This window comes from Dactylosporangium sp. NPDC048998, from assembly GCF_043197855.1.
GTDB lineage: Bacteria > Actinomycetota > Actinomycetes > Mycobacteriales > Micromonosporaceae > Dactylosporangium.
Genome location: NZ_JBICTV010000002.1, coordinates 396,322 through 451,963, shown reverse-complemented (window position 1 = coordinate 451,963; position 55,642 = coordinate 396,322). Strand labels below are relative to the sequence as shown.

The 55,642-nt window shown below is 72.1% G+C and carries 54 protein-coding genes and 2 pseudogenes (2 of these 56 running past the window's edge); 35 read left to right on the top strand and 21 right to left on the bottom strand.

What is annotated here, in order from left to right:
* The 3 genes in view from ACGFI8_RS06120 to ACGFI8_RS06110 are tightly spaced (at most 49 nt apart) and all read left to right on the top strand, a layout consistent with a single transcriptional unit that may run on beyond the window.
* A protein-coding gene (locus ACGFI8_RS06120) for a Gfo/Idh/MocA family protein (RefSeq protein ID WP_392800645.1) crosses the window boundary here: on the top strand, nucleotides 1-838 show its 3' portion. The gene continues 140 nt to the left of window position 1, outside the view; the window shows 838 of its 978 coding nt (coding positions 141-978); the start codon falls outside the window, past its left edge; the stop codon is at nucleotides 836-838.
* A 49-nt stretch (nucleotides 839-887) separates the two neighbouring features.
* Nucleotides 888-1,214, top strand: a complete 327-nt coding sequence (locus ACGFI8_RS06115) for a hypothetical protein (RefSeq protein ID WP_392800643.1) — start codon at nucleotides 888-890, stop codon at nucleotides 1,212-1,214.
* Between the two features lie 26 nt (nucleotides 1,215-1,240).
* Complete coding sequence (locus tag ACGFI8_RS06110; protein WP_392800641.1) at nucleotides 1,241-3,133, top strand: M91 family zinc metallopeptidase; 1,893 nt, start codon at nucleotides 1,241-1,243, stop codon at nucleotides 3,131-3,133.
* Nucleotides 3,134-3,137: 4 nt separating this feature from the next.
* On the opposite strand, the gene ACGFI8_RS06105 is transcribed toward ACGFI8_RS06110, so the two are convergent.
* The 4 genes from ACGFI8_RS06105 to ACGFI8_RS06090 all read right to left on the bottom strand — a co-directional run bounded on the left by ACGFI8_RS06105 (nucleotide 3,138) and on the right by ACGFI8_RS06090 (nucleotide 6,118).
* Entirely contained in the window at nucleotides 3,138-4,154 is a 1,017-nt protein-coding gene (locus ACGFI8_RS06105) for an anion permease (RefSeq protein WP_392801220.1), read from the bottom strand.
* Between the two features lie 2 nt (nucleotides 4,155-4,156).
* Nucleotides 4,157-4,783 carry a DUF47 domain-containing protein gene (locus ACGFI8_RS06100; protein ID WP_392800638.1) on the bottom strand — a complete coding sequence of 209 codons (627 nt, stop codon included), beginning with the start codon at nucleotides 4,781-4,783 and terminating at the stop codon, nucleotides 4,157-4,159.
* Nucleotides 4,784-4,889: 106 nt separating this feature from the next.
* A complete protein-coding gene (locus tag ACGFI8_RS06095; RefSeq protein ID WP_392800636.1) occupies nucleotides 4,890-5,552 on the bottom strand; it encodes a hypothetical protein in 663 nt (220 codons plus the stop codon).
* Between the two features lie 65 nt (nucleotides 5,553-5,617).
* Nucleotides 5,618-6,118 (bottom strand): DUF402 domain-containing protein, encoded by a 501-nt coding sequence (locus ACGFI8_RS06090; RefSeq protein ID WP_392800634.1) that lies wholly within the window; start codon nucleotides 6,116-6,118, stop codon nucleotides 5,618-5,620.
* Between the two features lie 177 nt (nucleotides 6,119-6,295).
* Here ACGFI8_RS06090 and ACGFI8_RS06085 point away from each other — a divergent pair, with 177 nt between their 5' ends.
* Nucleotides 6,296-8,263 carry an ATP-dependent DNA helicase gene (locus tag ACGFI8_RS06085; protein ID WP_392801217.1) on the top strand — a complete coding sequence of 656 codons (1,968 nt, stop codon included), beginning with the start codon at nucleotides 6,296-6,298 and terminating at the stop codon, nucleotides 8,261-8,263.
* Here the strand turns inward: ACGFI8_RS06085 and ACGFI8_RS06080 are convergent.
* Nucleotides 8,240-8,590 carry a hypothetical protein gene (locus tag ACGFI8_RS06080; protein WP_392800631.1) on the bottom strand — a complete coding sequence of 117 codons (351 nt, stop codon included), beginning with the start codon at nucleotides 8,588-8,590 and terminating at the stop codon, nucleotides 8,240-8,242. The two genes, ACGFI8_RS06085 and ACGFI8_RS06080, sit on opposite strands and share 24 nt — an antisense overlap.
* 111 nt (nucleotides 8,591-8,701) lie before the next feature.
* Here ACGFI8_RS06080 and ACGFI8_RS06075 point away from each other — a divergent pair, with 111 nt between their 5' ends.
* From ACGFI8_RS06075 to ACGFI8_RS06065, 3 genes are all read left to right on the top strand, one after another.
* Entirely contained in the window at nucleotides 8,702-9,853 is a 1,152-nt protein-coding gene (locus tag ACGFI8_RS06075; RefSeq protein ID WP_392800629.1) for a sensor histidine kinase, read from the top strand.
* A gap of 178 nt (nucleotides 9,854-10,031) precedes the next feature.
* Nucleotides 10,032-10,685 (top strand): response regulator, encoded by a 654-nt coding sequence (locus ACGFI8_RS06070; protein WP_392800626.1) that lies wholly within the window; start codon nucleotides 10,032-10,034, stop codon nucleotides 10,683-10,685.
* 54 nt (nucleotides 10,686-10,739) lie between these two features.
* On the top strand, nucleotides 10,740-11,543 hold the full coding sequence (locus ACGFI8_RS06065) for an EI24 domain-containing protein (protein WP_392800623.1): 804 nt from the start codon (nucleotides 10,740-10,742) through the stop codon (nucleotides 11,541-11,543).
* A 114-nt stretch (nucleotides 11,544-11,657) separates the two neighbouring features.
* On the opposite strand, the gene ACGFI8_RS06060 is transcribed toward ACGFI8_RS06065, so the two are convergent.
* Nucleotides 11,658-12,416: a maleylpyruvate isomerase family mycothiol-dependent enzyme gene (locus ACGFI8_RS06060; RefSeq protein WP_392800620.1), complete on the bottom strand. Its 759-nt coding sequence runs from the start codon at nucleotides 12,414-12,416 to the stop codon at nucleotides 11,658-11,660.
* Nucleotides 12,417-12,452: 36 nt separating this feature from the next.
* On the opposite strand from ACGFI8_RS06060, the gene ACGFI8_RS06055 reads away from it, so the two are divergent.
* On the top strand, nucleotides 12,453-13,487 hold the full coding sequence (locus ACGFI8_RS06055) for a UDP-N-acetylmuramate dehydrogenase (RefSeq protein ID WP_392800617.1): 1,035 nt from the start codon (nucleotides 12,453-12,455) through the stop codon (nucleotides 13,485-13,487).
* 57 nt (nucleotides 13,488-13,544) lie between these two features.
* Here ACGFI8_RS06055 and ACGFI8_RS06050 read toward each other — a convergent pair whose 3' ends face one another.
* Nucleotides 13,545-14,291, bottom strand: coding sequence for a class I SAM-dependent methyltransferase (locus ACGFI8_RS06050; RefSeq protein ID WP_392800614.1), 747 nt, complete (start codon nucleotides 14,289-14,291; stop codon nucleotides 13,545-13,547).
* A 7-nt stretch (nucleotides 14,292-14,298) separates the two neighbouring features.
* Nucleotides 14,299-15,066: an SDR family oxidoreductase gene (locus tag ACGFI8_RS06045; protein ID WP_392800612.1), complete on the bottom strand. Its 768-nt coding sequence runs from the start codon at nucleotides 15,064-15,066 to the stop codon at nucleotides 14,299-14,301.
* Between the two features lie 125 nt (nucleotides 15,067-15,191).
* On the opposite strand from ACGFI8_RS06045, the gene mshA reads away from it, so the two are divergent.
* The 4 genes from mshA (at nucleotide 15,192) to ACGFI8_RS06025 (ending at nucleotide 19,824) form a co-directional block, all read left to right on the top strand.
* Complete coding sequence (gene mshA / locus ACGFI8_RS06040) at nucleotides 15,192-16,493, top strand: D-inositol-3-phosphate glycosyltransferase (RefSeq protein WP_392800609.1); 1,302 nt, start codon at nucleotides 15,192-15,194, stop codon at nucleotides 16,491-16,493.
* The gene (locus ACGFI8_RS06035) at nucleotides 16,490-16,987 is read left to right on the top strand and encodes a YbjN domain-containing protein (RefSeq protein ID WP_392800607.1); all 498 of its coding nucleotides are present in this window, start codon (nucleotides 16,490-16,492) and stop codon (nucleotides 16,985-16,987) included. The genes mshA and ACGFI8_RS06035 overlap by 4 nt, the downstream gene beginning before the upstream one ends.
* A 14-nt stretch (nucleotides 16,988-17,001) precedes the next feature.
* Nucleotides 17,002-18,492 (top strand): ArnT family glycosyltransferase, encoded by a 1,491-nt coding sequence (locus ACGFI8_RS06030; RefSeq protein WP_392800604.1) that lies wholly within the window; start codon nucleotides 17,002-17,004, stop codon nucleotides 18,490-18,492.
* A 330-nt stretch (nucleotides 18,493-18,822) separates the two neighbouring features.
* Nucleotides 18,823-19,824 (top strand): alpha/beta hydrolase family protein, encoded by a 1,002-nt coding sequence (locus tag ACGFI8_RS06025; protein WP_392800602.1) that lies wholly within the window; start codon nucleotides 18,823-18,825, stop codon nucleotides 19,822-19,824.
* 176 nt (nucleotides 19,825-20,000) lie between these two features.
* Here the strand turns inward: ACGFI8_RS06025 and ACGFI8_RS06020 are convergent, their stop codons facing one another.
* From ACGFI8_RS06020 to ACGFI8_RS06010, 3 genes are read right to left on the bottom strand one after another with little or no spacing between them, the layout of a single operon-like run.
* Entirely contained in the window at nucleotides 20,001-20,324 is a 324-nt protein-coding gene (locus ACGFI8_RS06020) for an STAS domain-containing protein (RefSeq protein ID WP_392800599.1), read from the bottom strand.
* A gap of 44 nt (nucleotides 20,325-20,368) precedes the next feature.
* Nucleotides 20,369-21,595: an MDR family MFS transporter gene (locus tag ACGFI8_RS06015; protein WP_392800597.1), complete on the bottom strand. Its 1,227-nt coding sequence runs from the start codon at nucleotides 21,593-21,595 to the stop codon at nucleotides 20,369-20,371.
* A gap of 34 nt (nucleotides 21,596-21,629) precedes the next feature.
* Nucleotides 21,630-22,886 (bottom strand): MDR family MFS transporter, encoded by a 1,257-nt coding sequence (locus tag ACGFI8_RS06010; protein WP_392800595.1) that lies wholly within the window; start codon nucleotides 22,884-22,886, stop codon nucleotides 21,630-21,632.
* Nucleotides 22,887-23,033: 147 nt separating this feature from the next.
* On the opposite strand from ACGFI8_RS06010, the gene ACGFI8_RS06005 reads away from it, so the two are divergent.
* Entirely contained in the window at nucleotides 23,034-23,786 is a 753-nt protein-coding gene (locus tag ACGFI8_RS06005; protein ID WP_392800592.1) for a phosphoglyceromutase, read from the top strand.
* 66 nt (nucleotides 23,787-23,852) lie between these two features.
* On the opposite strand, the gene phoU is transcribed toward ACGFI8_RS06005, so the two are convergent.
* Nucleotides 23,853-24,509, bottom strand: coding sequence for a phosphate signaling complex protein PhoU (gene phoU, locus ACGFI8_RS06000; RefSeq protein ID WP_392800589.1), 657 nt, complete (start codon nucleotides 24,507-24,509; stop codon nucleotides 23,853-23,855).
* Nucleotides 24,510-24,715: 206 nt separating this feature from the next.
* On the opposite strand from phoU, the pseudogene ACGFI8_RS05995 reads away from it, so the two are divergent.
* Both ACGFI8_RS05995 and ACGFI8_RS05990 read left to right on the top strand, forming a co-directional pair.
* A pseudogene (locus ACGFI8_RS05995) lies at nucleotides 24,716-25,762 on the top strand (sensor histidine kinase); the annotation flags it as partial.
* A gap of 77 nt (nucleotides 25,763-25,839) precedes the next feature.
* A complete protein-coding gene (locus ACGFI8_RS05990; RefSeq protein WP_345123903.1) occupies nucleotides 25,840-26,523 on the top strand; it encodes a response regulator transcription factor in 684 nt (227 codons plus the stop codon).
* A gap of 311 nt (nucleotides 26,524-26,834) precedes the next feature.
* Here the strand turns inward: ACGFI8_RS05990 and ACGFI8_RS05985 are convergent, their stop codons facing one another.
* Nucleotides 26,835-27,659, bottom strand: a complete 825-nt coding sequence (locus tag ACGFI8_RS05985; protein ID WP_392800586.1) for a hypothetical protein — start codon at nucleotides 27,657-27,659, stop codon at nucleotides 26,835-26,837.
* A gap of 61 nt (nucleotides 27,660-27,720) precedes the next feature.
* Between ACGFI8_RS05985 and ACGFI8_RS05980 the strand changes: the two genes are divergently transcribed.
* Both ACGFI8_RS05980 and ACGFI8_RS05975 read left to right on the top strand, forming a co-directional pair.
* Nucleotides 27,721-28,650 (top strand): Ppx/GppA phosphatase family protein, encoded by a 930-nt coding sequence (locus ACGFI8_RS05980; RefSeq protein WP_392800583.1) that lies wholly within the window; start codon nucleotides 27,721-27,723, stop codon nucleotides 28,648-28,650.
* Between the two features lie 40 nt (nucleotides 28,651-28,690).
* Nucleotides 28,691-29,494, top strand: coding sequence for a sugar phosphate isomerase/epimerase family protein (locus ACGFI8_RS05975; protein ID WP_392800580.1), 804 nt, complete (start codon nucleotides 28,691-28,693; stop codon nucleotides 29,492-29,494).
* 380 nt (nucleotides 29,495-29,874) lie between these two features.
* Here the strand turns inward: ACGFI8_RS05975 and ACGFI8_RS05970 are convergent, their stop codons facing one another.
* Together ACGFI8_RS05970 and ACGFI8_RS05965 are read right to left on the bottom strand one after the other, a co-directional pair.
* Nucleotides 29,875-30,075 carry a cold-shock protein gene (locus ACGFI8_RS05970; protein ID WP_344618099.1) on the bottom strand — a complete coding sequence of 67 codons (201 nt, stop codon included), beginning with the start codon at nucleotides 30,073-30,075 and terminating at the stop codon, nucleotides 29,875-29,877.
* Nucleotides 30,076-30,264: 189 nt separating this feature from the next.
* A complete protein-coding gene (locus tag ACGFI8_RS05965; RefSeq protein WP_392800577.1) occupies nucleotides 30,265-30,849 on the bottom strand; it encodes a CGNR zinc finger domain-containing protein in 585 nt (194 codons plus the stop codon).
* A gap of 78 nt (nucleotides 30,850-30,927) precedes the next feature.
* Here ACGFI8_RS05965 and ACGFI8_RS05960 point away from each other — a divergent pair, with 78 nt between their 5' ends.
* The 9 genes from ACGFI8_RS05960 (at nucleotide 30,928) to ACGFI8_RS05920 (ending at nucleotide 39,285) form a co-directional block, all read left to right on the top strand.
* Nucleotides 30,928-31,848 carry a proline dehydrogenase family protein gene (locus ACGFI8_RS05960; RefSeq protein ID WP_392800574.1) on the top strand — a complete coding sequence of 307 codons (921 nt, stop codon included), beginning with the start codon at nucleotides 30,928-30,930 and terminating at the stop codon, nucleotides 31,846-31,848.
* Nucleotides 31,849-32,041: 193 nt separating this feature from the next.
* Nucleotides 32,042-33,376 (top strand): basic secretory protein-like protein, encoded by a 1,335-nt coding sequence (locus tag ACGFI8_RS05955; RefSeq protein ID WP_392800572.1) that lies wholly within the window; start codon nucleotides 32,042-32,044, stop codon nucleotides 33,374-33,376.
* Nucleotides 33,377-33,403: 27 nt separating this feature from the next.
* Nucleotides 33,404-34,744: an efflux RND transporter periplasmic adaptor subunit gene (locus tag ACGFI8_RS05950; RefSeq protein WP_392800569.1), complete on the top strand. Its 1,341-nt coding sequence runs from the start codon at nucleotides 33,404-33,406 to the stop codon at nucleotides 34,742-34,744.
* The gene (locus ACGFI8_RS05945) at nucleotides 34,741-35,424 is read left to right on the top strand and encodes an ABC transporter ATP-binding protein (RefSeq protein WP_392800566.1); all 684 of its coding nucleotides are present in this window, start codon (nucleotides 34,741-34,743) and stop codon (nucleotides 35,422-35,424) included. The genes ACGFI8_RS05950 and ACGFI8_RS05945 overlap by 4 nt, the downstream gene beginning before the upstream one ends.
* Complete coding sequence (locus ACGFI8_RS05940) at nucleotides 35,421-36,605, top strand: ABC transporter permease (RefSeq protein WP_392800563.1); 1,185 nt, start codon at nucleotides 35,421-35,423, stop codon at nucleotides 36,603-36,605. The genes ACGFI8_RS05945 and ACGFI8_RS05940 overlap by 4 nt, the downstream gene beginning before the upstream one ends.
* Before the next feature lie 165 nt (nucleotides 36,606-36,770).
* Nucleotides 36,771-36,986: a helix-turn-helix domain-containing protein gene (locus tag ACGFI8_RS05935; RefSeq protein WP_033363444.1), complete on the top strand. Its 216-nt coding sequence runs from the start codon at nucleotides 36,771-36,773 to the stop codon at nucleotides 36,984-36,986.
* Between the two features lie 108 nt (nucleotides 36,987-37,094).
* Nucleotides 37,095-37,196 carry a 30S ribosomal protein bS22 gene (locus ACGFI8_RS05930; RefSeq protein WP_007465623.1) on the top strand — a complete coding sequence of 34 codons (102 nt, stop codon included), beginning with the start codon at nucleotides 37,095-37,097 and terminating at the stop codon, nucleotides 37,194-37,196.
* 162 nt (nucleotides 37,197-37,358) lie between these two features.
* Nucleotides 37,359-38,432 (top strand): NAD-dependent epimerase/dehydratase family protein, encoded by a 1,074-nt coding sequence (locus ACGFI8_RS05925; protein ID WP_392800559.1) that lies wholly within the window; start codon nucleotides 37,359-37,361, stop codon nucleotides 38,430-38,432.
* Nucleotides 38,344-39,285, top strand: a complete 942-nt coding sequence (locus ACGFI8_RS05920) for a lysophospholipid acyltransferase family protein (RefSeq protein WP_392801215.1) — start codon at nucleotides 38,344-38,346, stop codon at nucleotides 39,283-39,285. The genes ACGFI8_RS05925 and ACGFI8_RS05920 overlap by 89 nt, the downstream gene beginning before the upstream one ends.
* Before the next feature lie 34 nt (nucleotides 39,286-39,319).
* Here ACGFI8_RS05920 and ACGFI8_RS05915 read toward each other — a convergent pair whose 3' ends face one another.
* The 3 genes and pseudogenes from ACGFI8_RS05915 to ACGFI8_RS05905 form a co-directional block, all read right to left on the bottom strand.
* Entirely contained in the window at nucleotides 39,320-40,069 is a 750-nt protein-coding gene (locus ACGFI8_RS05915; RefSeq protein ID WP_392801212.1) for an HAD family hydrolase, read from the bottom strand.
* A gap of 537 nt (nucleotides 40,070-40,606) precedes the next feature.
* Nucleotides 40,607-41,482: pseudogene (locus tag ACGFI8_RS05910) on the bottom strand (DUF5667 domain-containing protein); the annotation flags it as partial.
* Between the two features lie 159 nt (nucleotides 41,483-41,641).
* On the bottom strand, nucleotides 41,642-42,559 hold the full coding sequence (locus tag ACGFI8_RS05905; RefSeq protein WP_392800556.1) for a sigma-70 family RNA polymerase sigma factor: 918 nt from the start codon (nucleotides 42,557-42,559) through the stop codon (nucleotides 41,642-41,644).
* A gap of 478 nt (nucleotides 42,560-43,037) precedes the next feature.
* On the opposite strand from ACGFI8_RS05905, the gene ACGFI8_RS05900 reads away from it, so the two are divergent.
* Genes ACGFI8_RS05900 through ACGFI8_RS05890 form a run of 3 tightly spaced genes read left to right on the top strand, consistent with a single transcriptional unit; the run spans nucleotide 43,038 to nucleotide 45,411 of the window.
* Nucleotides 43,038-44,537 carry an AMP-binding protein gene (locus tag ACGFI8_RS05900; RefSeq protein ID WP_392800553.1) on the top strand — a complete coding sequence of 500 codons (1,500 nt, stop codon included), beginning with the start codon at nucleotides 43,038-43,040 and terminating at the stop codon, nucleotides 44,535-44,537.
* The gene (locus ACGFI8_RS05895; protein ID WP_392800550.1) at nucleotides 44,534-44,779 is read left to right on the top strand and encodes a glutaredoxin family protein; all 246 of its coding nucleotides are present in this window, start codon (nucleotides 44,534-44,536) and stop codon (nucleotides 44,777-44,779) included. The genes ACGFI8_RS05900 and ACGFI8_RS05895 overlap by 4 nt, the downstream gene beginning before the upstream one ends.
* Nucleotides 44,776-45,411, top strand: coding sequence for an HAD family hydrolase (locus tag ACGFI8_RS05890; RefSeq protein ID WP_392800547.1), 636 nt, complete (start codon nucleotides 44,776-44,778; stop codon nucleotides 45,409-45,411). The genes ACGFI8_RS05895 and ACGFI8_RS05890 overlap by 4 nt, the downstream gene beginning before the upstream one ends.
* A 41-nt stretch (nucleotides 45,412-45,452) precedes the next feature.
* Here the strand turns inward: ACGFI8_RS05890 and ACGFI8_RS05885 are convergent, their stop codons facing one another.
* Both ACGFI8_RS05885 and ACGFI8_RS05880 read right to left on the bottom strand, forming a co-directional pair.
* Nucleotides 45,453-46,097: a response regulator gene (locus ACGFI8_RS05885; protein ID WP_392800544.1), complete on the bottom strand. Its 645-nt coding sequence runs from the start codon at nucleotides 46,095-46,097 to the stop codon at nucleotides 45,453-45,455.
* A gap of 88 nt (nucleotides 46,098-46,185) precedes the next feature.
* Entirely contained in the window at nucleotides 46,186-47,490 is a 1,305-nt protein-coding gene (locus ACGFI8_RS05880) for a sensor histidine kinase (protein WP_392800542.1), read from the bottom strand.
* Between the two features lie 392 nt (nucleotides 47,491-47,882).
* Here ACGFI8_RS05880 and ACGFI8_RS05875 point away from each other — a divergent pair, with 392 nt between their 5' ends.
* The 5 genes from ACGFI8_RS05875 to hemB are packed head-to-tail and all read left to right on the top strand — an operon-like array spanning nucleotide 47,883 to nucleotide 53,426.
* Complete coding sequence (locus tag ACGFI8_RS05875; RefSeq protein ID WP_392800539.1) at nucleotides 47,883-48,638, top strand: redox-sensing transcriptional repressor Rex; 756 nt, start codon at nucleotides 47,883-47,885, stop codon at nucleotides 48,636-48,638.
* Nucleotides 48,635-49,933, top strand: coding sequence for a glutamyl-tRNA reductase (locus ACGFI8_RS05870; protein WP_392800536.1), 1,299 nt, complete (start codon nucleotides 48,635-48,637; stop codon nucleotides 49,931-49,933). The genes ACGFI8_RS05875 and ACGFI8_RS05870 overlap by 4 nt, the downstream gene beginning before the upstream one ends.
* Complete coding sequence (hemC, locus tag ACGFI8_RS05865; RefSeq protein ID WP_392800533.1) at nucleotides 49,930-50,859, top strand: hydroxymethylbilane synthase; 930 nt, start codon at nucleotides 49,930-49,932, stop codon at nucleotides 50,857-50,859. Before ACGFI8_RS05870 ends, hemC begins: the two co-directional genes overlap by 4 nt.
* Nucleotides 50,843-52,423 (top strand): uroporphyrinogen-III synthase, encoded by a 1,581-nt coding sequence (locus tag ACGFI8_RS05860; RefSeq protein WP_392800530.1) that lies wholly within the window; start codon nucleotides 50,843-50,845, stop codon nucleotides 52,421-52,423. The genes hemC and ACGFI8_RS05860 overlap by 17 nt, the downstream gene beginning before the upstream one ends.
* A 22-nt stretch (nucleotides 52,424-52,445) precedes the next feature.
* A complete protein-coding gene (gene hemB / locus ACGFI8_RS05855; protein ID WP_392800527.1) occupies nucleotides 52,446-53,426 on the top strand; it encodes a porphobilinogen synthase in 981 nt (326 codons plus the stop codon).
* 21 nt (nucleotides 53,427-53,447) lie between these two features.
* Here the strand turns inward: hemB and ACGFI8_RS05850 are convergent, their stop codons facing one another.
* The gene (locus ACGFI8_RS05850) at nucleotides 53,448-54,176 is read right to left on the bottom strand and encodes a TetR/AcrR family transcriptional regulator (protein ID WP_392800524.1); all 729 of its coding nucleotides are present in this window, start codon (nucleotides 54,174-54,176) and stop codon (nucleotides 53,448-53,450) included.
* A 341-nt stretch (nucleotides 54,177-54,517) separates the two neighbouring features.
* Here ACGFI8_RS05850 and ACGFI8_RS05845 point away from each other — a divergent pair, with 341 nt between their 5' ends.
* On the top strand, nucleotides 54,518-55,642 hold the beginning of the coding sequence (locus tag ACGFI8_RS05845; protein ID WP_392800521.1) for a PQQ-dependent sugar dehydrogenase. Its footprint extends 1,743 nt past the window's final position; the window shows 1,125 of its 2,868 coding nt (coding positions 1-1,125); it begins with the start codon at nucleotides 54,518-54,520; its stop codon lies off the right edge, out of view.

Sequence of the window (55,642 nt, the reverse complement as noted above, 5' to 3'; positions counted from 1 at the left end):
GGCCCACGGCGCCGCCCGGGCCCACGGCTCGTGGCGGGCCCTGGTCGAGGACCCGGACGTCGACGCGATCTACATCGCCACCCCGCACAGCGCGCACTACGAGGCCGCCATGCTCGCGCTGCGGGCCGGCAAGGCGACGCTGTGCGAGAAGCCGTTCACGCTCGCCGTGAGCGAGGCCGAGGAGATGGTCGAGACGGCGCGGGCCGGCGGCGTGTTCCTCATGGAGGCCATGTGGATGCGCTGCATCCCGGCGATCCGCCGCATGGTCGAGCTGATCCGCGACGGCGCGATCGGCGATCCGGTGTCGGTGCACGCCGACTTCGGCATGCAGGGCCCGTTCCCGGAGACCTCGCGGCTGCGCGACCGGCGGCTCGGCGGCGGCGCGCTCTACGACGTGGGCATCTACCCGGTCACGTTCGCGCACCTGTTCCTCGGCGCGCCGAGCACGGTCCGGGCGTGGGCCCGGATGAGCGCCGGCGGCGTGGACGAGAACACCGGCATGCTGTTCGGCTACGACGGCGGCGCGGTCGCGGCGCTCACCTGCTCGCTGCTCGGCGACAGCGCCCGGCGCGGCACGATCACCGGCACGCTCGGGCGCATCGAGGTGCGGCGGGACTTCTTCCACCCGCACGGGTTCACGCTCTGGCGGGGCGAGGAGGCCGAGGAGTTCGACCTGGCGTACGAGGGGCGCGGCTACCAGTTCGAGGCCGAAGAGGTGCACCGGTGCCTGCGCGAGGGCCTGCTCGAGAGCCCGCTGGTACCGCTGTCCGAGACGATCGACATTCTGCGCCTTCTTCATGAGATTTCCGGAATTATCGGACTTGACTATTCGAGCTGAGGGCTGAACGGGGCGGACCGAGCGTCCCGGCGTCGTTACTGTGCGCCGTATGGCTCAGGAACTCCGGGTCGACCCCGACGCGCTGATCAGGCTGGCCGACACCTGCCTCACGGCCGCCGACGAGGTCGGTTCGCACTACCGCACCGGCTTCCGCGACCTGTCGCTGCCCGCCGACGCCTTCGGCAACACCCCGGCCTCGGCCGGCGCGGCGCGGGTCGCCGGCAAGCTGGAGACCCAGGCGCAGGACGCCGTGTATGCGCACGTGCAGATCCTGGAGAGCGACGCCGACCGGCTCCTGCAGGCGGCCTTCGCCTACCGCGAGGCCGACCGGCAGGCGAGCCAGCGCATGGGCGGCTCGCGCCGGGCGCCGGTGTGACGGCCGGGCGGGGAGGCGGTCCAGCGGTGGAGACGGTCCCAGCCAGCGTCACGGTCGACGACGTGTGGGACCTGGCCGCGCGGCCCGAGGCGCTGGGCCGGGCGGCGCTGGCATGGCGGGCGGTCGGCGCCGACGCGCGGGCGGCCCGCGAGGCGCTGGACCGGGCGGCGGCGCCGGTCGGCGGCGGCGAGTGGGAGGGCGCGGCCGCCGACGACTACCGGGCGCACTACAGGCGGTTCGCCGACAGCATCGAGCGGCTGGGGAGGGCCGCGGACGACACCGCGGTGGCGCTCGACGGCGCGGCGGCCCTGCTGCGCGGCGGGCAGGACCAGCTCGACCACGCCTGGGAGCGGGTGGCCGGCGCCGTCGCGCACCGGCGCGGCGGCGGCGCGGTGATGTTCCGGCCGGTGGACGCGGCCCAGGCCGGCGCCGTCCGGGCGGCGGTTGCGGAGGCGGCCGCGGTGCGGGGCGACGTCGAGCGGGGCCTCGCCGACCGGGAGGCGGCGCTCGGCCGGGCACGCGCCGACTGGGAGGTGCTGGCCGCCACCTGGATCCCGGTCATGACCGGGCTGCTCGCCGGGTGGGTGCCGCCCGCACCGGCCGGCGGTGTCGACGCGCGGCTCGTCGGCGGGCTGTTCGTGGTCCAGACCGGCGAGGGCGCCGACGACGTGGTGGTGGACGGGGGATACGTGATCGTCGGCGGGGAGCGCCTGGCGATCCCGCCCGGCGCCCGGCTCGTGCTGCGCACCGGCGGCGGCGACGACACCGTGCGGGTCGAAGGGGACGAGGGCGTGACGGTCCTCGCCGGCGCCGGCAACGACGTGCTCATCGGCGGGGCCGGCGACGACGTGCTGATCGCGGGCGCGGGCGCCGACGTGGTCCGCGCGGGGGCCGGCAACGACCGGGTCAGCCTCGGTCCGCTGGCGCTCGCCGGGCAGCGGCTCGACGGCAAGGAGCGGGCCGACCTCGGGGAGGGCGACGACCGGCTCTGGGGGAGCCTTGGCGACGAGGCCGACGAGGGCGGCTCGGGCGACGACCTGATGTTCGGCGGCGACGGCCGCGACTACCTCGACGGCGGGACCGGCGACGACCTGCTCGTCGGCGGCCGCGGCGACGACACGCTCTACGGCCTCGGCGGCGACGACACCCTGTACGGCGGCGAGGGCGCGGACTACCTGGAGGGCGGTGAGGGCGCCGACCGCCTCGACGGCGGCGAGGGCGCCGACGTGCTCTCGGGCGGCCGCGGCGACGACGTCATGACCGGTGGGGCGGGCGACGACGTGCTGTACTCCGGCGAGGGCCGCGACACGATCGACGGCGGCGCCGGCGCGGACACGCTCTACGGCCAGCCGCAGGACGGGGCCGTCGGCGTCGAGCGGATGACCGCGGCGCAGGCCGGCGGCGACCTGACCGGCTTCGTCACGATCGAGGGCGACCCGGCCTTCCAGGAGCGGGTGCGGGCCGATCTTGAGCTGCTGGCCGCCTCGCCGGACGGCCGGGCGATGCTGGCCGACCTGCGCGACACCGGCGTGCCGCTGCGGATCTCCCCGACTGCCGAGGCCAACGGCCACGCGCACTCGGCGGGCGGCGCGGTTCGCATCGAGTACAACCCGTCGTACGACGGCCTGCTCAACGGCACGCCGCCCGTGGTGGTGCTCTACCACGAGATGGCGCACGCGTACGACTTCGACCACGGGACGTTCAACCGCGACCCCTACAACGGGGCGAGCGGGACCGACCGGGTGGCCGGCTCGCCGGTGCCCAACTACGAGCGCCAGGCCGTGGGGCTGCCGATCGACGACGACGGCGACCCGGACACGCTCAACCGCATCGACCCGCTCCACCCGCTGGAGTACACGGAGAACGGGCTGCGGGCGGAGATGGGGCTGGCGCACCGGGACCGGTACGGCGACGGGTAGCGGCTCAGGAGAACAGCGGGCGGGCCGGCAGGTATATCAGCATCGCGATCAGGGCGGCGCCGGGGAAGGTCAGCACCCACGCGACGAGGATGTTGCCGGCCACCTGCCAGCGCACCGCGGAGAGCCGCTTCGTCGCGCCGACGCCCATGATGGCCGAGGTGATGCTGTGCGTGGTCGAGATCGGCAGGCCCAGCTGCGAGGTGGTGAACAGCACGCCCGCGGCGACCGTCTCGGCGGCGAAGCCCTGCGGCGGGTCGAGGTCGATCACCTTGCGGCCCAGGGTGCGGATGATGCGCCAGCCGCCGGAGTACGTGCCCAGGGCCAGCACCGTGGAGCAGGCCAGGAACACCCACTCGGGGATGTCGGTCTTGGTGCTCTGGTAGCCGCCGACGAACAGCGCCAGCACGATGATGCCCATCGTCTTCGCGGCGTCCTGCATGCCGTGGCCGACGGCCATCGCCGCGGCGGAGACGGTCTGCGCCCGGCGGAAGCCGCGGGTGAGCCGCCGCGGGTTGCCGCGCCGGAACGCCCAGGCGATGGCCAGCATGAACAGCCCGCCCAGGACGAAACCGACCAGCGGCGAGGCGACCATCGGTACGATGACCTTGTCCAGGATGCCGGTCCACAGCACCTTGGAGTCCGTGCCGAACCAGGCGGCGCACAGCGAGGCGCCGACGAGGCCGCCGAAGAGCGCGTGCGAGGAAGACGAGGGCAGCCCGAAGTACCACGTGATGAGGTTCCAGGCGATGCCGCCGACGACGCCCGCGAAGACGATGCCGAGCCCGCTCATGCCGGTCGGCGGGTCGATGATCCCGCCGCCGACCGTCTTGGCGACGTGGCCGCCGAGGTGGGCGCCGGCAAAGTTGCCGACCGCGGCCATGATGAGCCCGGCCCGCGGGCTGAGCGCGCGCGTGGAGACCGATGTGGCGATGGCGTTTGCGGCGTCGTGGAAGCCGTTGGTGTAGTCGAAGACCAGCGCTACCAGGATGACGGCGAGGACTGCGACGAACTGTGCGCTGATGGCTACGACTCCTTGACCACGATGGTCTCGATCGTGTTCGCCACGTGTTCGAAGGCGTCGCAGGCCGCCTCGAGCTCGTCGACGACCTCCTTCATCTTCAGGACCGTCAGCGCGTCGTACTCCCCGGAGAACAGCCGCACGAGCGCCATCCGGTAGGCGCTGTCGCCCTCGTTCTCAAGGCGGTTGCACTCCACCCAGTACGGCTCGAGGTCCTTCATCGACCTGAGCCGGGGCATCGCCTCGGCGGTGAGCCGGGACTGCTGGTCGAGCACCTTGACGATCTCGTGGATCTCGCGGGGCAGTGAAGGCAGTTTCGTGAGGCCGTACAGGTAGAGCAGGCTGCCGACCGCCTCCAGGTGGTCCATCACGTCGTCCAGCAGCGAGCCGAGGCGGTAGATGTCCTCGCGGTCGAAGGGCGTGATGAAGCTCGAGTTGATCTTCTTGTAGAGCTCGTGCGTGATCGCGTCGCTGTCGTGCTCGACCTCGACCAGCCGCTCGCTCACCGACTGCACGTCGGCGCCCGGCACGGCCAGCTCCGACAGCAGGTCGGTGCCCTTGACGAGGTTCTGCGCCGCACGGCTGAAGAGCTCGTAGAACGAATCGTCGCTAGGACGCAGCCTGAACCGCACAGTCGACCTCGAAACGTCAAGAAGGAGCGCCGGGAATCTCTAAACCGAGAATGTTAAGACCCTTCACATCGCTTTGCCGCACCGCGGTCCCGCGCCCGCCTGCGGTTCATGGTGTGTTCACCTGCGATTCATGTAATGCCGGAGGCCCGTTCCGGTGCGTACCGGACCGATGTCGCGCGGTGCTTGTAGGTGCGCCGGGCCGGGCGGCGCCCAGCAGATCGGCGCGCGACCAGTGGAGTCCGGTGAGCACAAAGGTGATCGCGCCCGGGACGACTCGCCCGCCGAGGAACGTGGTCAGGATCGCCGCGTGCGGGCGCAGCAGGCGGTCGAGCGTCTCGTACTCCCGGCCGGTCGCGCGTACCACGCCGGTCTCCGGGTCCGGGTCCGGCTCGGCCCGCACCATGAGCAGGAACGGCTCCGCGCGGCGGGCGTGCACGCGGCCCAGCCGGTTGCCGGCGACCCGCGCGGCCAGCGGCGCGAGCACCGCCTGGTCGAATGTCGGGGCCGGCTCGCCGGGCGGCATCGCGCAGGTCAGCCGCAGCGTCGGGGACGTGGTGTCGGCGTCGATCCGCACGCCGACCTCGATCCCCGCGTAGCCGGCGCGGGCCGCGGCGGCGGCCGGGTCCACGGGTCCGTCGAGCGCCACGTACAGGCCGTTGGCGAGGTACGGGCGACCCCGGCGGAGGCGGGCCGCGGCGAGCGCGGCCAGGGCCCCGCTGGTCGCCAGGCCCACGAGTCCGGTGGCGACGGTCACCAGGGCGTTGTCCATGGAAAAAATGGTACTTAACGTGCATTTCGCACGCCGGTGGAATTGGCCGTGTGAGCGACGCGTTTCTACGCGACCTGCCGTAGCCACGGGTGGTACGCCGAGCCGAACGGCTCCCGCCGGTCGCCGACGGCCGACAGCAGCCAGTCGGCGCTGGCCTGCGCCTGCGCGATGACGTCGGCCGGGTAGGCATACCTGACCTGGTGCACCGCGAACTCGTCCTCGTCGAGCAGCTCGACCGCGCCGCCGCGGCGCCGGCGCACGTCGAGGTCCAGGTCGATCGCCGTGACCTCGGTCTCGCTCGGCCAGTGCGGCACCGTCGTGACGTCGCAGTAGATCTCGGTGCGGTGCGGCACGGCGTTGAAGCACGCCGTCCACCACGCCTGCCGCGGGAAGAGCAGCACGTGGGGCGCCTCGACCGGACCCGTCCGGGTGGTTCCGCGATGCACGGGAGTGCCGGTCGGGGCGCCCAGCCAGATCCCGTGCTCGTCCTCGCCGAGCAGGTCGGTCTCGTAGTTCCAGTGCAGGGAGCCGTCGAACTTGCGGTACATCACGCGCACGCGCTTCATGGGCTTCACGGTACCGATCGTGGTGTGGCCGCCGGATTCTGTCGTACGCAGCGGGTAGCGTGCTCGGACGTGACAGCCTCCCCTCAGACCCGTCGCGCCCGACCGGAAGTGACCGACGTTCTCGCCGCCGCCGTCGGCGCGGTGCCGGACGGCGCCGAGCGCCCCGGCCAGCAGACGATGGCGCGGGCGATCTCGGACGCGGTGGAGAAGGAGGAGCACCTGCTGGTCCAGGCGGGCACGGGCACCGGAAAGTCGCTGGCGTATCTCGTGCCCTCGCTGCTCGTCGAGGGGCCGGTGGTGGTCTCCACCGCGACGCTGGCGCTGCAGTCCCAGCTCGTCGAGCACGACCTGCCCCGCCTCGCCGACGCGGTCGAGCCGCTGCTGGGCCGCCGGCCGACGTTCGCGGTGCTCAAGGGGCGCCACCACTACGTCTGCCTGGCCCGGCTGGAGGGCACCTCCGCGGAGGAGCCCGAGGACGGGCTGTTCGACATCGGGGAGGCTTCGTCGACCAGCCGGCCGACCAAGTGGCTCGGTGAGGCGGGCCGGCTCGGCAAGCAGATCGACCGGCTACGCGACTGGGCGATGGAGACCGAGACCGGCGACCGCGACGAGCTCGACCCCGGCGTCGACGACTCGGCCTGGAAGCTGGTCTCGATGCCGGCCCGCGAGTGCGTCGGCGCGCAGCGCTGCCCCTATGGCGCCGAGTGCTTCGCCGAGGCCAGCCGCGCCCGGGCCCGCGAGGCCGACATCGTGGTCACCAACCACAGCCTGCTCGCCGTCGACATGCTCACCGGCCGGCAGATCATCCCGCCGCACGAGCTGCTCGTCGTCGACGAGGCGCACGAGCTCGTCGACCGGGTCAGCTCCGCGTCGCAGGCCGAGCTGACCCCGGAGCAGCTGGAGCGGGCCGCCCGCCGGTGCCGGCCGTATGTCGACGACGAGGTCGCCGACCGGCTCATGGAGGCTGGCGACGTGCTCACTGTCGCGCTCGCCGAGGTGCCCGCCGGCCGCGTCGTGGGCGCCCTGCCCGATGTGCTCGCCGAGGCCCTGACCCTGCTTGACGCGGGCGGCCGCAAGGCCGTCGAGGCGATCGGCGAGGTCCGGGCCGACGACGCCGACCCGGTCCGCAAGCAGCAGGCGCGCACCATGGTCGCCGACCTGACGAAGGTCGCCCAGCGGATGATCGCCAACGCCGAGCACGACGTCGCCTGGATCGAGCGCGACGACCGCGGCCGGCGCGCGGTCGTCATCGCCCCGCTCTCCGTCGCCGGCACGCTGAGCAACCACCTGTTCAGCGAGCGCACGGTCGTGGCCACCTCGGCGACCCTGGCCCTCGGCGGCCAGTTCGACACCGTGGCCCGCTCGCTCGGCCTGCCCGTCGCGGCCGAGCGCCCTTCAAACGCGGCGACGCCCGCCGAGGAGGCGCGCGAGGCGGTCGTGCGGGCCGACGAGGCGCGCGACACGGCCGGCCTCGAATGGAGCTCGCTGGACGTCGGCTCGCCGTTCGACTACGCCAAGCAGGGCATTCTGTACGTCGCGGCGCACCTGCCGAAGCCGCAGACGTCGGGCCTGTCCGAGGCCGCCGCCAACGAGATGGTCGAGCTCGTGCAGGCGCTCGGCGGGCGGGCGCTCGGCCTGTTCTCCTCGCGCAAGGCAGCCGAGCGCGCCGCCGAGGTGTTGCGCGCCCGCACGCCCGGCATCACGATCCTGCTGCAGGGCGAGGAGTCGCTGCCGATCCTGGTCCGCAAGTTCCGCCAGGACCGCAACAGCTGCCTGCTCGGGGTCATGTCGCTGTGGCAGGGCGTCGACGTGCCCGGCGACGCGTGCCAGCTCGTCATCATCGACCGGCTGCCGTTCCCGCGCCCCGACGAGCCGCTGTCCGCGGCCCGCTCCGATGCCGTCCAGGCGGCCGGCGGCTCCGGCTTCGCCGCGGTGAGCGTGCCGATCGCCGCCGTGCGGCTGGCCCAGGGCGTGGGCCGGCTGATCCGGTCCCGCGGGGACAAGGGCGTGGTCGCGGTCCTCGACTCGCGCCTGGAGCACGCCACGAGCTACGGGCCGTTCCTGCGCAAGTCGCTGCCCCCGTTCTGGTACACCACCAAGCCCGAGATCGTCCGCGGCGCGCTACGCCGTCTCGCCGCGTCGTAGCTTTCTGGGCAGGGCGACGACCATGCCGATCAGGAGCAGGCCGCACGCGACCTGTTCGAGCTTGAGCCAGAGCGGGAACGGGCCCGGCAGCGCGACGATGACCGCGATGGCGACCACCATCACGATCGCGACGATCCGCAGCCGCCGCACGTCCCCCCGGGCCGCGAAGACGTTCGTCAGGGCCGCGCTGGCCACGACGATCGAGCCGCGGATCCACACCGCGGCGTTGACCACGGCCGGATGGTGGCGCAGCGCGACGATGACGGCGAGCGTGACGAGGCTGAGGCCGAGATAGCACCCGGCCAGGATTCTCGGGGTTCGCATCATGCGCCCAGCCTGTGGCCCGCGGCCTGCTCCGCGCATCGGCGCGCGGGTAGAGCCGCGGCTCCAACCCCGGTTGGATGTAGACATGCGCCCGGTGCGGGTTGAATGGCCGACGTGACCTCTTCCGCGCTCGCCACGCTGAACGCGGTCCGGGCGCAGCGGGCCGCCGTCGTGCGCTGGCTGCGGCCGCTGGCCCCGCTTGTCATGGCCGTCGTGGTCTGGGCCGCCTGGACCGCCGAGCCCGCACCGGCGCTGGCCGGCGCCGGGCGCCCGGTCTCGCTCGCCCTGGCCGCGTTCGTCCTGGCCGGCGCCGGCGCGCTGGCCACTGCCGGCCGCGCCGGCCCGGCCCACGCCGGGTGCGTGGCAACGCTGCTCGCCGCCTCGGCCGCCCTGGTCTGGCTGCAGCCCGACGGCGCCGGTGTGGCCGGCATTTTCGTTGGTGTGTCGTTCCTGGCGCCGCTGCTGCGCGGCCACATCGGGATTCCGGTGACGGTCGTCACGGCCGTCGCGATCACGACCGCCCGCCACGGCCCGCTCGTCAGCGCCCTCCTGGACGCGGTCATGGTCGGCGCGTTCTACGGCATGCTGGTGTTCGCGATCCGCCTGGGCGAGGCCAACCGGCAGACCGAGCGGCTCGTCGAGGAGCTCGAACGGGGCCGGGCCGCGCAGGCCGAGGCGGCCGGCCTGGCCGAGCGCCAGCGCCTGGCCCGCGAGATGCACGACGTCCTGGCCCACTCGCTGTCCGGCATGATGCTGCAGCTGGAGGGCGCCCGGCTGCTGGCCCGGCGTGCCCCGGCCGACCCGCGCCTGCCGGCCGCGATCGAGCGCGCGCAGCAGCTGGGCCGGGCCGGCCTGGACGACGCCCGCCGCGCGATCGGCCTGCTGCGCGACGACGAGCTGCCGCGGCTGTCCGACCTGACCGCCGCCTTCGCCCGCGACCACGGCGTGCCATGCTCGTACGCCGAGGACGGCCCCGAGCGGCCGCTGGCCTCGCCGGCCCGGCTGGCCGTGTACCGGGTCACGCAGGAGGCCCTCACCAACGCGGCCCGGCACGCCCGCCCGTCCCGGGTAGCGGTCCGGCTCTCCTACCAGCCGGCGGCGGTACGGTTGGTCGTCGAGGACTTCGGCGTCCCCGCCGCAGCACCCGAGCCCGGCGCCGGCTACGGCCTGACCGGCATGCGCGAGCGGGCGGAGCTGCTTGGCGGCACACTGACGGCGGCGCCGACGGAGACCGGCTTCCGCGTGGAACTGGAGGTCCCGGCGTGACACGAGACCGGCGGCCGACCGTGCACCCAGCCCTGCCCCCGACCCCGCATTCGGAGCGGATATGTCCGCCACTCCGTGGCGGACATATCCGACATTTCGGTTATGCGGGGTTCTGTGTGGCGGCATTGTCACGGGACACGGCGGCACGGGGCGTGGTGGCGCGGGCGGGGGGCGTGCGGTGAGCATCAGGGTGCTCGTGGCCGACGACCAGCGGGTCGTACGGGAGGGGCTTGCGCTCGTCCTCGGCCTGCTGCCGGACGTCGAGGTGGTCGGCGCGGTGGCGGACGGGGTCGAGGCCGTGGCGATGGCCGAGCGGCTGCGGCCCGACATCGTGCTCATGGACCTGCGCATGCCGCGCTGCGACGGCGTCGAGGCGACCCGGCTGCTGCGCGAGCGGCGGCCGGAGGTCCGCGTGGTCGTCCTCACCACGTACTCCGACGACCGCTCGGTGCTCGACGCGCTCCGGGCCGGCGCCCGGGGCTACCTCACCAAAGAGGCCGGCGGCGACGAGATCAGCGCGGCGCTGCGGCGCGTCCTCGACGAGGGTGCCGCCATCGACCCGGCCGTGCAGCACCACGTGCTCAACGCGCTCGCCCGGCCCGAGCCGCCGGCGCGGGAGCGGCTGACCCCGCGCGAGGCCGAGGTGCTGGGGCTCGTGGCCGAGGGGTTGTCCAACACGGAGATCGCGCACCGGTTGTACATCAGCGAGGGCACGGTGAAGAGCCACATCAACCACCTGCTCGCCAAGATCGACGCGCGGGACCGGGCGCAGGCGATCGCGTACGCCTACCGCAGCGGCCTGGCCACCCCGTCCGGCGACGACGGTGGATGACGCCGGCACGCGGGGTCGCCGCATCGGCGGGCTTCTCGCGTAGGCTGCCTTGCCGTGGGACAGGTGAAATCGGCGGGGTCCGAGTTCCTGACCGGGCTGCGGCTGCTGGGGCGGGGCTTCGCGCGATACGGGCGCAGTCCGAAGCTGTTGCTGCTCGGCGCGATCCCGGCCGTCATCACGTGCGCGCTGTTCGTCGTCGGGTGGGCGTTCCTGATCATCTACATCGACGAGGTCGCGGCGGCCGCGACGTGGTTCGCCCACGACTGGTCCGACGGGTGGCGCAGGCTTGTCGAGTTCGGCGCCGGGGCCGGCATCCTCGTGGTGGCCGCGCTGATCTCGGTGCTCACGTTCACGGCGATCACGCTGCTCATCGGCGACCCGTTCTACGAGGTCATCTCCGAGAAGATCGAGGACGGGCTGGGCGGGACGCCCGGGGCCGTGAACCTGCCGTGGTACCGCACGCTCTGGCCCAACCTGGTGGACTCCATCCGGCTGATCGCGCTCGGCATCGCGGTGGCGATCCCGATGTTCCTGCTCGGGTTCGTGCCGATCGTCGGGCAGACCGTCGTGCCGGTGCTCAACGCGATCGTCGGCGGCTGGCTCATCGCCGTCGAACTGACCGGCATCCCGTTCAACCGCCGCGGCCTGCGCCTGCGCGACCGGCGCAAGATCCTGCGCGCCCACCGCTCTCTGGCGCTCGGCTTCGGTATCCCGGTCTTCCTCGTGCTGCTGGTGCCCGTGGCGGCGATCATCGTGGTGCCGGCCGCGGTCAGCGGCGCCACGCTGCTGACCCGCCGGGTGCTCGGCCTGAACATCGGGGAGGAGCCGGCGAGCGCGCCTCACGCTGTTGCGCGGTGACATCACCCAGCAGCCCGTCGACGCGATCGTCAACGCCGCGAACTCCACATCCTTGTGCTCTTCGACGAGCAGACGCGCCGCCTTGCCGAGCGGATCCGGCAGGCGCGCGGGTGATCAGGCGAGCAGGCCGCGCAGGAGCGTGGCGTCGCCGCTGACCAGGAGCGTGTCGAACGGGACGCGGCCCCACAACGCGAGGGACAGGTCGCTGGCCGAGCCGCTGGCGGTGGCGCGCTCGCGGTGGTCGTCGGAGTCGAGCAGCGTGTCGGTGTCGAGCAGGGCGATGCCGGCGCCGCGCAGCCGGACGTACCACACCTGATCGACGTCCGTCGCGTGCAGCGCGATCATGCCGGCCCGGTCGACGGGGCCGCCGCGTCGGCCGGAGGGCAGCCAGGTGTCGAGCACCTCGGTGACGTTGTCGCTGGCGAGCCGCGCCTCGATCGGCTCGGCGAGGCCGCCGGCCATCTGGGCGTCCCAGCGGTGGATCGACGTCTCGTGGGCCATCCGGCGGTGCCAGAAGGATGCCTTCTTCGCCTGGGGCGCGAAGTTCCAGGCGGGCAGCTCCGGGTCGACGGCGTCGAGCGTCGCCACGAGCTCGGTGAACGCGTCGGTCCACGCCGCCGCCGCGTCGACCCCCTCCGGCAGCGGGTCGGTGCGCCGGGGCTCGGGCTTGTCGAGCAGCCCGCGGGCGATGTGGCCGGTGACGTACGAGTACACCAGGCTCAAATGCCACGCGAGATCGCCCACGCTCCACCCCGGACAGCTCGGCACCGGCGCGTCGAGCGGCGTGCCGTTGTTGAGGGAGGCGCGAAACGCGTCACCCTCCGCGCGAAGGGCGGCCAGCCAGATGTCCTTGGTGAGCTGAGGCTTGCTCATAGGCAACAAGATTAGGGCACCGCTTAGGCTGGTGCGGTGTCCGAACCCGCCACCCTTGCCGCGTTCACGACCCTGCGCCTCGGCGGCCCAGCGGGTCGCCTGATCGAGACGACCACCGAGGCGGAGACCCTCGCTGCCCTGCGCTCCGGCGGCGACCAGCTGATCCTCGCCGGCGGCAGCAACGTCGTGGTCGCCGACGAGGGCTTCCCCGGCACCGTCGTCCTGCTGCGTCAGCTCGGGACGAGCGTCGAGATTCACGACGGCGTGGTAACCCTGACGGTTGCCGCCGGTCACCCATGGGACGGCGTCGTCGCGACGGCGGTGTCGAACGGGTGGTCCGGCATCGAGTCGCTGTCGGGCATTCCCGGCTCGGCCGGCGCCACCCCGATCCAGAACGTCGGCGCCTACGGCCAGGAGGTCGCCGAGACCATCGCCGAGGTCCGGGCCTACGACCGCGAGCGCGACGAGATCGTCACCATGCCGGCGGCGGCGTGCGCATTCGCCTACCGCACGAGCGTCTTCAAGCACAACGCCCGGTTCGTGGTGCTGGCGGTGACGTTCCGGCTGGCCGTCTCCGGGCAGTCGACGCCGATCGCGTACGCGGAGCTGGCCCGCGCGCTCGGGGTGGAGCAGGGCGCGACGGCGCCGCTGGAGGAGGTACGGGCGGCGGTACTGAAGCTTCGCGCCGGCAAGGGCATGGTCCTCGACCCGGCGGACCCGGACACGTATTCGGTCGGCTCCTTCTTCACCAACCCGGTCATCCCGGCCGCGGACTTCGAGCGGGTGCGCGAGCTGGCGGCCGAGCTCGGCACCCCGCCGTCGTGGCCCGCCGGCGACGCGGTGAAGCTCAGCGCGGCGTGGCTCATCGAGCGGGCCGGCTTCGCCAAGGGCCAGGGCGACCCGGCGCGCGGGGTGGCACTGTCCGGCAAGCACACCCTGGCCCTGACCAACCGCGGCACCGGCACGACGGCGGCCCTGCTGGACCTGGCCCGCGAGATCCGCGCGGGCGTTTCCGCACGCTTCGGCGTCGACCTGCATCCGGAGCCGGTCCTGGTGAACTGCGCGCTGTAGCCCGCCACAACCGATCATGCGCTCGCGTCACGGAGTGGCGGACATGTCCGCGAGCCCTCATGGGGCGACGGCCGCGTAGGGCACCGTGATCTCGCCCAGTCGCCAGCGTGACGGGCGGTCGAGCACCGGCCAGCCCGCCTCCCGGGCCGACTCCACCGCGCGGCGCCAGCGCTGGCGCGGGCCGAAGACGGACAGCGGGGCCGCCGCCCGCCAGCCGGCGTCCAGCGCGGCCAGCAGGGCGTGGATCCGCTCCCCGGGGACGTTGTGGTGGATCAGGCACTTCGGGAGGCGTTCCGCGAGCGTGCCCGGATTGTCCAAGTTGGCGAGGCGGCTCGCCAGGGTCAGGGTGCGCGGGCCGGCGGGGGAGACGAGCACCCACGCGGCCAGCCGGCCCAGTTCGTCGCAGGTGCCCTCGACCAGCAGGGCGCCCGTCGCGGTCATCGCCGCCCAGGCCGCGGGCACGTCGGCCTCGTCGTACTGGCGCAGCACGTTGAACGCGCGCACCAGCGTCGGGCGCAGGCCGGCCAGCTCGAAGCCGCCGAGGCGGAACTGCAGATCCGGGGTCGCGTACGGCTGCGCGGCCGCCACGCGCTCCGGGTCGATCTCCAGGCCGACGACCGGGACGCCGAGGCGCGCCCGCAGCTCGATCGCGGTGATCGGCGAGGCGCCGTAGCCGAGGTCGACCACGAGCGGGTCCGGCGCCCGGCGGAGCACCCCGCCGAGCGTCGCGGCGATCCAGTTGTCGACCCGGCGCAGGCGGTTGGGGTTCGTGGTACCGCGCGTGATCGACCCGACCGGTCTCATGGTGACCTCAGAGGACCCGGTGCACCTTGTGCTGCGCGGCCTGGGCCAGCGGGCGGACCACGAGCCGATCGATGTTGACGTGGTGCGGCCGGGTCGCCGTCCAGGCGATGCAGTCGGCGATGTCCTCGGCGACGAGCGGCTCGGCGACGCCCGCGTATACCGCCGCGGCCTTCTCCGCGTCGCCCTCGAAGCGCTTGAGGGCGAACTCGTCGGTCCTGACCATGCCGGGGTCGATCTCGACGACCCGGATCGGGCGGCCGTTGAGCTCCAGGCGCAGCGTCTCGGCGACCGCGGTCTGGGCGTGCTTGGCCGCCGTGTATCCGCCGCCGCCCTCGTAGACGATCAGGCCCGCGGTCGAGCTCAGCACCACGACCGTGGCCCGGCCGGAGTGCTCCAGCAGCGGCAGGAGGGCCTTGGTGACCCGGACCGTGCCGAGCACGTTGACGTCGAACATCCACTGCCAGTCTGACAGATCGGCGTTCTCCACCGTCTCCGCGCCGATGGCCCCGCCCGCGTTGTTGACCAGCAGTTCGACGATGGCGTTGCGCTCGGCGGCCAGGCGGGCGACGGTGTCGGCGAGGGCGGCGACCGAAGCGTCGGAGGTCACATCGGCGACGACGGCGGTCGCGGAGGCGAGGGTGCCCACCAGGTCCTTGAGCCGGTCCTCGCGGCGGGCGACGGCGACCACGTGGAAGCCCTCGACGTCGAGGCGGCGGGCGGTAGCGGCGCCGATGCCGCTGGAGGCGCCGGTGACGACGGCGATACGAGTAGACATGTGGCCATCCTGCACGAAGTTGCCCGGAACGCAGTGACCAACGCAACGGTGGGTAGACGCCCGCCTACGGGGGAACATGGACGGTTGGGAAGATGTAACCACCCGGCAACAGACAGGAGCACGACGTGGCGCGGGTCGACTCGCTGCACGGCCACACCCCGCAGTCCCGCCGTTCCCTCCCCAGACGCGTCGCCACGCTGTCGGTGCACACCTCGCCGCTGGACCAGCCGGGCACCGGCGACGCCGGCGGGATGAACGTGTACATCGTCGAGGTGGCCGAGCGGCTGGCCCGGGCCGGCGTCGAGGTGGAGATCTTCACCCGGGCCACCACCAGCGAGCTGCCCCCCGTGGTGGAGATGGCACCCGGGGTCCACGTGCGCCACGTTGTCGCCGGGCCGTTCGAGGGGCTGGCGAAGGAGGACCTGCCGGCGCAGCTGTGCGCGTTCACCGGCGGCGTGCTGCGCGCCGAGGCCGCCCGGCCGTCCGGCTGGTACGACCTGGTCCACTCGCACTACTGGCTCTCCGGACAGGTCGGCTGGCTCGCGAAGGACCGCTGGGGCGTGCCGCTGGTGCACACCGCGCACACCCTGGCCAAGGTCAAGAACCAGCTGCTCGCCGACGGGGACAAGCCCGAGCCGATCGCCCGCGTGATCGGCGAGGAGCAGGTGGTGGCGGCCGCCGACGGCCTGGTCGCCAACACGCCGGCCGAGGCCGACGACCTGATCGAGCTGTACTCCGCCGACCCGCGCAAGGTGTCCGTCGTACCGCCGGGCGTGGACCTCGAGCGGTTCGTGCCCCGGCCGCACCGCAAGCTCGCCGCCCGGGAGCGCTTCGGCCTGCCCGCCGACGCGCACATCGTCGCGTTCGCGGGGCGCATCCAGCCGCTCAAGGCGCCCGACGTCCTGCTGCGCGCCGCCGCCGAGCTGCGCGCCCGCGACCCGAAGCTGCTCGTGGTGATCTGCGGCGGGCCCAGCGGCTCGGGGCTGGACCGGCCCACCGCCCTCATGGACCTCGCCCGCGATCTGGGCATCGCCGACATCGTGCGATTCCTGCAGCCCCAGCCGCGCGACGCGCTCGCCGACCTGTTCCGAGCGGTGGACGTCGTCGCGGTGCCGAGCTTCAACGAGTCGTTCGGGCTGGTCGCGATCGAGGCGCAGGCGTGCGGCACGCCGGTCGTCGCGGCGTCCGTCGGCGGGCTGGTGACCGCGGTCCGCGACGGCGTGTCGGGGCTGCTGGTCGGCTCGCACCGGCCGGCGGACTGGGCGGCCGTGCTCGGGCCGCTGCTGGCCGAGCCGGCCCGGCGGGCGGCGCTGTCGCTCGGCGCGGTGCGGCACGCCCGGGAGTTCTCGTGGGCGCACACGGCGAGCGGCCTGCTGGCCGCCTACCGCGACGCGCTGGAGTTCCACCGGGAGGCGGTCGCGGCATGACGGACAGGTCCGAAATCTCCGCGCTCATCGAGCGCGTCGCGGCGGAGCGCGAGATCGCCTGGGACCGCACCGGCGAGCACTCGTACGTCGTGACGCTGCCGGGCACCCACAAGCAGAAGACCAACTGCAACCTCATCGTCGGCGAGCACGCGCTGCGCGTCGAGGCCTTCGTCATGCGCCACCCCGACGAGAACCGCGAGGCCCTCTGGGAGTGGCTGCTGCAGCGCAACGCCCGGATGTACGGCGTCGCCTTCAGCGTCGACGCCAACGGGGACGTCTACCTGGTGGGACGGCTGCCGCTGCACGCCGTGACCGAGGAGGAGCTCGACCGGCTGCTCGGCGCGGTGCTCACGTACGCCGACGAGAGCTTCGACCCGATGCTGGAGATCGGCTTCGGCTCGGCGATCCGCCGCGAGTGGGAGTGGCGCGTCAAGCGCGGCGAGCCGCTGGACAATCTCCGGGCCTTCACGGACTTCGTGAATAGACCCGCTTAGCTACATTGTTGGGAATGATCGAGAGATCTCCCATCGCCAGGCAGCCGCTCGCCTGGAAGCCCGTGGGCGCGGTCGCCGTCGGGGCGGCGCTGATGCTGCTGCTCACCATCAACCGGTATGACTACCATCGCGACGAGTTGTACTTCCGCATGGTCGGCGCGAATCCCAAGTGGGGCTACGTCGACCAGCCTCCGTTCACCCCGCTGATGGTGCGGCTGTGCATCGACATCTTCGGCGACACGGTCTGGGCGATCCGCATCCCGGGCCTGCTGTTCGTCGCGGGCGCCGCGATCCTGCTCGCCCTCGTGGCGCGGGAGGCGGGCGGCGGCGCGCTCGCGCAGACCCTTGCCGCCGCCGGGGTGTGGACCACCTTCCCGCTCGTGGCCGGGCACATCACGCTCACCTCCGCGCCCGACCTGGTGATGTGGCTGCTCGTCATCCTGTGCCTGATGCGCGCCCTGCTGCAGGACCGGCCGCGGTACTTCCTGCTGGCCGGGCTGTTCGCCGGCCTCGCGCTCTACAACAAGCACCTCGTGATCCTGCTGCTGCTGACCTTCGCCGCCGGGCTGCTGATCGCCGGTCCGCGCCGCGTGCTGCTGTCGAAGTGGCTGTGGGCCGGCGCGGCGATCGCGGTCGTGGTCGGGCTGCCCAACCTGCTGTACCAGATCGCCAACGACTTCCCGCAGATCTCCATGGCGAGCGCGCTCGCCGAGAACAAGGGCGACGACGCCCGCATCACGCTGGTGCCGCTGCAGTTGCTGTGGCTCGGCCCGTTCTTCGTACCGGTGTGGGTCGCCGGGATCGTGACCCTGCTGCGCCGGCCCGAACTGCGCCCGGTGCGCGCGCTCGCCGTCGCCTACCCGCTGATGCTCGTGCTGCTGTTCGTGGTCGCCGGCCAGCCGTACTACAGCTTCGGCCTCCTGGCCGCCCTGTTCGCGGTCGGCGCCGTGCCGACCGCGCGCTGGGTCGCCCGCGGCGGCGCACGCCCCTGGCTGCTCGGCGCGGGCGTCGTCGTCAACTGCGGGGTGGCGCTGGTCTCCTCGCTGCCGGTGCTGCCGATCGACGTCGTGGGCCGGACCCCGATCCCGGCGATGAACCAGGGCATCTCGGACGAGATCGGCTGGCCGCGGTACGTGGCCCAGGTCAAGGCGGTCTACGACGACCTGCCGGCCGAAGACAAGCCGCAAACCGTGCTGCTGGCCGGCAACTACGGCGAGGCCGGCTCGCTGGACCGCTACGGCAAGCCGCTCGGCCTGCCCGATGTCTACAGTGGACAGAACGAGCTGTGGTACCTCGGTCCGCCGCCCGAGTCCGCGACGGTCGTGGTGCTCGTCTCGCAGGGCGACCCGACCCGCTCGCCGGCATTCGGCTCGTGCGTGGAGAAGGCCAAGCTCGACAACGGTTACGGCGTCGACAACGAGGAGCAAAAAGCTCGCGTCTTCGTGTGCCGCGACCGGAAGGGCACTTGGGCTGAGCTGTGGCCGAGCCTCCAACATTTCGATTGATTTCGATTATTTCCATTGTGTGAGGGAGCCGACAGTGCGTTTACTTGTCGGTCGATTCGGCCGCCGCGTACCGTCGTCTTTGGATCCGACGATTCCTGAAGTTGGGGAGCGGCGGGGGTGTTCCGGGCCGAAAGGCCCACTCGCGGTGATGTGTCCGGGCGGGGCGCGTCACCGCCAACCGGCGGCACGCGCGGTCTTCGGATCGCAGCAGAGCGGGTGTCGTGGACTGGGGGTGCACGCCACCCGCTGCCGCCGGTGCGAGCGTCGAAAATTAAGGCACGCGTAAAGACGTGCCGGTCTCGATCCCCGTAATTTCCTCGCATGCGAAGCGTGCGCGCGCGTCGTCTGCTGATCGCCGCCCTCCTCCTGCCGGTGCTCGCCGGGTGTGGTGGCAAGGCCGCCAACGGTGAAATCCCGGGCTCGGTCGAGTCGCCGGTCGTGGCGGCCTCCGGGGACCTGGTCGACGCCGCCGGGGACCCCGCGGAGATGGGGACCGGCGGGCTGTCCGCCGCCGGCGCCACGCCGTCCGTCGCGACGACGACGGCCGCGGCCGGGGCGCTCAAGGCGCCGACGCAGACGTTCGCCGTCGAGGTCAGCCAGTTCACCTTCACCCGCTCCGGGCGGACGCTGCGCACGATGGTGCTGTACCCGAAGGCCGCCGGGCGGTTCCCGCTGGTGCTGTGGAGCCACGGGCTGCACGGCTCGCCGGAGGGCTACCAGGGCGTGACCCAGAAGATCGCGGCGGCCGGGTTCGTGGTGGCGGCCCCGGCGTACCCCTTCACCAACGACAAGGCCGACCCGTTCAACCAGAACGACATGGCCAACCAGCCCGCGGACGCCTCGGCCGTCATCACCGAGGTCCTCAAGCTCGACACGCGGGCCGGCTCCCCGCTGGCCGGGCACATCGAGACCTCGCGCGTCGGCGCCGCCGGCCACTCGGCGGGCGGGTACACCACCGCCGGCCTGCTGTCGGGCGGCACTCGGGACGCCCGCCTCAAGGGCGCGATCATCGTCTCGGGCGGCTCGATGGGCGGCAAGCTCTCCGGCGCGGCCACCCCGGTGCTCTTCGTCCACGGCGACGCGGACGCGACCGTGCCGTACAGCAGCGGCCGCTCGCTCTACGACGGCTGCACGTGGCCGAAGGCGTTCCTGACACTGCTCGGCGGCGACCACGGCGCGTCGCTGTGGGGCTCGACCCCGGCCGCGACCGCGGTGAGCCGCACGATGCTCGACTTCTTCCGCTACAGCCTGTACGGCGACTCGGCGGCCCGCTCCCGCCTGCGCGCGGACGCCACGGTGAGCGGCGCGGCGAAGTACGACGGCACGCTCTGAACGACTCGGAAATATCCAGACGCTGGCGCGTCCGGATATTTCCGACATTTCGTAAATGTGCGGTTCGGGGCACGGCGGCGCAAACGCGTCCAGCAGGCCGGTGGGCTCAAGCTGGGCATACGCCAGCGTGGCTCAGGCGCGCGGCGGCGCGAACGCGTCGAGCAGACCGGCGAGGCTCAGGCGCGCGGCAGCGCGAACACGTCCAGCAGGCCGGTGAGCTCGAGCTGGGCGTAGGCGAGCGGGCGCGGGTTGCGCAGCCGCAGCGTGCAGCCCGCGCCGTTCGCGAGCTTCCAGCAGCTCACCAGGGCGCCGATGCCCGCCGAGTCCAGCAGCGTCACCTCGTGCAGATCCAGGACCAGGGCGTCGGGGCGGAAGGTAGGGAGCACGGCACGAACGGCCTCGGTCACCTGCTCCCGGGTGGCGAGGTCCAGTTCGCCGGCGAGCCGGATGACGACCGTGTCCGGCGGCGTGGGCTCCAGGGTCGCGGACAAGCCGTCCAAGTCCCGCCTCCTCCCGTCCGGCACCTCAAGCAGGAACGGCGGCCCTACCCGGCGACGGGCACCGCAAACCTTTCCGCCTTCAGTTGCTCCGCCACCCGGCGCTCGCGCGCGGGCTGGACCAACAGGTGGCCGGCCGCGGCCACCAGGCCGAGGGCGCCGCACACGACCCAGTGCCAGTCGCCGAGGTACTGCAGGCTCACCCCGCCGGCCGCGGGCGCGATGAAGCTCGCCGCCGGGAAGGTCAGGTAGAACACGCTCTGGTACCGCCCGCGCAGCTCCGCCGGGGACAGTTCCGCGATGACGGCGGCGTTCGGCGGGGCGGCGATCATCGAGCCGACGGTCCATACGGTCGCCGCGGCGAGGTAGCCCAGTACACCGTCGGCGAGGGAGACCGCGGCGAAGCCCAGGCCGAGGAAGATGTTGGCGACGGCGAGTGCGGTGCCCTTGCGCCAGCGGTCGATCAGCCGTGGCACGAAGAGCTGGCCGATGACGATGAGCAGCGCGGCGTAGGCGACGACCGCCCCGTAGACCGACGGCCGCAGCCCGTCGGCGGTGATCGCCAGCGGCAGGATCGTCGAGGTCTGCGTGGAAAGGATCGCCAGCAGCAGCGACAGCCCGACAAAGAGCATGTACGCCCGGTCGGTCAGCGCCGTGTGCAGGCCGCCCGAGGGGACCTGCGTGGCCCGCCGGGCCGGTCGGGTCTCGCGCACCTTCCACAGGATCAGCAGCGCCGTCACCAGCGTGCCGCTCGCGTCCACGGCGAACAGCAGCGTGAAGCTCACCTCGGCGAGCGCCCCGGCCAGCACCGACGCGACCGCCATGCCCAGGTTGAACGCCCAGAACTGCAGGTTGAACGCGCGGCTGCGGTCGTCGGCCGGGGTCACGTCGACGATGGCGGCGACGAAGGCCGGGCCGGGCATCGCGTGCATGAGGCCGAGCAGCGCCGCCAGCACGGCGATGGCCGGGATGGGCCGGGCGAGCGTGAGGCCCGCGAGCACGGCCACGGCGCCGAAGTGGGCGAGCAGCAGCGTCGGGCGGCGGCCCCACCGGTCGGCCAGCACGCCGCCGAGCAGCACGCCCGCGATGCCGCCGATGCCGTACACGCCGACCACCAGGCCGGCGACGGGCAGGGCCAGGTGGCGGGCGGAGGTGAGGTACAGCGAAAGGACCAGCGCGACGAAGCCGCCGACGCGATTGATCAGCATGCCGGTCCAGAGGTACCAGTAGAGGCCGGGAAGCCCGCCGATCGTGGACCGGTACCAGTTGCGCACGCGCCAGCTCCTCTTTAGTTAATGTGCTTAACAGTTAGATCTTAACCAGCGCGTTCTCCTCTGCCGCGGTGGCCAGGGCGGCCACCCGCCGTTCGCGCGCGGGCGCGGAGAGCAGGCTCCAGGCCGCGGCGACGAGGGTCGCGCCCAGGCAGCTCAGCCACAGCGCCGTGTTGCCGCCGTGGTCGCTCTCGCGCACCGCGCCGCCCAGCGTGGGTGCGAGGAACGACGCGACCTGCCAGGACAGGCCGAACGCGCCCTGGTACCGCCCGCGCATGGCGACCGGGGACAGGCCGGCGACCAGGGCCGCGTTGGACGGCGCGTTGAGCATCTCGCCGGCGGTCCAGACCAGGACGGTCCCGGCGTACGCGATCGGGGTGTGCGCGAAGGCCGTGAGCCCGAAGCCGACGCCGATCACCACGGCCGACACCGGCATGACCAGCGCGGGGCGGCGGTTGGCCAGCACTCGGCTCACCCCCATCTGCCCGGCCACGATGAGGATGCCGTTGAGCGCGATGACCAGGCCATACGTCCGGGTGGAGAGCCCGTCGGAGATCATTGCCAGCGGCAGCATCGACAGGTGCTGGAGCATGACGAGCGCGATCAGCAGGTTGCAGGCGACGAAGCCGAGGAAGACCCGGTCCCGCAGGATCGTGCGGATGCCGCCCCCTCGCCCGGTCTGGCTCGATGAGCCTTCGTGCTCCCGGGCGTGCTCGACGGACGGGCGGGTCTCGCGGATGCGCCATGCGATCAGCAGTGCGGCGGCCGCGGTGGTGGCAGCGTCGCCGGCGAAGAGCGCGAAGTACCCGGCATTCGCGGCGAAGCCGGCCACGATCGCGGAGATCGCGAAGCCCAGGTTGATCGCCCAGTAGTACGTGCTGAACGCGCGCATCCGCTCGCCGCTCGGCACGATGTCGGCGATCATCGCGGCCAACGCCGGGCGGGCCGCCTCGGCGGCCATCCCGAGCAGCATGGCGGCGACCGTGATCGCGACCGGGCCGCGGACCAGGCCGAGGACGAGCATGAACACGGAAGACGAGCCGAGCGCGAGCAGGGCGGCCGGGCGGCGGCCCCAGTGGTCGGCGAGGTACCCGCCGGCGGTGACGCCGATTGCGCCGCCGACGCCGTAGAGGCCGACCACGAGGCCGGCCGCGGACGCGCTGAAGCCGCGCTGGGTGGTCAGGTAGATGGTCAGGAAGACGATGACGAACCCGCCGGCCCGGTTGACCAGCGTCGCGGTCCACAACACCCAGAACTGACCCGGCAGCCGATGTTTCCCCGTAATGACTGGCACGGTTTCGCATCCTTACACCCGGAGCCGTGTGATGTCGAAGCCATTCGGTGCGGGAGGATGGGTTCATGAGCGGTCCGCAGCGCAGCGGAGGGGCCGCTCATCATAGGCGCAGTCTGGCTCAGGCGGCCGGAGCGAAGCGGAGGACGAATGAGCGAAGTCGGGACACTGGTGCTCTTGCGGCACGGTGAGAGCGAGTGGAACGCCAAAAACCTGTTCACCGGCTGGGTCGACGTGGACCTCAGCGCCCAGGGAGAGGCCGAGGCCCGTCGGGGCGGCGAGCTGATCCGTGAGTCCGGTCTCCTGCCGGATGTGGTGCACACGTCAGTGCTGCGCCGTGCCATCCGTACCAGCGAGATCGCCCTGCACACCGCCGACCGGCACTGGATTCCCGTCCAGCGCAGCTGGCGGCTCAACGAGCGGCACTACGGCGCCCTGCAGGGCAAGAACAAGAAGCAGACGCTGGACGAGTTCGGCGAGGAGCAGTTCATGCTCTGGCGCCGCTCGTACGACACGCCACCGCCGCCCATCGCCGATGACGACGAGTGGTCGCAGGCGGGCGACCCGCGCTACGCGACGCTGCCGCCGGAGCTGCGGCCGAAGACCGAGTGCCTCAAGGACGTCGTCGCGCGGATGCTGCCGTACTGGTACGACCGGATCGTGCCGCAGCTGCTCGACGGCAAGACCGTGCTGGTCGCGGCGCACGGCAACTCGCTGCGCGCGCTCGTGAAGCACCTCGACGGCATCTCCGACGAGGCGATCGCCAAGCTCAACATCCCGACGGGCATCCCGCTGCGGTACGACCTGGACGCCTCGCTCAAGCCGATCACGGCCGGCGGCACGTACCTGGACCCGGAGGCGGCCAAGGAGGCCGCCGCGGCGGTGGCCAACCAGGGCCGGTAGGTCTGCGCTGGTCTTAGTGCGACGAAGGGAGGGGCCAACCAGACCGGTTGGCCCCTCCCTTGCTGTTCACTGCTCGCGGCTATCCAGGTTCTCGCCGGTGACGAGGAACACCACGTGCCGGCCGGCGTTGACGGCGTGGTCGGCGTACCGCTCGTAGAAGCGCCCGAGCAGCGCCGAGTCGACGGCGGCCTCGGTGTCCTCGGTCCACTTCGGCCCGAACATGATCCCGAACAGGTCCGTGTGCAGCTTGTCCATCGCGTCGTCGTCGCGCTCGAGCTGGCCGGCGGCGACCACGTCGAGGTTGGAGATGGCGCTGGAGATCTTGCCGGCGATGCGGTCGGCGACCACGCCCATCTGCTCGAACGTCTCGACCAGCGGCTCCGGCACGGCCCGCGCCGGGTGGCGGCGCAGCGCGGTTTTCGCGACATGGTCGGCCAGGTCGCCCATCCGCTCCAGGTCGGCGGCCAGGTGGAGGGCGGTCAGCACGACCCGCAGATCGGAGGCGACCGGAGCCTGGCGGGCGCACAGGTCGTACACCTTGTCCTCGACCAGCCGGTAGAGCGCGTTGACCTCGGCGTCGCGGGCGATGACCTCTTCCGCGTCCGTCTGGTCGGCGTTGAGCAGGGCATTGGTCGCGCGGCGCATGGCCGAGCGCACCGCGTCGGCCATCCACACCAGCAGCTTGTTGACCTGCAGGAGATCGGCCCGGTATTCGTCGCGCATAGTGCTCCAATCGTTTTGTACCTCACCGTAGGGCCCCAAGCTGGACGAACCGATGAACAGTGACCGCCAGCAGGGTGAACTCTGGGCGTCGTGAGCCCGATTCGTGCCTCTGTGTGCTCTGGATGCGATAACGGGTCTCCTACCATCGGATCGTGGATTGGAAGTTCCGGCAGTCGAGGGCCGAGGGTCCGGCGATGAGCGACGTCCTCGACGTCCTGCAAGTCGGGGTGCTCGTGCTCGACGAGGCCGACAAGCCCGTGCTCGCCAACGCGGCGGCGCGCGAGATGGGCCTCATCCGGCAGCGTCAGGGCGCCGGCACCGCGCCCGCCGACGAGGCGCACACGATCGTGCGCACCCTCGCCGGTCAGGTCCGCCGCACGGGCATCACCCGCGTCGTCGAGCTGGACCTGCCCCGCCTCACGCACGGTGAGCCGCTCGGGGTCAACGTTCGCGCGGTCGCGCTCGACGGCGGGCGGGTCGCGATCGAGGCGGCCGACGTCACCGAGTCCCACCGGGTCGCCCGCGTGCGCCGGGACTTCGTCGCCAACGTGAGCCACGAGCTCAAGACGCCCGTCGGCGCGCTGCAGCTGCTCGCCGAGGCGCTGCTGGACGCCACCGACAAGGACCCGGCCGCCGCCATCCGCTTCGCCGAGCGGATCAAGCACGAGTCATCCCGGCTCGGCCGGCTCGTCTCCGAGCTGCTGGAGCTGTCCCGGCTGCAGGGCGCGGAGCCGCTGCCCGAGCCGGAGCCGGTCGACGTCGACAAGATCACCGCCGAGGTGCTGGACCGGGCCAAGACCCCCGCCTCGGCCAAGAAGATCGAGCTGCGCTTCCAGGGTGTGCGCGGGCTGACCGTCTACGGCAACGAGAACCAGCTCGTGACCGCGGTGGTCAACCTGGTGGAGAACGCCATCGCGTACTCGCCGGAGCAGACCACGGTCACCGTCACCACGAGCGAGGACAATGGCTACGTGGAGATCGCCGTCGCCGACCAGGGCATCGGCATCGAGCCGCGTGACATCGACCGGATCTTCGAGCGGTTCTACCGCGCCGATCGGGCGCGCTCCCGGGCCACCGGCGGCACCGGGCTGGGCCTCGCGATCGTCAAACACATCTCGACCAACCACGGCGGCCGTGTCACGGTGACCAGCGCCGTTGGAGTTGGTTCGACGTTCACGTTGCGGCTGCCCTCGCGTCCGACGGAGGCCGCGTTGTCGCTACCGCCGTCAGTTGAGATCGGAGGGGCCCCATGATCGTTATGCAACAGCAATCTCCAGCCCGCGGTTCGCAGCGCAATGGTGCTCCCCGGCAGCTACGAAAGGACAGCACGTTGGCGCGCGTACTCGTGGTCGAGGATGAAGAGTCGATCTCCGACCCGTTGTCGTACATGCTCCGTCGCGAGGGCTTCGAGGTCTCCATCGCGGCGACCGGCACCGAGGCCCTGACAGAGTTCGACCGCACCGGCGCGGACATCGTCCTGCTCGACCTGATGCTGCCCGAGATGTCGGGCACCGAGGTGTGCCGGCAGATGCGGCAGAAGTCCAACGTCCCGATCATCATGATCACCGCACGGGACAGCGAGATCGACAAGGTGGTCGGCCTGGAGATCGGCGCCGACGACTACGTCACCAAGCCGTACTCGCCGCGCGAGCTGGTGGCCCGCATCCGTGCGGTGCTGCGCCGCCAGGTCGACGCCGTCGGCGAACTGGCCCCGCCGACGCTGTCGGCCGGCCCGGTCCGCATGGACGTCGACCGGCACGTCGTCACCGTCGCCGGCGACGCCGTCCAGCTGCCGCTGAAGGAGTTCGAGCTGCTCGAGCTGCTGCTGCGCAACGCAGGCCGGGTGCTGACCCGCGGCCAGCTGATCGACCGCGTCTGGGGCGCCGACTACGTGGGCGACACCAAGACCCTCGACGTGCACGTCAAGCGGCTGCGCTCGAAGATCGAGCCGGAGCCCTCGGCGCCGCGGTACATCGTCACCGTGCGCGGCCTGGGCTACAAGTTCGAGCCGTAAATCGAGCCGCCTCAGCCGGCATTCGCCACCGATTCGCGGTTACGCCTGCGCTCCTCCATCTCGCGGCGCAGGACGTAACCGCGAATCGCGCGCCCCACGAGCTTGCTCGTCTCATATGTGATGATCACGTCGTAGCTGGCATTTTCGGGATCGCGGCGGACGAACAGGACGGTCCCGCTGAGCGCGATCGTCTCCTGCTCCAGGGACCGACTCCAGCGACCAGCGTGGCGGCTGCTCCCGGCTGAGGCCGACCAGCCGGACGTCGACGGCGGCTACTCCCTGGTGGCCGGGCGCGCCGCTCCCGATCCCGCTCAGACGGGGCGGATGGGGATGAGTTTTCGCGCCGCCGTCGTCGCGGGGTGCTCGGCGATCATGCCCTGGTCGGCGCGCGCCGCGCACAGCTCGGCCAGCCGGGCGTATGCCGCCTTGCCGATCAGCGCCGTCAGCTCCGGCTCGTACTCCTGGTAGAGCCGCTGCGAGCCGACGTGTGCCTCCGGCGACGAGGTGCACCACCAGTGCAGGTCATGGCCGCCCTCGCCCCAGCCGCGGCGGTCGAACTCGCCGAGCGTGGAGACCAGCACCTTGGTGCCGTCCGGGCGCTTGCGCCAGTCCTGGTCGCGGCGGACCGGCAGCTGCCAGCAGACATCCGGCTTGTATTCCAGCGGGTGCACGCCGTCGCGTAGCGCCTGGCCGTGCAGGGCGCAGCCGCCGCCGCCCGGGAAGCCGGGGTCGTTCTGGAAGACGCAGCCGCCGCCCGGGCGGGTCGCGGTGCGCAGGGCCTTGTTCTTGCCGTCGAGGGTGTCCGATTCGGTGTACCGCTTGAAGCCCCGGCGGTAGTACTGCCAGGTTTCCGGGGTCAGCTTCTTCACCGCGGCGCGCACGCGCTCCTGGTCGTCGTCGTCGGTGAAGAAGGCGCCGTGCGAGCAGCAGCCCTCCTCCTCGCGGCCCTCGATGATGCCGTGGCAGCCGCGCCCGTAGACGCACGTCCAGTTGGACAGCAGCCAGGTCAGGTCGGCGCGGATCAGGTGGTCCGCGTCGGCCGGGTCGGCGAACTCGATCCATTCCCGCGGGAAGTCGAGGTCGACCTCGAGGCTGCGCGGGTCGTCCGGGTCTTCGACCTCGACGTGGATGTCCATCTGACGAAGCCTACGCCGTCCTGCACACGGTGCCGAAACCCCACGCGGCTACCTTTACCGGATGCGACTCGGCGTGCTCGATGTGGGCTCCAACACGGTCCATCTCCTCCTGGTCGACGCACACCACGGCGCACACCCCTGGCCGGCCCACTCGCAGAAGGCCGAACTGCGCCTCGCCGAGCGCATCGGCAAGGACGGCGAGCTCAGCAAGGCCGGCGCGGACAGCCTGATCGCCAGCGTGGCGCAGGCCCGCGACGCCGCCGCCAAGCTGGAGACCGACGACCTGCTCGCGTTCGCCACGTCCGCGGTGCGCGACGCGAAGAACTCGGCCCGCGTGCTCAGGCGCGTGCGCGAGGAGACCGGCGTCGACCTGCAGGTGCTCTCCGGCGAGGCCGAGGCCATCATGACGTTCCTGGCCGTGCGCCGCTGGTTCGGCTGGTCGGCCGGCCGGCTGCTCGTGATGGACATCGGCGGCGGGTCTCTCGAGCTGGCGGCGGGCATCGACGAGGAGCCGGACGTGGCGATGTCGGTGCCGCTCGGCGTCGGCCGGCTGACCCGCGATCGCCTGCACGGGGACCCGCCGACGGCGGCCTCGGTCGATGCGCTGTGGGAGTACGCCGAGGCGGAGGTGGCCAAGACCGCAAAGCGCCTCGTGGACAGCGGGTGGGACCGCCCGGTCGCCACCTCGAAGACCTTCCGCACCCTGGCGCGTCTCGCCGGGGCCGCGCCGTCGAGCGCCGGTCCGCGGGTGCCGCGGCGGCTCAGCCGTACCGGACTCCATCAGGTCCTGTCCTTCATCCGGCGGATGCCGTCGGCCGCGCTCGCCGAGATCGACGGCGTCAGCCCGGGCCGGGCACACCAGATCCTGGCCGGGGCCGTGGTGGCTGAGGTCACCATGCGGATCCTCGGCATCGACGAGGTCCAGATCTGCCCCTGGGCCCTGCGCGAAGGGGTGATTCTTCGCCGGCTGGAAGTGCTGGAGTCGAGTTGATCGACAAGAAACGCTACCTGGATGGGGCTAGCCTGGTGGTGTGAGTCGCCAAGTACCGGTCCTGCTGTCCACCTCCTCCGTCTTCCCCGAGCCCACCGCGGCCGGCTTCGAGATGGCCGCCGTGCTCGGCTACGACGGTGTCGAGGTCATGGTCTGGGCCGACGCGGTGAGCCAGGACACGGGCGCGCTCGCCGGGCTCTCCAAGCACTACGACGTGCCGGTGCTGTCCGTGCACGCGCCCTGCCTCATGGTCACCCAGCGGGTGTGGAGCCCCGATCCGTGGGAGCGGCTGCGCCGGGCCGCCGAGCTCGCCAACGCCCTGGGCGCGCCGATCGTCGTCGTCCACCCGCCCTTCGCCTGGCAGCGCGAATACGCGCGCACCTTCCAGTCCGGCCTCCTGCGCCTGGGCCGGCAGTTTCCGGGCATCCGCTTCGCGGTGGAGAACATGTTCCCGCTGCGCGGCGTGGGCCGCGAGTTCGTGCCATACGCTCCGGGCTGGGATCCGACGCTGACCGGGTTCGACGCCTACACGCTCGACCTGTCGCACTGCGCCGCGTCGCGGACGGACGCCATCGCGCTGGCCGACACGATGGCCGGCAACCTGGCCCACGTCCACCTGGGCGACGGCACCGGCAAGGGCCGCGACGAGCACCTGGTGCCGGGCCGCGGCACGCAGCCGTGCGCCCAGCTGCTGGCGTCGCTGGAGTCACGCGGCTTCACCGGCTCGGTGGCGGTCGAGGTGGGGACGCGCAGGGCCGGCAGCCGCGGCGAGCGGGAGGCGGACCTGGCGGAGGCGCTGCGGTTCGCGCGGCAGCACCTGGCCGCGCCCTCCCCGGTCGCCTGAGCCCGCTGCCACCTCGCCGTCCGAACTCCGGCCTGGCCCGGAACGTTCGCCATGATCGCGGAGTCCAAACGTACACGGAGCGGCACGTTCACTCCGTGATCAGCGCTGTGGTGGGCGGCGCGCTCGCGACGCCCCAAGCGGCGTAGGCGCGACGCCCCAAGCGGCGCAGGCCGACTGCCCGGAGCGTCGCGCCGCCAGTACGGACATTTACGAAATATCGGATAAATCCGGGCGCGAAGCGTCTGGATTTATCCCGTATCCGCGCCGCAGCTGCGCCAGGCTCGCGCGGACCGCGAGCGGGCGGCGCCCCGCAGGGGGTGAGAGCGCGCAGCCCCGGCCGCGAGTGAATCGCGCGGGCCGGGGCCGCCGAAAGTCGACGATCAGATCTTGCGGACGGACTCGGCCTGGGGGCCCTTGGGACCCTGCTTGATCTCGAATTCGACGCGCTGGTTCTCTTCGAGGCTGCGATAGCCGTCGGCGACGATCGCGGAGAAGTGGACGAAGACGTCGTTGCCGCCGTCCACGCTGATGAAGCCGAAGCCCTTCTCAGCGTTGAACCACTTCACGGTTCCCTGGGCCATGGTGCTGTTTCTCCTTCGTAGGGCGTTGTGATCCGGTGACGTACCCCGGTGTCGGGGGCCGGTCGACGAAACACGTCGGCGGCCCCGCATCGCCCAACCCCGCGTGTCCGACTTATCGGACGCGCGGTAAAGCGAACCACATGACGCAAGATATGCCGAACTTACCGGCGTCGGGGTGGTTTTCCGGAGTTAGGCGGTCACTACCGCCCGATCGGAGTCGTCCACCGGGATTTGGGCCGTGGGCAGCGCAGCCGTCTCGGCGGCGCGCTTGCGGGCCCGGTGTGCCGCGACGTGCGACCGGGTGGCGCAGCGCTCCGAGCAGAAGCGGCGGCAGCAGTTCGAGGACGTGTCCAGGTAGACGTTGCCGCAGCGCTCGTCCGCGCAGACGCCGAAACGCGTGCTGCCGTGCTCGCACAGCCACACGGCCAGGCCCCACGCGGCCCCGGCGAGCAGCTCCGAGCTCACCGACGAGCCCCGGCCGGTCACGTGCATGTGCCAGTCGTGGGTGTCGTGGCCGGAGATGCGCGGCTGCATCGGATAGGCCTCGAGCAGCGCGTTGAGCTCGGCGACGGCGGCCACGTCCCGGCCGGAGGAGCCGTGCTCGAACACCTCCCGGAGTCGTTTGCGGGCGCGCCGGAAGGCGATCAGGTCGCGTTCCGTCGCCTCCGCGGTCTGCCAACTGTCCTCGCCGAAGAGAGCGACGAGGTCCTGCATGCTTTCGAGCGGCGCGTTGACGATGTCGACGGCGGTCCGCGCATACGCGTCGAAGTCCACCCGACCAAGGTAGTCAAGAAATGCCACAGTGGCGACCAGGCGTCACCGGACGTCTGCGGTTCTGTCTACGCTCGGCTCATGCTCAGATCGGTCATCCTCGCCGCCGCCCGCTCGAACAGGGTCGAGCGGCTCGTTGAAACCGCCCCGGTCAGCCGCAGTATCGTGCGCCGCTTCATCGCCGGGGAGCACGCGGACGACGCGCTACAGCGCACCCGCGAGCTGGCCGCGGACGGCCTCGCCGTCACGATCGACTACCTGGGGGAGGACACCACCAACCCGCACCAGGCCGAGGCGACCCGGGACGAGTACCTCAAGCTGCTCGACGCCCTGCAAGCCGCCGAGCTGACCCCCGCAGCCGAGGTCAGCCTGAAACTGTCCGCGCTCGGCCAGGTCTTCGACGAGAAGATCGCATACGAGCACGCCCGCGCGATCTGCGCCAAGGCCAGCGAGGCGGGCACCACGGTCACCCTGGACGCCGAGGACCACACCACCACCGACTCGACCCTGGAGGTGCTGGCCCGGCTGCGCGGCGAGTTTCCGACCACGGGCGCGGTGCTCCAGGCGTACCTGCGCCGGACCGAGGCCGACTGCCGGGAGCTCGCGGTCGAGGGCTCGCGGGTCCGGCTGTGCAAGGGCGCCTACAAGGAGCCCGAGTCGGTGGCGTACCAGAGCCGCCTGGACGTCGACAAGTCGTACGTGCGCTGCCTCAACGTGCTCATGTCCGGCGGCGGATACCCGATGGTCGCCACCCACGACCCCCGCCTGGTGGCCATCGGCGAGGACCGTGCCAGGTGGTTCGAGCGCAGCCCGGACGAGTTCGAGTTCCAGATGCTCTACGGCGTGCGCCCCGAGGAGCAGCTGCGCCTCGCCCGGCTGGGCTACACGGTTCGGGTCTACCTGCCGTACGGAACGCAGTGGTACGCGTACATGATGCGCCGCCTCGCGGAGCGCCCGGCGAACGTCGGATTCCTGGCCAGGGCCCTGCGCTCGCGCGGTTAGTCCCACATCGCGCCGGATCCCGTCCGTATGGGCGACGCGACGGCTTGACCGGGTCGCGTACGTTCCGGCAGTGATGGATGGGGATGGGTGGCGACACGCGGGCGCATCGAACGCCACCGAGAGCGACCAGCCGTCCCTTCCGCACCAGCGCGCACTCGGGCCCTGGCGGCCGACGCCGCCTTCCGGGTTTCAGGTGTACCGCGAGCAGGCCCCCGCGCCGCGCGGCGGGACGGTCTTCCGCGTCGTCATGATCGCCGCGCTCGCCGTCCTGCTGCTCGCGCCGACGGCCGCCCTCGCCTACACCGCGGTCCGTGACGAGCGCGTCACCATTACGGCCGGGCGGGAGCTGCCCAGCGCGGGTGGCTACGGGGCGGGCGGCCAGGCCAACCCGTCGGTCGGTCGCTCGCCGGGCCCGGGCGCGAGCCGCCGGCCGGCGCCGACCACCGTCGACGGCAAGATCCGGCTGGCCCTCGAGGAGCAGGGCGCCGCGCTGCTGGCCGGCGACGAGGACGCGTTCCTCACGGTCGTGGACCCGTCCGCGGCCGCGCTGCGCGAGGACCTGGCCCGCCGGTTCGGCTCGCTGCGGCAGCTGCAGGTCAAACTCTGGCAGCCGGTGCCCGAGGGCCGGCCGAAGACCGAGGCCGGGGGCACCGCGACGGTGACCGTCCTGGTGAAGTACTGCTTCGTCGTCCCCACCTGCGACCCGATGAGCCTGGAGACCACCACGCGGTGGAACGTCTCCGGACGGTCGCCGACGCTGCTGGAGTTCGGCGTCGCCAAGAACCTCGGGCCCCGCCCGTGGGAGGTCAGCGAGCTGCGCAGCGCGGTCGGCGGCCGGGTGGTGATGTCGACGACCGCGAGGTATGCCTCCCGGCTGCCGTCGATGCTCGCCGCCGCGGAGAAGGCCGCCGCGCTCACCGACAAGTTCGCCCGTTGGGGGGAGCCGCCGGCGCGGTACGTCGTCTACCTGGCCGGCCCCGACGAGTGGTCCGCCTGGTACGGGATCAAGCAGGAGCCCTGGGTCGCCGGCTTCGCGCTGCCGCTGACGGCGACCGTGACCGAGATCGTGCTCAACGCCTCGCGGGTGGACACCAGGCAGACCCTCGACGTGCTGCGCCACGAGTTCACGCACGTCGTGACGCTGGCCGGGGTCGACAAAGCGTACGAACACACGTGGTGGCTGGTCGAGGGCATCGCGGAGTACGTGCGGGTCAAGGGCAGCGGCAAGCCGTTCGACGGGGTCGGCGACGTGCGCACCTACGTGCGCAGCGGGCACTGGAAGGGCGAGATCGCCATGGACGACCCGCCCGACGGGTCGAGCACCGCCGACGTGAGCGGCCGCTACGGCGTGGCGTACCTGTCGCTGCAGCGCCTCGCCGACCGCTTCGGCGAGGACCGGCTGCTGGACTTCTTCGACTACGCCGCCCGCCAGGGCCTCACGCTCGCCGACGCCGCGCCCAAGGCGTTCGGCCTGAGCTGGGACGACGTCGAGGCGGACTGCGTGCGAAACGTCCGGGGCCACGTCTGACACGGCGACGTATCTAAACTTGCCAGCGTGCATCGCGTCCCCCCGCGAACAACGGCCGTGGCCCTGCTCATCCTCGTGTCGCTCAGCGGCGCCTCCTGCAGCGGCCATGACTCCGGCATCGGGCTCGGCAGCGCCGGGCGCGGCGACGTCGTGGAGGTCGTCGACGCGCCGGCCACCGTCACGGCCCGCGCCGCCGCCACGCTCACCGCGGCCGCCGACGGCACGCTGGCGAGCCTGAGCGTCAAGCCCGGCGACACCGTCGCGGCCGGCCAGGTGCTCGCGGTCGTCGACTCGCCGTCGGCGCGGCAGCGGCTCAAGGAGGCGAGCGACGCCCTCGACGCGCTGAAGAGCTCCGGCGGGGGCGGCGTCGGGGTCAAGAATCTCTCGGCGCAGCAGAAGAAGACCGACGACGCGGCCGCGAAGGCGTTCGCGGACGCGCGGAGGGCCGCCGCGCAGATCGCCGACGCCACGGTACGTACGACGCTGACCACCCAGATCGACCTCGCCGAGCGGACGTATCAGGAGGCGGCGGCCTCCGCGCGCGCCGTGATCCAGAGCGTGCAGCGCGGCCTCGCGAGCATCTCCCAGGCGATGGCGGCCCTCACCCAGGCCCAGCGCGCCCAGGCACAGTCCGCCTACGACCTTGCCCAATCGACGGTCGACGAGCTGACCCTGCGGGCGCCCGTCGCCGGCGTGGTGCAGCTCGGGGGCACCTCGGCGGCGAGCGCGCCCTCGATCACCGACCTCATCGGCGCCGCCACCGGTGGCCAGGCGCCCACCTCGGCGCCGACGGGCGCGGCCGGGCCGGGCGTGGATCCCGCGGTACCGATCGGGGGAAGAGTCTCGGCGGGAACGGCCATCCTGACCGTGGTCGACGTTTCGGAGCTCGGGCTGATGGCCGAGGTCGACGAGACCGACGTCCTGCTGGTCCAGCCCGGCGTCACCGCCCGGGTCGAGCTCGACGCGGCGCCGGGCGCCTCCTACGAGGCCACCGTGACCTCGGCGGACGTGCTGCCTACCACCTCGGCGCGCGGCGGGGTCGCGTACCGCTCGCGGCTGAAGCTCGGCGCCGGCCGGTACGACGACGGGCGGCCCGCGCCGGCGCCGCGCCCGGGCATGAACGCCGTGGCCCACCTGCAGGTCCGCTCGATTCAGGACGCGGTCACCGTGCCCGCCGCCGCGGTGTTCAACGTCGGCGGCAAGGACGTCGTCTGGCTGGTCCGCGGCGGCAAGGCGGTGCAGCAGCCGGTCAGCATCGGCGTCGCCGGGCAGGACCGGGTGCAGGTGCTCAGCGGCGTCGCCGACGGCGACCAGCTCGTCGTGCGCGGCACCGACAAGGTCCAGCAGGGCATGGACCTGCCCAGATGACCGCGGCGCTCGTCGCGCAGGACGTCACCCGGCAGTACGCCCTGGACGGGGTCACCGTCCCGGCGCTCAAGGGTGTCAGCTTCACGATCGACGCGGGAGACTACGTGGCGATCATCGGGCCGTCCGGCTCGGGCAAGTCGACGCTGATGCACCTGCTCGGCGGCCTGGACCGGCCAACGTCGGGCCGGCTGCTGATCGGTGGCCGCGACGTGGCCGGCCTCGACCCGCACGAGCTCGCCCGGCTGCGCAACGAGACGATCGGGTTCGTCTTCCAGTCGTTCCACCTGCTCGCCCGCACCAGCGCGGTGGACAACGTGGCCCTCCCGCTGGTGTACCGCGGGGTCCGGGCGGGCGAGCGCCGCCGCCGGGCCGTGGCGGTGCTTGAGCGGGTCGGGCTCGGCCACCGCCTCGACCACCGCCCCAACCAGCTCTCCGGCGGCGAGCAGCAGCGGGTCGCGATCGCCCGGGCGCTGGTCACCGACCCGCAGGTGCTGCTCGCCGACGAGCCGACCGGCAACCTCGACTCCAAGAACGGCCAGGCGGTGCTCGCGCTGCTGGAGGCCCTCAACCGCGAGCAGGGCGTGGCGCTGGTGATCGTCACCCACGACGGCGAGGTCGCCGGGCGCGCGCAACGGCAGATCGTGATGCGGGACGGGGAGATCGTGGAGGCGGTGCCGTGAGGCTGGCGGAGGCGTGGCGGGTCGCGATCGACGCCCTGCGGGCCAACCGGCTGCGCAGCACGCTGACCATGCTCGGCGTCATCATCGGCGTGGCCGCGGTGGTCGTCCTGGTGGCCATCGGTACGGGCACCAAGCAGGAGATCGAGCAGCAGGTCGAGGGGCTGGGCTCCAACCTGCTCATCGTGGTACCAGGCGAGGTCAACATCGGCTCGGCGCCCTCGGTGTCGCGTATGGATCTCTCCGACGTCGACGCCGTGTCGAAGATCGTGGGCGACCGCGGCCGGGTCGCCGTCACGGTGGCCTCCGGTGAGACCGTGGCGGCCGGCAACGCCGAGACCTTCGCCAGCATCAACGGCGTCATCGAGACGACGCCGCAGGTGTTCGTCCGCCACCTGGCCCGCGGCACCTACCTCACCCGCTCCGACGTCGACACCCAGCGCCGCGTCGCCGTGCTGGGCTGGAGCGTGGCCCACAAGCTCTTCGGCGACCGGGACGCGGTCGGCCAGCAGATGACGATCGCCGGCGTGCGGTTCCGGGTCATCGGGGTGTTCGAGCAGCTCGGGCAGAGCCTCGGCATCGACCGGGACAACGAGGTCCACGTGCCGATCACCACCGCGCAGCGGCTGCTCAGCACCAAGCGCGTCGACGGGATCGCGGTCAAGGCGCCCAACCGCGACGAGATCGGCGACCTGTCCGCGCGGATCATCGCCGAGCTCACCCGCCGGCACCCGGGCACCCAGTTCAGCGCCGTCACGCAGGAGCAGATCCTCGGCGTGCTCGGCGACATCCTCGGCGTGCTGACCGGCGTGCTCGCCGCGATCGCCGGCATATCGCTGCTCGTTGGCGGGGTCGGGGTGTCGAACATCATGCTCGTGTCGGTGCGCGAGCGCACGAAGGAGATCGGGCTGCGCAAGGCGGTGGGCGCCCGGCCGCGCGACATCGGCGTGCAGTTCCTGCTCGAGGCGGTGCTGCTGACCACCCTGGGCGGGTTTCTCGGGATGGCGCTGGGCATCGGGGCGGCACTCGTGGTGGCCGCCCTGTCGCCGGTGCCGGCCGCGATCACGTGGTGGTCGCTCGCGCTGGCGTTCGGCGTTTCGGCCGGGGTCGGGATCATTTTCGGTGTCGTACCCGCACAGCGCGCCGGCCGGCTCGACCCGGTGGTGGCCCTTCGCACCGAATGATCGAGTGCTGCCGGCAGTGATCAAGTTTGGCGGAAAGATTCCGACGAACCACGGGTGCAAGTCACAGCAGTACCGTTACCGTACTGGTAACACGCTGATTGAGTGACGCTCGGTCCGGGTTGGCCGAACCGAGCGTATGGGCGAGCACGCTGGTCGGAGGTTGCGATGTCGAGCACGCCACACACCACCGAAGGCCGGCTGGGCGAGGTCAGGTTCCTTACCGTGGCCGAGGTGGCCACGCTGATGCGGGTGTCGAAGATGACTGTCTACCGCCTTGTCCACGCCGGTGACCTCACCGCGGTCCGCGTGGGAAGGTCGTTCCGGGTTCCCGAGCACGCGGTCGACGCGTACCTCCGCGAAGCGTTCCGTGAGACCGCATAGCGGGGCCGTTTTCCGATCTAGAAGCGGTACGGCTACCCTTGAACGGCTAACCATGTCTTCGGCGTGCCAGGGATGGCACGCGTTCCGCTGTATCGAGGAGATGCTCGTATGGGCTCGGTGGTCAAGAAGCGCCGCAAGCGTATGGCCAAGAAGAAGCACCGCAAGCTGCTGCGCAAGACCCGCGTCCAGCGTCGTCGTCTCGGCAAGTAGCGTTCCGGCTCGTCACCCGGCGGCCGGCCCCTCCATCGTCCGGGGCTGGGCCGCCGCATCGCCCGCCGCGGCGCGGCCGCGGTCAACGAGCCCGGCCGTCGTGGCCGGACTTCGTGGTGCGCCGGGAACGAGCCTCGCTGTGGTCCCTGCGATCGGAGCCGCGTGACCGCGCCGCCAAGCGTCGTGCTGGTGACCGGGGTGAGCCGTTATCTCGGCGCGCACCTGGCCGCCCGGCTCGCCGCTGATCCGCGAATCGACCGCGTTGTCGCCGTCGACACGGCGGCACCCGCCGGCGAGCTCGCCGAGGTGCTGTCCGCCGCCGGCGACAAGATCGACGTTCGGCAGCTCGACCTGCGCACCCCCGGGGTGCTGCGGGTGATGGTCGACGCCCGCGTGGAGGCGATCGCCCATCTCGCCGTCGCCACCGCGACCGACCAGCACGGCGGTCGCGCGGCGATGAAGGAGCTCAACGTCATCGGCTCGATGCAGCTCCTGGCCGCCTGCCAGCAGGCGCCGAGGCTGCGCAAGCTGATCGTGCGCTCGTCGACGGCGGCATACGGGGCCTCGTTCCGCGACCCGGCGATCTTCACCGAGGACACCGAGCCGCGCGAGGTCCCCCGGGGCGGGTTCGCCAAGGACGTGCTCGACATCGAGGGGTACGTCCGCGGCTTCCGTCGCCGGCGCCCCGACGTGGCGGCCACGGTGCTGCGCTTCGCGCCGTTCATCGGCTCCGCCGTGGACACCAGGCTGACCAGATACTTCGCCCAGCCGATCGTGCCCACCGTGTTCGGCCGCGACCCGCGGCTGCAGTTCCTGCACGTCGACGACGCGTTCGTGGTGCTCGAGCGCTCGGTCACGGAGCAGCACCCGGGCACGTTCAACGTGGCCGGGTCCGGCACGCTGACGCTGTCCCAGGCGGTGCGCCGCGCCGGCCGGGTCACCATGCCGATCCTCGAGCCGGGCCTCAACGCGCTGGCCGGCCTCGGCCGGGCCGGCGTCACGCTGGACCAACTGGACCTGTTCGTGCACGGCCGGGTCGTGGACACCTCGAAGCTGATCCGCGAGTTCGGCTTCGTGCCGAGGACCACCGTCGAGGCCTTCGGCGAGTTTGTGCGCAGCCGCCGGGCGGGCGAACTCCTGCCCGCGGATACGATTCGCTCTGTCGAGCAGGCGCTGCTCGACGCCTTCCGCAGGACGCGTGCGGCACGTGCCGCGTTGGAGAGTGGCCATGAGTGACCCTGGTCTCCCTGATGTGTGGGACGACAGGGTCGCCGGTGCGCTCGCCTTCCTGCGGGAGCGGCTGACCGGCGACTACGAGATCGACGGGTTCGGCTTCGACCGCCACCTGACCGACGGCGTGTTCCTGCCGATGCTGCGTCCGCTGTACAAGCAGTGGTTCCGCACCGAGGTCTTCGGCTCCGAGCACGTGCCGAAGGAGGGCGCCGCGCTCGTCGTGGCCAACCACTCGGGCACGGTCGCGCTCGACGCGCTCATGCTCACCGTCGCCGTGCACGACGAGACCTCCTCCCGGCGCCACCTCCGCCTGCTCGGCGCCGACCTGGTCTTCCGCATGCCGTTCATGTCGGAGCTGGCTCGCAAGTCCGGCGCGACGCTGGCCTGCAACCCCGACGCGGAGCGCCTGCTGTCGGAGGGCGACCTCGTCGGCGTCTTCCCCGAGGGGTTCAAGGGCATCGGCAAGCCGTTCGCCGAGCGGTACAAGCTCCAGCGCTTCGGCCGGGGCGGCTTCGTCTCCGCGGCCCTGCGGACCGGCACCCCGATCGTGCCGGTCTCGATCGTCGGCGCCGAGGAGATCTACCCGCTCATCGCCAACATCCGCCCCCTGGCCCGGCTCCTGGGCGCCCCGTACTTCCCGATCACCCCCACGTTTCCGTGGCTGGGCCCGCTGGGCTTGGTCCCGCTGCCGAGCAAGTGGCTGATCGAGTTCGGCGAACCGATCCCGACCGACGACTACGTCGACTCGGCCGACGACCCGATGGTGGTCTTCAACCTCGCCGACCAGGTGCGCGAGACGATCCAGCAGACGCTGTACAAGCTGCTGGACCGCCGCCCGGACGCCTTCTCCGCCTGACCTCTCCCTTGTGGCGTCGACCGGCCCCGGCGGGTCAGGTGGACTGATTGCGGCGGCGGCGGCGCTTGCGCATCGCGGTGAACGTTGCCACGCCGCCGATCACCACGCCCGTCGCGAGGGCGGCCGGGACCGCGATCTTCACGGCCTTGCGGCCGGTGCGGAAGTCGCGGATCTCCCAGCCGCGCTTGCGGGCCTCGCGGCGCAGGGCCGGATCCGGGTTGACCGCCACGGCGTAGCCGACGGTGGAGAGCATGGGGGCGTCATTGATCGAGTCGCTGTACGCGGCGCAGCGGGTCAGGTCCAGGCCCTCCGCCAGCGCGAGGGTGGTGATGGCCGACGCCTTCTCCGGGCCGTGCATGAGATCGCCGACGAGGCGGCCGGTATAGACGCCGTCGGAGACCTCCGCCACGGTGCCGATCGCGCCGGTGAGGCCCAGGCGGGCGGCCATGATCCGGCCGAGCTCGACGGGGGCCGCGGTGACGAGCCACACGCGCTGCCCGGCGTCCAGGTGGAGCTGGGCCAGGGCCAGGGTGCCCGACCAGATGCGGTCGGCCATAAGCTCGTCGAAGATCTCCTCGCAGAGCCGCTCCATGTCCTCGACCTTCCAGCCCGCGATGAAGGCCAGGGCGGTCGACTTGGCGCTGGACACCGTGCCGGCGTGCTCGGACGCCAGGAGGCGGAAACGCGCCTGCTGGTAGGCGAAGCGGACCAGGTCGCGGCTGGTGAAGTACTTCCGCTTGGCCAGGCCGCGCGCGAAGTAGTAGATCGACGCGCCCTGCATCATCGTGTTGTCGACGTCGAAGAACGCCGCGCCGGTCGGGTCGGCCGGCACTTCCAGGGCGGCCTCGACCTCGGCCGCCGCCCACCCGGCGGCGGAAACGACGATGCGGCCGCTCGCTCGGCGACGCCGTAGCACTCCTGAAGGTCGGATCGGCACGTCTGTCTCCCTTCGCCGGTGACGCCGTGCTAGTCGCAGCACAGGATCCATCCAGACTGACCAACGGTACCGGCATCGAACAGCAACAGGGCCCGGTGACGCTCACCGGGCCCTGTCATGTCGTGAATGTGTCGCTCGGTTGAATCAGTGCAGCAGCCAGTCGAGCAGGCCGCCCTTTTCCGGTTTGGTGGGGGTCGGACTGGGCTCGCCGCCGGCCTTCGGGTCGGCGGGGGCCGACTCGGTGGTGGAGGAGTCCACCGAGACGACGGAGGGGCCGGTGCTCGCCGGGCGCTCGCCGTTTTGGCCGGGGGTGTTCGCCACCGGGGCGCCGGGCTGCTGCTCGGACCCGGTGCCGCCGGACTTGTTCACGGTGCGGCAGGCGGTGCTCACCGGCACCGGGCCGAGGATGTCGGGCGTCGTGACCGCGGTCGGGCCGCACTTGACCAGCGGGCGCAGCGCCTTGGAGCGGCGGTCGATCTCGTCGAGGAGGGTCACCGACTTGGTCGTGCGGGTCCGGGCCTCGCCGCCGGTCGACGCCTTGAGCTTCTCGGCGGCGCCGCGCTGGTTGGTCACGAAGCCGTCGATCGCGTCGAGCGCGGCGGTGTCCTTGCGAGCGACCGCGGTGGCCGTCAGCAGGCGTATGCCCTCGAGAGTCTCGCCGTCCATGTCGTCCAGCACCGAGGAGAGCCCCGCCGGGTCCTTCACCGCCTGGGCCTCGTCGAGCCGGGTGCGGGCGAACTCGAGGTACAGCTGACCCTTGCTGATGTCCGAGCCGGCCAGCGCGAGCTGGGCCTTCTCGGTGGACCGCTTGACCGAGTACAGCGCGTCGCCGGGGACGGCGTCGCCGCTCGCGGCCGACATTCCGGACAGCGCCAGCGTGCCGCCCGCGAGGCCGACGACGACGGCGCCACGGGCGCGGGTCCGGCGGCTGACGGCCGGGCGGCTGCCCGCCGGGCGGCGCAGCGAGCGCAGGCTCACCCGGCGGACCGGCTCGGGCTCGGGCTCCTTCGCGGTGGCCCCGATGCCCTCGCGCTCGATCGTGGCCATGAGCATGGCCCGCAGACCGTCACGGAACTCCGGCTGCGCCTCCACCCGGACCGGCAGCTCACCGAGCCGCTGGCCGACCGACACCAGGTCGGTGAGGGATTCGTCGAGCGTGGACCTCATACGGTGTCGTCGGGCCCCTGCGGCCTCGTCGATGAGCTGGGCGAACCGCTCAGCGCGTCGACGGTGGAAGACGGAGCCAATCACCTGAGGCACCCCCTTCGCTGATCGCGTCACTCAGGCGCGGCCGGGCAGCGGGATGGTGGGCCACCGCGTCCGTCGTGCGCCATGCCGACGGTCGCATCAGGACCAACGGTGCAGGGCGGAACCTGGTTACGGCGCCCGCCGGGGCGCTGTAACCAAGGGTGACAGCCGTCACGGCTGGAATCCGTCGGGCAGCAGCCGGGCGAGCGCGCGAACCGCGCGGTACTGCAACGCTTTGATGGCTCCCTCGTTCTTGTTCATGGTCTGCGCGGTCTCCGCCACGGAGAAGCCGTGCAGGAACCGCAGCACGATGCACTCCTGCTGCTCGGGGTTGAGCTGCTTGACGGCCTTGAGCAGGTCCACGTTGGTGATGTGGTCGATGACCGCCGCCTCCGGGCTGCCCTCCGGCCCCCGGTCGGGGCGGTCGGCGTCCAGCACGTCGCCGGTGGTGACCTCCAGCCGGTACCGGCCGGACTTGAAGTGGTCGGCGACGAGGTTGCGGGCGATGGTCACCAGCCAGGCACCGAGGTCGCGGCCCTGCCACGTGAAGCTGCCGATGCGCTTGAGCGCGCGCAGGAACGTGTCGGCGGTCAGGTCCTCGGCGAGCTGGCGGTTGCCGACCCGGAAGTACACGAAACGGAAGACCGTGTCGAAGTACCGGTCGTAGAGGAGGCCGAATGCCGCGCCGTCGCCGGCCTGGGCTCGCTCGATGAGCGCCCACACCTCCGCCGCCGGGTCGCCCCGCTCGGGGCGCGTCGGCTGCGGCGGGACGGGCTCGCGCGGGCCGGTTTCGGTCAGCGTGTCCGTGCCGCCGCCGAGGATGCCGGTCGGGATCGGCACGGTCTCCTCGCCGCGGAGGCTCGCGCCGGCGCCGCCGGTGGGCTTGCCGTTCATCCCGGCGTTGGGTCTCGAGTTCGGGGCCGGACGGGCCGGTGCCTCGTTGGTATGGGGGCGCCAGCGGGTGCGCGGGACGCTGCCTCCCTCGCCGCGAATCACCGTGCTGTACATGTCGCGCATCGAGTCGCGCCGCATCGACAGCCCACCGGCGAGTGCGTGTCCGGTCTCGAACACGTACTGGTAACCACTCATGCTTCGCAATCCATCACAGATGGCGTAGTCAGTGCGATCACGGGCACTTCGGCCTCCTCGGGGTGAGGGGTGTCAACTCGGAATAAATGGGGTGAGTCGACTTGGGTGATAATTAGGTCTGGCGTCACCCTCGTGTGGGCGGCTCTTGGCGTGAGGGGACGTTCATCCCACGAATCGGTGTCCGTCCGGCGCACATGCTGTCCGTCACCCCCTTCGCGGCACGCCGTACGACATGCCGAAGAGCCGGGGAAACGGGACGTAACCGCGCCGAAATTACCGATGCGTGGTGCGGGCATTGCACACGAACGGGTGGACCATTACTCAGTCGGCGTGTCGGGGCCGCGCGCGCCCTTGCCGACCGCAGGACGCACCATGCCACGCGACAGGGTGATTGGTGACGGGTGAACTCTCAGTTTTTGTCGCCTCACCCTCGGGGCTTGAATTTGGATCACCGCGCGCTGTGCAAGACTCGGCGACCGTGCAGGACGTTTCGAACTTCGCCGACCTGGTGCGGCGCGCCGCTTCCGCCGGCGGCGCCCGCCCCGCCCTGCGATCCCACGACACCGTGCTGACCTGGGCCGAGCTCGACCGGCGAGTGGACGCGGTCGCCGCCGGCCTCGCCGCCCTCGGGCTGTCCGACGACGAGCGCGGCCGTCCGCGCGTCGCGATCGCCCTGCCCAACGTGCCCGAGTTCGCCGCCGTCTTCTTCGGCGTGCTGCGCGCCGGGCTGGTCGCGGTGCCGGTCAACCCGGCGTACACCGCCCGCGAGCTCGGCCACGTGCTCACCGACTCCGGCGCCGCCGTGCTGGTCGGGACCCGCCCGGTGATGAGCACGATCGGCGCGGGGGCGCCGCCCGTGCGGTACACCCTGGGAGAAAACCTCGGCGACCTGCTCACCGGCGGCGCCGAGAAGCCCGCGACCGGCGGGGGCGAGGACCTGGCGGTGCTGCTGTACACGTCCGGGACCGAGGGCGCGCCGAAGGGCGCCATGCTGCCGCACCGCGCGCTGCTGGCCAACCACGAGCAGCTCGCGCGCCTCGACCCGCCACCCGTCACCAGCGACGACGTGCTGCTGCTGGCCGTGCCGCTCTTCCACGCGTACGGGCTGAACTCCGGGCTCGGCGCGGTCGCCTACCACGGCGCCTGCGGGGTGCTCGTCGAGCGCTTCGACCCGGCCGACTCGCTGGAGGTGATCGAGCGGTACGGCGTGACCGGCGTGGTCGGGGTGCCGCCGATGTACGTCGCGTGGTCGCTCATGGGCGAGCAACTGGCCCGGGCCTGGGCGAGCGTGCGGCTCGCCGTGTGCGGCGCCTCGCCGCTGGACCACGCCGCCGAGCGGCGCTTCGCCGAGACCACGGGCCGGTCGGTACACCAGGGGTACGGGCTGACGGAGGGGGCACCGGTGCTCACCAGCACCCTGGCGAGCCCGTCGATCAAGCCCGGCTCGATCGGCCGGCCGATCCCCGGCGTCGAGGTGCGCCTGGTCGACGCCGACGGCGAGGACGTGGTGCCCGACGAGGAGGACGGCACCACGGATCCCGGCGAGATCGTCGCGCGCGGTCGCAATTTCTTCCAGGGGTACTGGCCTGAAGGCGCCTCGGCCCCGGGCGCCGACGGTTGGTGGGCGACCGGCGACGTGGCCTACGCCGACGAGGACGGCGACCTGTTCATCGTGGACCGGCTCGGGGAGCTGATCCTCGTGAGCGGGTTCAACGTCTATCCGCACGAGGTCGAGTCCGTGCTCGCCGCGCACGAGGAGGTTCTCGAGGCGGCGGCGCTCGGGGTACCGCATCCGTACACCGGCCAGACCGTGAAGGCGCTCGTCGTGCGCCGGCCCGGCTCGCAGGTGACCGCCGAGGAGCTCATCGCGCACTGCGAACGCAACCTCGCCCGGTTCAAGTGCCCGACGGCCGTCGAGTTCGTGCCGGAGCTGCCGCACTCGGCCACCGGCAAGGTCCGCAAGGGGGTCCTGCGATGAGGCTGATGCTGTACACCCGCCCCGGCTGCCACCTGTGCGAGGACGCCAAGGCCGTGCTCGACCGCGTCGCCGCCGCGACCGGCGAGGGCTTCACCGAGATCGACATCACCGGCGACGACGACCTCGAGGAGGAGTACGGGTTTCGCATCCCGGTGCTGCTGCTCGACGGCAAGGAGCATGGGTACTGGCGGGTCGAGGAGGAGCGGCTGCTCAACGATCTGCGACTATCCTCACCCGGGTGAAGCACCTGGTTTGGGACTGGAACGGGACCCTCCTCGACGACCTGAAGCTGGTCGTCGACGCCACCAACGTCTGCCTGGCCACCGTCGGCGGTCCGCTCATCACCGCCGAGGAGCACCGCCGCGACTTCCGCCGGCCGATCCTGGACTACTACGCGCACGTCCTCGAACGCCCGGTCGACCAGGCGGAGTTCCAGCTGCTCGACGACGCGTTCCACGACGCGTACCGGCGGGGGATGGCCGACGTACAGCTGGCCCCGGACGCCCTGGAGGCGATGGGGAAGTGGTCCGGCACGCAGTCGCTGCTGTCCATGTTCTTCCACGACGAGCTGCTGGTCGAGGTGGATCGGCACGCCCTGGGCGCCCGGCTGGTCCGGGTCGACGGCCTGCCGGGCACGGTCGGCGGTCATCGCAAGGCGGAGTATCTTGAGCGCCACCTGAAGACCCTGGCCCTCGACCCGGACGAGGTGGTCCTGATCGGCGACTCGGTCGACGACGGCGACGCGGCGCGGTCGGTCGGCGCGTCCGCGGTCCTCTACGCCGGCGGCTTCACCGACACCGCCCTGCTGCGGGCGACCGGCCTGCCGGTGGCGTACTCCCTGGTCGAGGCCGTCGGCCTCGCGTCGGCCCGCTGAACCGCTCTCCTGCCCGGCGGGGTGATGCCCGCCGGGCTCGCTCAGCCCTGCAGGTACGTGAGCACCGCCAGGACGCGGCGATGCTGCTCGTCGTCCGGGGGCAGGTCGAGCTTGGTGAAGATGTTCTTCACGTGCTTCTCCACCGCGCCGTCGGTGACGACGAGCTTGCGGGCGATCGCCGTGTTGGAGCGGCCCTCCGCCATCAGGCCCAGTACCTCCCGCTCGCGCGGGGTCAGGCTGCGCAGCGGGTCGTCCCGGCGCCGGCGGACCAGGAGCTGGCCGACGACCTCCGGGTCGAGGACGGTGGCGCCGGAGGCCACGCGCTCCATCGCGTCGAGGAACTCGGCGACCTCCGAGACGCGATCCTTCAACAGGTATCCCACGGCGCCCGCCCGATCGGCGAGAAGATCGTCGGCGTAGGAAACCTCGACGTACTGCGACAGCACGAGGATCGGCGTCTTCGGCACCCGGGCGCGGGCCTCGACGGCGGCGCGCAGGCCCTCGTCGGTGTGCGAGGGCGGCATCCGCACGTCCACGATGGCCACGTCGGGACGATGCTCGACGACCGCCTCCACGAGGCCCGGCCCGTCCCCGACGGCGGCGAGGACCGCGTGCCCGCTCTCGGTGAGCAGGCGCACGAGACCCTCGCGCAGGAGTACCGCATCATCCGCAACGACAACCCGCACGCCGCCGATAGTAGGCCAGCCCCACCCCGCCAGCGCGCCCGAAGAAGACCGCGGTGAGCCGCGCGTGCGCCGCCCCCTCGCGCAAAATTCAGGAAACCGGCAGGATGGCGACGATCCTGGTGCCGCCGTCGAGGGGGCTGGTCACGGTCAGCTCGCCGCCGGCCGCGCGCACCCGGTCGGCCAGGCCGGCCAGGCCGTGGCCCTTGGCCAGGCTCGCGCCGCCGACGCCGTCGTCCTCGATGGTGACGAGCATGCCGTACGCCGAGCGCTGCACCGTCACCTTGCACTCGCTCGCGTGGCTGTGCTTGGCCACGTTGGTGAGGGCCTCGGCGACGACGAAGTACGCGGTCGTCTCCACGTGGCTCGCCAGCCGGCCGACCTCGGGCAGGTCCAGGTCGACGGGGACCATCGAGCGGGCGGCGAGCGCCGTCAGCGCCGCGCGCAGGCCCCGGTCGACCAGGATCGGCGGGGCGATGCCGCGCGACAGCGCCCGCAGCTCCTCGAGTGTCTCTCGGGTCTGGGCCAGCGCCTCGGCCACCGTCGCCCGGGCCGCCGTCGGGTCGTTGTCGAACTGCAGGTCGGCGCGGCCGAGGTCCATGGCCAGGCGGACCAGGCGCTGCTGCGGGCCGTCGTGGATGTCGCGCTCGAGCCGGCGCAGGGCGCTCGCCTCGGCCGAGACCGCGGCGGTGGTCTGGGCCCGGGCGCGGTCGCGGCTGCGCTCGGCCTCGACGACCCGCTCGCGCAGCTCGTTGACGCCGCTGAGCAGCGCCCGGGCGAACCATGCTTCGAGCAGAGCGGCGCCGCGCACGACGGGCATCAGCGTGAGCGCGAAGACCACGCCGAGGCCGGTGTGGAAGAGGACCCGCAGCTCGGTGCCCGAGCCGATGCCGATCAGCTCCGGCAGGTCCTTGTTGTCCGGGGAGCGCGGGATGGACCAGTCCCACAGCACCGTGGTGAGCCCGCCCAGCGCGCCGGCCCACCAGGTGACGACGAGCGAGAACGCGATCGTGCTGGGGATGATCCGGAAGGTGCCGTGCAGCAGATCCAGCCAGGACTGGCCGTCGGTGAGCGGGACGAATGTGCGGCGCCAGAAGCCGGCGCCGGGCTCGGCCTTCTTGTAGTACGGGTGCGACAGCCGGGTGCGCAGCACCGGGCCGACGCGGGCGCGCTCCAAGGTGGCGAAGCCGCGGGCCTGCAGCATCGTGGTGAACAGGATCGGGAAGCCGACGACCGTCACCATCATGCCCACGCCGAGCGAGAAGGCGGTCACGCACAGCACCAGCGTGATGATGCCGAGGGGGAACCCGAGCAGCACGTACTGTGTGTCGATCCCCAGCTGGCGGAAGATGCGGGAGAAGCGGCCCGGGCCCAGCGGGGTGATGGTCGTCGTCATGTCATCGACGCTAGACATGACGCCCGTCGCCTCCCATCCCGCCGCCCAGCCACTTGATGGTAGGGGCAACCCTACTGAAAAAACGTGTAGTGTCGCTACGTAAGGCGTGTTTGGGGCGTTGTATGCCTGAATTGCGGTGATACTAGCCACAGCGCCCGCCCGCTGCCGACCGCGTCGGAGAAAGGGGGCACCACGTGCCGCGGGGGCAATTCTCCTGCGCGCGATCCGCACGGGCGGGCGCTGACCTCTACGTGGTGGGCGCCGAGTCTTCAAGATCGCGATTTGTGCACGGCTTCACAAGCGCCTACTCTGTTGCAACGACGAACCCCGTTAGCACAGGCGGTAATCGCCGTTGCGAGCGGCCTCGTAAACCGTCGTCGTCTCGGAGACTCATGAGCCAGCAGCGCACCGGCCCCACGGATGGACCGGAATTTCCGGACCTTCCGGAGGCGACCGTCGCCAGGCTTCCGGAGTACCTGCGTGCCCTGCACCACCTCGCGGAGGAAGGGCACGACACGGTCTCCTCGGAGGGTCTGGCCGCGGCCGCGGGCGTCAACTCCGCCAAGCTCCGCAAGGACCTGTCCCACCTGGGCCGCACCGGCACCCGCGGCGTCGGCTACGACGTGACGCTGCTGATCGACCAGATCGAGCAGGTGCTCGGCCTCACCCATCGGCGGGCCGTCGCGCTCGTCGGTGTGGGTAATCTCGGTCACGCCCTGGCCGGCTACGCCGGGTTCGGCAATCGCGGGTTCCGCATCGCGGCCCTCTTCGACGCCGACCTGGGCCGGGTCGGGGAGCACATCAACGGCCTGGTCGTGCGGCACATCGACGACCTGCCCGAGGTGGTACAGGAAGAGTCGATCTCCATCGCGGTGATCGCCACGCCCGCGCACGCGGCGCAGCACGTGGCGGACCGGCTCGTGGAGGCCGGCGTCACCAGCGTCCTCAACTTCGCACCGTGCGTCTTGAACGTCCCCGAGGGCGTGGACGTGCGTAAGGTCGATCTGGCCATCGAGTTGCAAATCCTGTCCTTCCACGAGCACCGCAAGTCGGCCCTGACGGCGCTGCCGGCGGTGCAGAAGCCCGGACGGGTCGGCCAGGACCTACAACGAGCCAACCGGCTCGGCGGGGAGGCGGTGGGATCATGATCGCAAATCAGAACCTGCTGGTCGTGGGCCTGTCGCACCGGACCGCGGGGGTTCCGCTGCTCGAGCGGCTCGCGCTGAACCCCGGCGAGCTGCCGGACGTGCTCGCCGAGCTCGTCGGGCTGCAGTACGTCGACGAGGCCGTGGTGCTCTCCACCTGCAACCGGGTGGAGATCTACGCCGCCGTCACCGCGTTCCACGGCGGCCTCGCCGACATCGGCGGCGTGCTCGCCGAACGGGCCGGGCTCGCGGTGGGTGAGCTGGCTCCCCAGCTGTACGTCCACTACGAGGTCGACGCCGTCCGGCACGCCTTCCGCGTGGCCGCCGGGCTCGACTCGATGGTCGTGGGCGAGGCGCAGATCCTCGGCCAGCTCCGCGACGCCTACGGCGCCGCCGGTGAGCAGGGCACGGCCGGGCGGCTGCTGCACGAGCTGATGCAGCAGGCCCTGCGGGTCGGCAAGCGGGTGCACGCCGAGACCGAGATCGACCGCGCCGGGCAGAGCGTGGTGAGCGCGGCGCTCGCCTACGGGCAGGGCGCCACCGCGCCGGTCGAGGGGCGTCCCGCGCTGGTCATCGGGGCGGGCGCGATGGGCGCGCTGTCGCTGGCGACGCTGCGCCGGGCCGGGGCCGCTCCGCTCTACGTGACCAACCGCAGCCACGCCCGGGCCGAGCGCCTGGCGGAGCTGCACGGGGCCGAGGCCGTACCGTTCGCGGAACTGCCGTCGCTGCTGGAGCGCGTCGACGTGGTCGTGAGCGCGACCGCGTCGCCGGAGCCGGTGCTCGACGCGCCGCTCGTCGCCGGGGCCAACAGAGACCTGCTGGTCCTCGACCTGGCGCTGCCGCGCGACGTGGCGCCCGCGGTCCGGGAGCTGTCCGGCGTCACGCTCGTCGACATCGAGCTGCTGTCCGAGTCGCTGTCGACCAGCGCCGATGCGGAGGAGCGGGCCGGCGAGGAGATCGTCGCCGTCGAGGTCGAGGCGTTCCTGACCTGGCTGCGCGGCGCTGACGTGGCGCCGACCGTGGCCGCGCTGCGGGCCCGGGCGGACGAGGTCGTCGAGGCCGAGCTGCGCCGGCTGGCTCAGCGCTGCCCGGAGCTCGGCGATGAGGCGCGCGCCGAGGTGTCGCACAGCATCCACCGGATCGTCCAGCGCCTGCTCCACCAGCCGACCGTTCGCGTGCGCCAGCTGGCCGCCGCGCCGGGCGGCGAGGCCTATGCTCAGGCGCTACGTGAGCTGTTCGACCTGCAGATCCCGACTTCGGAGATCAACCCGGCGGCAGCTGGAGAGGTGCACCCGTGACGCTGAGGCTTGGGACCCGGGGCAGCGCGCTCGCGATGGCGCAGTCGACGACCGTCGCCGATGCCGTGCGCGAGCGCACCGGCCGCGACGTGGAACTGATCGAGATCGTCACCTCCGGTGACCGGTCGAGCGCGCCGATCCAGCAGCTCGGCGTGGGAGTGTTCGTCTCCGCCCTGCGCGACGCGCTGCTCAACAAGGAGATCGACTTCGCCGTCCACTCCTACAAGGACTTGCCGACCGCGCCGGCCGAGGGCCTGGTGGTGGCCGCCGTCCCGCTGCGGCAGGACCCGCGCGACGCGCTGGTCGCCCGCGACGGGCTGATGCTCAACGAGCTGCCTGACGGCGCCCGCATCGGGACCGGCGCGCTGCGCCGGATCGCCCAGATCAACGCGTTGGGCCGGCGGCTTTCCGCGGTACCGTTGCGAGGGAACGTGGACACCCGTCTGCGGAAGCTGGCCGAGGGCGAGTTCGACGCCATCGTGCTGGCGCACGCGGGCCTGGCCAGGCTCGGCCGCGGCGGGGAGGCGACCGAGGTGCTTGATCCGCTGCTGATGCTGCCCGCACCCGCGCAGGGCGCGCTGGCGGTCGAGTGCCGTGAGGACGATGCCGAGCTGCGCGAGGTGCTCGCCGCGCTCGACGATGAATACACCCGCGCGGCGGTCGCCGCCGAGCGGGCGCTGTTGGCCGAGCTCGAGGCGGGCTGCTCCGCCCCGATCGCGGCGCTGGCCGAGGTCGCCGAGGGCGACGAGGGGCCGGAGATTTATCTGCGCGGTGCGGTGTTCAGCCCGGACGGCGGCTTCGCCCTCCGGCTCTCGCGCACCGGAACGCTCGCCGACGCCGCGGAGGTGGGCCGAGCCCTGGCCCGCGACCTGCGCGAAGAAGGCGCCGACAACGCACTGGGAGTGCAGCATGACCCGCACCCGTAAGGGCACCGGCCGGATCGCCTTCGTCGGGGCCGGCCCCGGCGACCCCGGCCTGCTGACGCGCCGCGCCCATGAGGCGCTGGTGACCGCCGACCACGTCGTCTACGACCGCAATGTCCCGGAGCCGCTGCTCGCCGCGATCCGCGCCGAGGCCGACCCGGAGGCCCAGTTCAGCCCGGCCGAGGGGGCGCCCGGCGACGTGGCCAAGGTGCTGCTGTCCGCGGCCCGCTCCGGCCTGCGCGCGATCCACCTCGTCGGTGGCGACCCGCTGGCGCACGAGACGGTACTCAAGGAGGTGCAGGCCGTCGCCCGCACCGCGGTGCCGTTCGAGGTCGTGCCCGGCATCGGCCAGGCCTCCGGCGTCGCCACCTATGCCGGCGTGCCGCTGCCCGGCGTACGCGTGACCGCCGACGTCGACGACGTGCAGTCCGTCGACTTCGAGGCCGTCGCCGCCGCCGTGACCCGCGGCTCCTCCGCGCTCGCCGTCGACGCGGGCGACCTCGCGGCCGTCCGCGACGGGCTGCTGGCCGCCGGGGTCGACCCGATCACGCCGGTCTCGATCACCGGCGACGGCACGGGCGAGACGCAGTACAGCTCCGCCTCCAGCGTCGACAGCATGGTCGCCGCCGCGCTCGGCTTCGCCGGCCGCGTGGTGCTGTGCCTGGGCGCCGGCGTCGCGCACCGCGAGAAGCTCGGCTGGTGGGAGAACCGCCCGCTGTACGGCTGGAAGGTGCTCGTCCCTCGCACCAAGGAGCAGGCCGGCGCGATGAGCGAGCGGCTGCGGGCCTACGGCGCCATTCCGTGCGAGGTGCCGACGATCGCCGTCGAGCCGCCGCGCACCCCGGCGCAGATGGAGCGCGCGATCAAGGGCCTGGTCGACGGCCGGTACGCCTGGACCGTCTTCACCTCGGTCAACGCCGTCCGCGCGGTCTGGGAGAAGTTCGCCGAGCACGGCCTCGACGCCCGCCACTTCGGCGGCGTGAAGGTCGCCTGCATCGGCGAGGCCACCGCCGAGGCGGTCCGCGGCTTCGGCATCGTGCCCGAGCTGGTGCCGGCCGGCGAGCAGACCTCCGAGGGCCTGCTGGCCGAGTTCTCGCCGCACGACGAGGTGCTCGACCCGGTCGGCCGGGTGCTGCTGCCCCGCGCCGACATCGCCACAGAGACCCTCGCCGCCGGCCTCACCGAGCTGGGCTGGGAGGTCGACGACGTCACGGCGTACCGCACGGTCCGCGCCGCGCCGCCGCCGGCCGACATCCGCGACGCGATCAAGTCCGGCGGCTTCGACGCGGTGCTCTTCACGTCGTCGTCCACCGTGCGCAACCTGGTCGGCATCGCCGGCAAGCCGCACGCCCGCACCGTCGTCGCGGTGATCGGGCCGAAGACGGCGGACACCGCCGTCGAGTTCGGCCTGCGCGTCGACGTGCAGCCGCCGCACGCCTCCGTTCCCGACCTGGTCGAGGCGCTGGCGGGCTACGCTGTGGAGCTGCGCGAGAAGCTCGCCGCGATGCCTGCCAAGCAGCGCCGCGGCTCGAAGGTGCAGGGCCCGACCGCCCTGCGGTTCCGCTAGAGGTTTCGTAGGGGGTCATCCCGTGGGGTTCCCTGAGGTCCGGCCGCGCCGGCTGCGTCGCACTCCCGCGATGCGCCGGCTCGTGGCCGAGACGCACGTGCAGCCGTCCAACCTGATCCTGCCGATGTTCGTGAAGGAGGGGCTGACCGAGCCGCGGCCGATCAGCTCCCTGCCCGGCGTCGTGCAGCACTCCCGCGAGTCGCTGCGCAAGGCCGCCGCCGAGGCGGTCGCCGAGGGCGTCGGCGGGCTCATGCTCTTCGGCGTGCCGGAGACGCGCGACGAGACCGGCTCCGGCGGCCTCGACCCCGACGGGATCCTCAACGTCGCCATCCGCGACGTGATCTCCGAGGTCGGCGACTCGACCGTGGTCATGTCCGACCTGTGCCTGGACGAGTTCACCTCGCACGGGCACTGCGGCGTGCTGGCCCCCGACGGGGCCGTCGACAACGACGCCACGCTGCGGCAGTACGAGCTGATGGCGCTGGCGCAGGCCGAGGCCGGCGCCCACGTGCTCGGCCCGTCCGGGATGATGGACGGCCAGGTCGGCGTCGTGCGTTCGGCGCTGGACCGGGCCGGCTACACCGACGTGTCGCTGCTGGCCTACGCCGTCAAGTACGCCAGCGCCTTCTACGGCCCGTTCCGCGAGGCCGTCGAGTCCGCCCTGGTCGGCGACCGCAAGACCTATCAGCAGGACCCGGCCAACGTGCGCGAGTCCCTGCGCGAGGTCGCCCTCGACGTCGAGGAGGGCGCGGACATGGTCATGGTCAAGCCCGCGCTGCCGTACCTCGACGTGCTCGCCCGCGTTGCCGAGATGGTGGACGTGCCGGTGGCCGCCTACCAGGTCTCGGGTGAATATGCGATGGTCGAGGCGGCCGTGGCCAACGGCTGGCTGGACCGCGAGCGGGTCGTGCTGGAGACGCTGACCTCGATCCGCCGGGCCGGCGCCCAGCTGATCCTGACGTACTGGGCGAGCGACGCGGCCCGACTCCTGCGCAAAATCTGAAAACCGATCGGGCAGGCGCCCTCAGCGGGGCGGGCGATGAAGAAGAAGCTCGCCCTCGACGCCTGGCGCGAGGCCTGCTGAGGCGCCGAAGTCCGCCTCCGCGGTGAGGCCGTTACGCTCCGCCAGGGCATGCATGGCGCGCAGGATGCCGGCCCGGTCCGGCGCCGGCTCGGCCGGGGCGTCGGCGGGCGCGCGCAGGCCGGCGAGGGTGTACCCGAGCTGCCGCCGCCACGCCGTCGGTGCGGTCGCGCCGGTGCGCTCGACCAGCCCGGCGTTGGCCATGAGCACGGGGACCACGTCCTCGTGCTGAAAGTCCGGCCGCAGCACCCCGGCGGCCCGGGCGCGGTCGATGAGCGCGGTCAGGCCCAGGAAGGCGCGCCCGCGCAGGCTTTCCAGCTCCGGTACCCCGGACACGGTCGCGGTCAGCAGGTCGGCGAAGGCGCGGTTGCCGGCCTGCACCTCGCACAGGAACGTCAGGTGCTCGGCGAACGCGGCCCACGGGTCCTCGACGGCGAGCGCCTGCTCGGTCGCCGCCACCACCTCCCGCAGCGCGTCGGCGAACACCGCGGCGACGAGGTGGCCGCGGCTGGGGAAGCGGCGGTAGAGGGTGGCGTTGCCGACCTGAGCACGCCGCGCGATCTCGTCGAGCGGGGCCTCCAGCCCGCGCTCGGCGAACACGACCTTCGCGGTTTCCACGAGCTGCCGGCGGTTGCGCTCGGCATCCCTGCGCAACGGCCCCTGCGCCCCCATGGCTACATCATAGGCAGGCGGCCGGCCCCGGTTGGGCGAAGGTGCATCGTGGCGGTTCGCCTGGTTACCGCGCTGTTTTGACCGTTTTCGCACCGTACCGAGGCCACTCGGAGTCTTTTGGCTGGTCCAGCAAAAGTTTCCGCTGTGTTGAAGGAAAGTGTGGACAGTCGCATCCAATGACTTTAATGTGTCCCCCACGACACCATGGTGTTTCGTCGATGTATCCGGCTCGGCGCCGGACACGGAACGCCCGCTGCGGGCCGACCGCAGCTCCCCGGCTACGGCATCCGGCGCGGCGGCGCGCGCCCTGCCTGGCGCGTCAGAGGTCAGGAAGGGACACAGTGAACCAGCAGCCCTCACATCATCGATGGCGGCCGATTGGTGCCGCCCTGCTGCTCGCCTCGGCGAGCCTCACCGCCACGACCGCCGCGGTCGTCGCCGCACCCGCCACGCCTGCGGCGGCGGCCATCAACCCCGCGGACTTCCAGCAGGTCACCCTGGCGAAGGGGGAGCCGGAGGTGGGCGAGCCGCTCGCCATCTCGGTGCTGCCCGACCGCTCGGTGCTGCACACCGCGCGCAACGGCACGCTGCGGCGCACCGACGCGAGTGGGACGACGACCGTGATCGCCAACATCCCGGTCTACACGCACGACGAGGAGGGGCTGCAGGGCGTCGCCGCGGACCCGAACTTCGCGACCAACCGGTACATCTACCTGTACTACGCGCCGCCGCTGAACACTCCCGCGGGCGACGCGCCGGCCAGTGGTACCGCCGCGGACTGGGCGACCTGGACCGGCGTGAACCGGCTGTCCCGCTTCACGCTCAACGCCGACTACACGGTCAACCTGGCCAGCCAGGTCAACATCCTGGACGTCCCGGCCAACCGCGGCATCTGCTGCCACGTGGGCGGGGACATCGACTTCGACGCCCAGGGCAACCTGTACCTGTCGACCGGCGACGACTCCAACCCGTTCGACTCCGCCGGCTACTCGCCGATCGACGAGCGGACCGACCGCAACCCGGCGTACGACGCGCAGCGCTCCTCAGCCAACACCAACGACCTGCGCGGCAAGATCCTGCGGATCAAGGTCAACGCCGACGGGTCGTACTCGATCCCGGCCGGGAACATGTTCGCGCCCGGCACCGCCAACACCCGGCCCGAGATCTACGCGATGGGCTTCCGCAACCCGTTCCGCATGTCCGTGGACAAGGCGACCGGCGTCGTCTACGTCGGCGACTACGGCCCGGACGCGGGCACCACGGACCCCAACCGCGGCCCGTCCGGCCAGGTGGAGTTCGACCGGATCACCGGCCCCGGCAACTTCGGCTGGCCGTACTGCACCGGCACGAACACCACCACCGAGACGTACAACAAGTGGAACTTCGCGACCAACTCGACCGGCCCGAAGTACAACTGCGCCGGTGGCCCGACGAACACCTCGTTCCGCAATACCGGGCTGACCACG

Coding starts and splice junctions, on each gene's coding strand:
- ACGFI8_RS06115 (WP_392800643.1), top strand. CDS start 888: ATGGCTCAGGAACTCCGGGTCGACCCCGACGCGCTGATCAGGCTGGCC.
- ACGFI8_RS06095 (WP_392800636.1), bottom strand. CDS start 5,552: ATGGACAACGCCCTGGTGACCGTCGCCACCGGACTCGTGGGCCTGGCG.
- ACGFI8_RS06090 (WP_392800634.1), bottom strand. CDS start 6,118: ATGAAGCGCGTGCGCGTGATGTACCGCAAGTTCGACGGCTCCCTGCAC.
- ACGFI8_RS06085 (WP_392801217.1), top strand. CDS start 6,296: ATGGCGCGGGCGATCTCGGACGCGGTGGAGAAGGAGGAGCACCTGCTG.
- ACGFI8_RS06080 (WP_392800631.1), bottom strand. CDS start 8,590: ATGATGCGAACCCCGAGAATCCTGGCCGGGTGCTATCTCGGCCTCAGC.
- ACGFI8_RS06060 (WP_392800620.1), bottom strand. CDS start 12,416: ATGAGCAAGCCTCAGCTCACCAAGGACATCTGGCTGGCCGCCCTTCGC.
- ACGFI8_RS06050 (WP_392800614.1), bottom strand. CDS start 14,291: ATGAGACCGGTCGGGTCGATCACGCGCGGTACCACGAACCCCAACCGC.
- ACGFI8_RS06045 (WP_392800612.1), bottom strand. CDS start 15,066: ATGTCTACTCGTATCGCCGTCGTCACCGGCGCCTCCAGCGGCATCGGC.
- ACGFI8_RS06035 (WP_392800607.1), top strand. CDS start 16,490: ATGACGGACAGGTCCGAAATCTCCGCGCTCATCGAGCGCGTCGCGGCG.
- ACGFI8_RS06030 (WP_392800604.1), top strand. CDS start 17,002: ATGATCGAGAGATCTCCCATCGCCAGGCAGCCGCTCGCCTGGAAGCCC.
- ACGFI8_RS06005 (WP_392800592.1), top strand. CDS start 23,034: ATGAGCGAAGTCGGGACACTGGTGCTCTTGCGGCACGGTGAGAGCGAG.
- phoU (WP_392800589.1), bottom strand. CDS start 24,509: ATGCGCGACGAATACCGGGCCGATCTCCTGCAGGTCAACAAGCTGCTG.
- ACGFI8_RS05985 (WP_392800586.1), bottom strand. CDS start 27,659: ATGGACATCCACGTCGAGGTCGAAGACCCGGACGACCCGCGCAGCCTC.
- ACGFI8_RS05980 (WP_392800583.1), top strand. CDS start 27,721: ATGCGACTCGGCGTGCTCGATGTGGGCTCCAACACGGTCCATCTCCTC.
- ACGFI8_RS05970 (WP_344618099.1), bottom strand. CDS start 30,075: ATGGCCCAGGGAACCGTGAAGTGGTTCAACGCTGAGAAGGGCTTCGGC.
- ACGFI8_RS05960 (WP_392800574.1), top strand. CDS start 30,928: ATGCTCAGATCGGTCATCCTCGCCGCCGCCCGCTCGAACAGGGTCGAG.
- ACGFI8_RS05945 (WP_392800566.1), top strand. CDS start 34,741: ATGACCGCGGCGCTCGTCGCGCAGGACGTCACCCGGCAGTACGCCCTG.
- ACGFI8_RS05935 (WP_033363444.1), top strand. CDS start 36,771: ATGTCGAGCACGCCACACACCACCGAAGGCCGGCTGGGCGAGGTCAGG.
- ACGFI8_RS05930 (WP_007465623.1), top strand. CDS start 37,095: ATGGGCTCGGTGGTCAAGAAGCGCCGCAAGCGTATGGCCAAGAAGAAG.
- ACGFI8_RS05915 (WP_392801212.1), bottom strand. CDS start 40,069: ATGATGCAGGGCGCGTCGATCTACTACTTCGCGCGCGGCCTGGCCAAG.
- ACGFI8_RS05905 (WP_392800556.1), bottom strand. CDS start 42,559: ATGAGTGGTTACCAGTACGTGTTCGAGACCGGACACGCACTCGCCGGT.
- ACGFI8_RS05895 (WP_392800550.1), top strand. CDS start 44,534: ATGAGGCTGATGCTGTACACCCGCCCCGGCTGCCACCTGTGCGAGGAC.
- ACGFI8_RS05880 (WP_392800542.1), bottom strand. CDS start 47,490: ATGACGACGACCATCACCCCGCTGGGCCCGGGCCGCTTCTCCCGCATC.
- ACGFI8_RS05875 (WP_392800539.1), top strand. CDS start 47,883: ATGAGCCAGCAGCGCACCGGCCCCACGGATGGACCGGAATTTCCGGAC.
- ACGFI8_RS05870 (WP_392800536.1), top strand. CDS start 48,635: ATGATCGCAAATCAGAACCTGCTGGTCGTGGGCCTGTCGCACCGGACC.
- ACGFI8_RS05860 (WP_392800530.1), top strand. CDS start 50,843: ATGACCCGCACCCGTAAGGGCACCGGCCGGATCGCCTTCGTCGGGGCC.
- ACGFI8_RS05850 (WP_392800524.1), bottom strand. CDS start 54,176: ATGGGGGCGCAGGGGCCGTTGCGCAGGGATGCCGAGCGCAACCGCCGG.